General features: G+C 66.1%; 49 protein-coding genes and 1 riboswitch. Of the genes, 29 read left to right on the plus strand and 20 right to left on the minus strand.

Translation table 11 applies throughout. The features are described from left to right. The first annotated feature begins 67 nt into the window (after nucleotides 1-67). Entirely contained in the window at nucleotides 68-466 is a 399-nt protein-coding gene (mutT, locus tag ACKOED_RS17310; protein WP_408917920.1) for an 8-oxo-dGTP diphosphatase MutT, read from the plus strand. Nucleotides 467-481: 15 nt separating this feature from the next. Beyond that, the gene (locus tag ACKOED_RS17315) at nucleotides 482-928 is read left to right on the plus strand and encodes an NUDIX hydrolase (protein ID WP_408917873.1); all 447 of its coding nucleotides are present in this window, start codon (nucleotides 482-484) and stop codon (nucleotides 926-928) included. Between the two features lie 24 nt (nucleotides 929-952). Here ACKOED_RS17315 and ACKOED_RS17320 read toward each other — a convergent pair whose 3' ends face one another. Genes ACKOED_RS17320 through ACKOED_RS17335 form a run of 4 tightly spaced genes read right to left on the minus strand, consistent with a single transcriptional unit; the run spans nucleotide 953 to nucleotide 3,280 of the window. Continuing rightward, the gene (locus ACKOED_RS17320; protein ID WP_408917874.1) at nucleotides 953-1,396 is read right to left on the minus strand and encodes a DUF1178 family protein; all 444 of its coding nucleotides are present in this window, start codon (nucleotides 1,394-1,396) and stop codon (nucleotides 953-955) included. 6 nt (nucleotides 1,397-1,402) lie between these two features. Next, nucleotides 1,403-2,248, minus strand: a complete 846-nt coding sequence (locus ACKOED_RS17325) for a carbon-nitrogen hydrolase family protein (protein ID WP_408917875.1) — start codon at nucleotides 2,246-2,248, stop codon at nucleotides 1,403-1,405. Further along, complete coding sequence (gene grxC, locus ACKOED_RS17330) at nucleotides 2,245-2,511, minus strand: glutaredoxin 3 (RefSeq protein ID WP_408917876.1); 267 nt, start codon at nucleotides 2,509-2,511, stop codon at nucleotides 2,245-2,247. Before grxC ends, ACKOED_RS17325 begins: the two co-directional genes overlap by 4 nt. A 7-nt stretch (nucleotides 2,512-2,518) precedes the next feature. Beyond that, nucleotides 2,519-3,280, minus strand: coding sequence for a ComF family protein (locus ACKOED_RS17335; RefSeq protein ID WP_408917877.1), 762 nt, complete (start codon nucleotides 3,278-3,280; stop codon nucleotides 2,519-2,521). 87 nt (nucleotides 3,281-3,367) lie between these two features. Here ACKOED_RS17335 and ACKOED_RS17340 point away from each other — a divergent pair, with 87 nt between their 5' ends. Then, nucleotides 3,368-4,192 carry an inositol monophosphatase family protein gene (locus ACKOED_RS17340; RefSeq protein WP_408917878.1) on the plus strand — a complete coding sequence of 275 codons (825 nt, stop codon included), beginning with the start codon at nucleotides 3,368-3,370 and terminating at the stop codon, nucleotides 4,190-4,192. After that, entirely contained in the window at nucleotides 4,192-5,031 is an 840-nt protein-coding gene (locus ACKOED_RS17345; protein WP_408917879.1) for a methyltransferase domain-containing protein, read from the plus strand. The genes ACKOED_RS17340 and ACKOED_RS17345 overlap by 1 nt, the downstream gene beginning before the upstream one ends. Nucleotides 5,032-5,038: 7 nt before the next feature. Here ACKOED_RS17345 and ACKOED_RS17350 read toward each other — a convergent pair whose 3' ends face one another. The 3 genes from ACKOED_RS17350 to galE are packed head-to-tail and all read right to left on the minus strand — an operon-like array spanning nucleotide 5,039 to nucleotide 8,310. After that, nucleotides 5,039-6,085 (minus strand): DUF459 domain-containing protein, encoded by a 1,047-nt coding sequence (locus tag ACKOED_RS17350; RefSeq protein ID WP_408917880.1) that lies wholly within the window; start codon nucleotides 6,083-6,085, stop codon nucleotides 5,039-5,041. 2 nt (nucleotides 6,086-6,087) lie between these two features. After that, entirely contained in the window at nucleotides 6,088-7,287 is a 1,200-nt protein-coding gene (locus ACKOED_RS17355) for a lytic murein transglycosylase (RefSeq protein WP_408917881.1), read from the minus strand. A 24-nt stretch (nucleotides 7,288-7,311) separates the two neighbouring features. Further along, nucleotides 7,312-8,310, minus strand: coding sequence for a UDP-glucose 4-epimerase GalE (galE, locus tag ACKOED_RS17360; protein ID WP_408917882.1), 999 nt, complete (start codon nucleotides 8,308-8,310; stop codon nucleotides 7,312-7,314). An 82-nt stretch (nucleotides 8,311-8,392) separates the two neighbouring features. On the opposite strand from galE, the gene ACKOED_RS17365 reads away from it, so the two are divergent. Both ACKOED_RS17365 and ACKOED_RS17370 read left to right on the plus strand, forming a co-directional pair. Then, complete coding sequence (locus ACKOED_RS17365; protein WP_408917883.1) at nucleotides 8,393-9,289, plus strand: UTP--glucose-1-phosphate uridylyltransferase; 897 nt, start codon at nucleotides 8,393-8,395, stop codon at nucleotides 9,287-9,289. A gap of 37 nt (nucleotides 9,290-9,326) precedes the next feature. After that, nucleotides 9,327-10,331 carry an SIS domain-containing protein gene (locus ACKOED_RS17370; RefSeq protein ID WP_408917884.1) on the plus strand — a complete coding sequence of 335 codons (1,005 nt, stop codon included), beginning with the start codon at nucleotides 9,327-9,329 and terminating at the stop codon, nucleotides 10,329-10,331. Nucleotides 10,332-10,348: 17 nt separating this feature from the next. Here ACKOED_RS17370 and hemH read toward each other — a convergent pair whose 3' ends face one another. Beyond that, nucleotides 10,349-11,371 (minus strand): ferrochelatase, encoded by a 1,023-nt coding sequence (hemH, locus tag ACKOED_RS17375; RefSeq protein WP_408917885.1) that lies wholly within the window; start codon nucleotides 11,369-11,371, stop codon nucleotides 10,349-10,351. 163 nt (nucleotides 11,372-11,534) lie between these two features. On the opposite strand from hemH, the gene ACKOED_RS17380 reads away from it, so the two are divergent. After that, entirely contained in the window at nucleotides 11,535-12,476 is a 942-nt protein-coding gene (locus tag ACKOED_RS17380) for a sensor histidine kinase (RefSeq protein WP_408917886.1), read from the plus strand. A 19-nt stretch (nucleotides 12,477-12,495) separates the two neighbouring features. Further along, nucleotides 12,496-13,413, plus strand: a complete 918-nt coding sequence (locus tag ACKOED_RS17385; RefSeq protein WP_408917887.1) for an arginase family protein — start codon at nucleotides 12,496-12,498, stop codon at nucleotides 13,411-13,413. Between the two features lie 195 nt (nucleotides 13,414-13,608). Here ACKOED_RS17385 and ACKOED_RS17390 read toward each other — a convergent pair whose 3' ends face one another. Further along, a complete protein-coding gene (locus tag ACKOED_RS17390) occupies nucleotides 13,609-17,046 on the minus strand; it encodes an indolepyruvate ferredoxin oxidoreductase family protein (protein ID WP_408917888.1) in 3,438 nt (1,145 codons plus the stop codon). Nucleotides 17,047-17,068: 22 nt separating this feature from the next. On the opposite strand from ACKOED_RS17390, the gene chrA reads away from it, so the two are divergent. Then, nucleotides 17,069-18,352, plus strand: coding sequence for a chromate efflux transporter (gene chrA / locus ACKOED_RS17395; RefSeq protein ID WP_408917889.1), 1,284 nt, complete (start codon nucleotides 17,069-17,071; stop codon nucleotides 18,350-18,352). Here chrA and ACKOED_RS17400 read toward each other — a convergent pair. Further along, nucleotides 18,349-19,551: an acyl-CoA dehydrogenase family protein gene (locus ACKOED_RS17400; RefSeq protein WP_408917890.1), complete on the minus strand. Its 1,203-nt coding sequence runs from the start codon at nucleotides 19,549-19,551 to the stop codon at nucleotides 18,349-18,351. The two genes, chrA and ACKOED_RS17400, sit on opposite strands and share 4 nt — an antisense overlap. A 92-nt stretch (nucleotides 19,552-19,643) precedes the next feature. Between ACKOED_RS17400 and ACKOED_RS17405 the strand changes: the two genes are divergently transcribed. Then, entirely contained in the window at nucleotides 19,644-20,405 is a 762-nt protein-coding gene (locus ACKOED_RS17405) for a gamma-glutamyl-gamma-aminobutyrate hydrolase family protein (RefSeq protein WP_408917891.1), read from the plus strand. Between the two features lie 16 nt (nucleotides 20,406-20,421). Here ACKOED_RS17405 and ACKOED_RS17410 read toward each other — a convergent pair whose 3' ends face one another. Further along, nucleotides 20,422-21,411: a 2-hydroxyacid dehydrogenase gene (locus tag ACKOED_RS17410; RefSeq protein ID WP_408917892.1), complete on the minus strand. Its 990-nt coding sequence runs from the start codon at nucleotides 21,409-21,411 to the stop codon at nucleotides 20,422-20,424. A 170-nt stretch (nucleotides 21,412-21,581) separates the two neighbouring features. Here ACKOED_RS17410 and ACKOED_RS17415 point away from each other — a divergent pair, with 170 nt between their 5' ends. Next, entirely contained in the window at nucleotides 21,582-22,190 is a 609-nt protein-coding gene (locus ACKOED_RS17415; protein WP_408917893.1) for an SH3 domain-containing protein, read from the plus strand. A gap of 149 nt (nucleotides 22,191-22,339) precedes the next feature. Further along, nucleotides 22,340-23,677 (plus strand): amidohydrolase family protein, encoded by a 1,338-nt coding sequence (locus tag ACKOED_RS17420; RefSeq protein ID WP_408917894.1) that lies wholly within the window; start codon nucleotides 22,340-22,342, stop codon nucleotides 23,675-23,677. Nucleotides 23,678-23,686: 9 nt separating this feature from the next. Here ACKOED_RS17420 and dnaJ read toward each other — a convergent pair whose 3' ends face one another. After that, nucleotides 23,687-24,838 carry a molecular chaperone DnaJ gene (gene dnaJ / locus ACKOED_RS17425; protein WP_408917895.1) on the minus strand — a complete coding sequence of 384 codons (1,152 nt, stop codon included), beginning with the start codon at nucleotides 24,836-24,838 and terminating at the stop codon, nucleotides 23,687-23,689. A 126-nt stretch (nucleotides 24,839-24,964) separates the two neighbouring features. Continuing rightward, nucleotides 24,965-26,869 carry a molecular chaperone DnaK gene (dnaK, locus tag ACKOED_RS17430; protein ID WP_408917896.1) on the minus strand — a complete coding sequence of 635 codons (1,905 nt, stop codon included), beginning with the start codon at nucleotides 26,867-26,869 and terminating at the stop codon, nucleotides 24,965-24,967. 249 nt (nucleotides 26,870-27,118) lie between these two features. Between dnaK and ACKOED_RS17435 the strand changes: the two genes are divergently transcribed. Then, on the plus strand, nucleotides 27,119-27,721 hold the full coding sequence (locus ACKOED_RS17435) for an alpha-ketoglutarate-dependent dioxygenase AlkB family protein (protein ID WP_408917897.1): 603 nt from the start codon (nucleotides 27,119-27,121) through the stop codon (nucleotides 27,719-27,721). Continuing rightward, nucleotides 27,718-28,986 (plus strand): flavin monoamine oxidase family protein, encoded by a 1,269-nt coding sequence (locus ACKOED_RS17440; RefSeq protein ID WP_408917898.1) that lies wholly within the window; start codon nucleotides 27,718-27,720, stop codon nucleotides 28,984-28,986. Before ACKOED_RS17435 ends, ACKOED_RS17440 begins: the two co-directional genes overlap by 4 nt. Here ACKOED_RS17440 and ACKOED_RS17445 read toward each other — a convergent pair. From ACKOED_RS17445 to hrcA, 3 genes are all read right to left on the minus strand, one after another. Beyond that, nucleotides 28,946-29,329 carry a VOC family protein gene (locus ACKOED_RS17445; protein WP_408917899.1) on the minus strand — a complete coding sequence of 128 codons (384 nt, stop codon included), beginning with the start codon at nucleotides 29,327-29,329 and terminating at the stop codon, nucleotides 28,946-28,948. The genes ACKOED_RS17440 and ACKOED_RS17445 overlap by 41 nt on opposite strands. Before the next feature lie 90 nt (nucleotides 29,330-29,419). Continuing rightward, nucleotides 29,420-29,971, minus strand: coding sequence for a nucleotide exchange factor GrpE (gene grpE, locus ACKOED_RS17450; protein ID WP_408917900.1), 552 nt, complete (start codon nucleotides 29,969-29,971; stop codon nucleotides 29,420-29,422). 59 nt (nucleotides 29,972-30,030) lie between these two features. Then, nucleotides 30,031-31,116: a heat-inducible transcriptional repressor HrcA gene (hrcA, locus tag ACKOED_RS17455; protein WP_408917921.1), complete on the minus strand. Its 1,086-nt coding sequence runs from the start codon at nucleotides 31,114-31,116 to the stop codon at nucleotides 30,031-30,033. Between the two features lie 85 nt (nucleotides 31,117-31,201). Between hrcA and rph the strand changes: the two genes are divergently transcribed. Genes rph through gshB form a run of 6 tightly spaced genes read left to right on the plus strand, consistent with a single transcriptional unit; the run spans nucleotide 31,202 to nucleotide 35,866 of the window. Further along, nucleotides 31,202-31,915, plus strand: a complete 714-nt coding sequence (gene rph, locus ACKOED_RS17460) for a ribonuclease PH (protein ID WP_408917901.1) — start codon at nucleotides 31,202-31,204, stop codon at nucleotides 31,913-31,915. Then, nucleotides 31,915-32,520, plus strand: coding sequence for an RdgB/HAM1 family non-canonical purine NTP pyrophosphatase (rdgB, locus tag ACKOED_RS17465; protein WP_408917902.1), 606 nt, complete (start codon nucleotides 31,915-31,917; stop codon nucleotides 32,518-32,520). Before rph ends, rdgB begins: the two co-directional genes overlap by 1 nt. Beyond that, a complete protein-coding gene (gene hemW / locus ACKOED_RS17470) occupies nucleotides 32,507-33,655 on the plus strand; it encodes a radical SAM family heme chaperone HemW (protein ID WP_408917903.1) in 1,149 nt (382 codons plus the stop codon). Before rdgB ends, hemW begins: the two co-directional genes overlap by 14 nt. 22 nt (nucleotides 33,656-33,677) lie before the next feature. Continuing rightward, on the plus strand, nucleotides 33,678-34,574 hold the full coding sequence (gene rsmI, locus ACKOED_RS17475; RefSeq protein ID WP_408917904.1) for a 16S rRNA (cytidine(1402)-2'-O)-methyltransferase: 897 nt from the start codon (nucleotides 33,678-33,680) through the stop codon (nucleotides 34,572-34,574). Beyond that, the gene (locus ACKOED_RS17480) at nucleotides 34,564-34,926 is read left to right on the plus strand and encodes a YraN family protein (protein WP_408917905.1); all 363 of its coding nucleotides are present in this window, start codon (nucleotides 34,564-34,566) and stop codon (nucleotides 34,924-34,926) included. The genes rsmI and ACKOED_RS17480 overlap by 11 nt, the downstream gene beginning before the upstream one ends. 1 nt (nucleotide 34,927) lies before the next feature. Next, nucleotides 34,928-35,866, plus strand: a complete 939-nt coding sequence (gshB, locus tag ACKOED_RS17485) for a glutathione synthase (protein WP_408917906.1) — start codon at nucleotides 34,928-34,930, stop codon at nucleotides 35,864-35,866. 24 nt (nucleotides 35,867-35,890) lie between these two features. On the opposite strand, the gene ACKOED_RS17490 is transcribed toward gshB, so the two are convergent. Further along, nucleotides 35,891-36,736: a D-amino-acid transaminase gene (locus ACKOED_RS17490; RefSeq protein ID WP_408917907.1), complete on the minus strand. Its 846-nt coding sequence runs from the start codon at nucleotides 36,734-36,736 to the stop codon at nucleotides 35,891-35,893. A 127-nt stretch (nucleotides 36,737-36,863) separates the two neighbouring features. Here ACKOED_RS17490 and ACKOED_RS17495 point away from each other — a divergent pair, with 127 nt between their 5' ends. From ACKOED_RS17495 to ACKOED_RS17510, 4 genes are all read left to right on the plus strand, one after another. Next, nucleotides 36,864-38,219, plus strand: coding sequence for an aspartate aminotransferase family protein (locus ACKOED_RS17495; RefSeq protein WP_408917908.1), 1,356 nt, complete (start codon nucleotides 36,864-36,866; stop codon nucleotides 38,217-38,219). A gap of 17 nt (nucleotides 38,220-38,236) precedes the next feature. Further along, the gene (locus ACKOED_RS17500; RefSeq protein WP_408917909.1) at nucleotides 38,237-39,616 is read left to right on the plus strand and encodes a glutamine synthetase family protein; all 1,380 of its coding nucleotides are present in this window, start codon (nucleotides 38,237-38,239) and stop codon (nucleotides 39,614-39,616) included. A 9-nt stretch (nucleotides 39,617-39,625) separates the two neighbouring features. Then, nucleotides 39,626-40,402: a hypothetical protein gene (locus tag ACKOED_RS17505; RefSeq protein WP_408917910.1), complete on the plus strand. Its 777-nt coding sequence runs from the start codon at nucleotides 39,626-39,628 to the stop codon at nucleotides 40,400-40,402. A 66-nt stretch (nucleotides 40,403-40,468) separates the two neighbouring features. Then, entirely contained in the window at nucleotides 40,469-41,878 is a 1,410-nt protein-coding gene (locus tag ACKOED_RS17510) for a sodium:proton antiporter (RefSeq protein WP_408917911.1), read from the plus strand. A 55-nt stretch (nucleotides 41,879-41,933) separates the two neighbouring features. Here the strand turns inward: ACKOED_RS17510 and ACKOED_RS17515 are convergent, their stop codons facing one another. From ACKOED_RS17515 to ACKOED_RS17525, 3 genes are all read right to left on the minus strand, one after another. After that, complete coding sequence (locus ACKOED_RS17515; protein ID WP_408917912.1) at nucleotides 41,934-42,122, minus strand: hypothetical protein; 189 nt, start codon at nucleotides 42,120-42,122, stop codon at nucleotides 41,934-41,936. A gap of 332 nt (nucleotides 42,123-42,454) precedes the next feature. Then, nucleotides 42,455-43,672 carry a class I SAM-dependent RNA methyltransferase gene (locus ACKOED_RS17520; protein WP_408917913.1) on the minus strand — a complete coding sequence of 406 codons (1,218 nt, stop codon included), beginning with the start codon at nucleotides 43,670-43,672 and terminating at the stop codon, nucleotides 42,455-42,457. Then, nucleotides 43,665-44,306: a thiamine diphosphokinase gene (locus ACKOED_RS17525; RefSeq protein ID WP_408917914.1), complete on the minus strand. Its 642-nt coding sequence runs from the start codon at nucleotides 44,304-44,306 to the stop codon at nucleotides 43,665-43,667. The genes ACKOED_RS17520 and ACKOED_RS17525 overlap by 8 nt, the downstream gene beginning before the upstream one ends. A 56-nt stretch (nucleotides 44,307-44,362) precedes the next feature. Continuing rightward, nucleotides 44,363-44,470, plus strand: a riboswitch (TPP riboswitch). 39 nt (nucleotides 44,471-44,509) lie between these two features. On the opposite strand from ACKOED_RS17525, the gene thiB reads away from it, so the two are divergent. The 5 genes from thiB (at nucleotide 44,510) to ACKOED_RS17550 (ending at nucleotide 49,990) form a co-directional block, all read left to right on the plus strand. Continuing rightward, on the plus strand, nucleotides 44,510-45,511 hold the full coding sequence (gene thiB, locus ACKOED_RS17530; RefSeq protein WP_408917915.1) for a thiamine ABC transporter substrate binding subunit: 1,002 nt from the start codon (nucleotides 44,510-44,512) through the stop codon (nucleotides 45,509-45,511). Next, complete coding sequence (locus ACKOED_RS17535) at nucleotides 45,487-47,025, plus strand: ABC transporter permease subunit (protein ID WP_408917916.1); 1,539 nt, start codon at nucleotides 45,487-45,489, stop codon at nucleotides 47,023-47,025. The genes thiB and ACKOED_RS17535 overlap by 25 nt, the downstream gene beginning before the upstream one ends. Next, nucleotides 47,022-47,735 (plus strand): thiamine ABC transporter ATP-binding protein, encoded by a 714-nt coding sequence (gene thiQ, locus ACKOED_RS17540; protein ID WP_408917917.1) that lies wholly within the window; start codon nucleotides 47,022-47,024, stop codon nucleotides 47,733-47,735. Before ACKOED_RS17535 ends, thiQ begins: the two co-directional genes overlap by 4 nt. Then, the gene (locus ACKOED_RS17545; protein ID WP_408917918.1) at nucleotides 47,732-49,531 is read left to right on the plus strand and encodes an ABC-F family ATP-binding cassette domain-containing protein; all 1,800 of its coding nucleotides are present in this window, start codon (nucleotides 47,732-47,734) and stop codon (nucleotides 49,529-49,531) included. The genes thiQ and ACKOED_RS17545 overlap by 4 nt, the downstream gene beginning before the upstream one ends. A gap of 102 nt (nucleotides 49,532-49,633) precedes the next feature. Further along, nucleotides 49,634-49,990, plus strand: coding sequence for an endonuclease domain-containing protein (locus ACKOED_RS17550; RefSeq protein WP_408917919.1), 357 nt, complete (start codon nucleotides 49,634-49,636; stop codon nucleotides 49,988-49,990). The last annotated feature ends 79 nt before the right edge of the window (nucleotides 49,991-50,069 follow it).

Below are 50,069 nucleotides of genomic sequence, written 5' to 3' on the forward strand. Positions count from 1 at the left end.
CTTCCTCTCCCGCGATGCGGGAGAGGACGAAGGCGGGCGCGCTCAGTTGCCCGCCCGGGGCTTCGGCATGAAAACCGTCCTAGTCGCCGCTGTTGCGCTGATTGACAAGGACGGGCGCGTGCTGCTCGCCCGGCGGCCCGCCCACAAGGCGATGGGCGGGCTGTGGGAGTTTCCCGGCGGCAAGGTCGAGGCGGGCGAGCGCCCCGAGGCCGCGCTCATCCGCGAACTGAAGGAAGAACTGGGGATCGATGTCGCCGAATCCTGCCTCGCGCCGCTGACCTTCGCCAGCCATGCTTACGACGACTTCCACCTGCTGATGCCGCTCTATGTCTGCCGCCGCTGGCAGGGCCAGGCTGCCGGGCTGGAGGGACAGGAACTGGCCTGGGTGCGGCCGCTGAAGCTGCGCGACTATCCGATGCCGCCCGCCGACCTGCCGCTCATTCCGCATCTTATCGACCTGTTGTAGGCACCGGAGTTTGTCATGAACTGGCAATTCAACCCGCGCGTTGCTGCGATCATTCAGGATGCTGACCGGAACCGAATTCTGCTGTGCCGGAAGGACGGTTTGCCGTTCTGGATGCTTCCCGGTGGCCGTATAGAAGGTGGCGAAAGGGCTGTTGACGCTTTGCGGCGCGAAGTTCGCGAGGAACTCGGCGCTGACGTGAAAGCCATCGAGTTTCTCTGGTTTATTGAGAATCTCTTCCAGGTGGATGGCCGCGCCTTTCACGAATACGGCCTCTATTTTCGCTGTGACTTAGCGGGATCCTTCGAGGAACACCTCGAATTCTTCGGTGCGGAAAGCGACCTTGTCTTCAAGTGGGTGCCGAAGGTCAGACTGAGCGAGTTTGACTTGCGTCCGCATATGTTGCGCGAAGAGCTCATGAATTTGCACGGAGGCATGCGCTACTTGGAAGTGCGCGACCCCTGAGAACTTGGCTCAGCCAGTGAGCACTCAGTTCCCATCCTCAGGAAGCCGTGGCAGCGGGTGCACGGCGATGCCTTCCTCGATCAGCGCCCTGGCTTCATCCGGAGACGCTTCGCCGTAGATGCCGCGCTCCTCAGCCTCCGCATAATGGATTTTGCGCGCTTCATCGGCGAAGCGCTCGCCGACATATTCGGCGTTTTCCTCCACCTGTTTCCGCATCTCGCGCACCATCTCCATCATGGCCGCCAGCCGCGGGTCCACCGGCCCGGCGAGCAACTTGCGGGCGGGCTCCTCCTTGCGGTTTGACTTCGCGGGAATGCCGGGCGTCATCAGCTGCTTCTCGACCCTCGCGGAGCCGCACACCGTGCAGGCGACAAGACCTTTCGCCGCCTGCCTGTCATAGGCGGCGCTGTCGCGGAACCAGCCGTCAAAGGCATGGCCTTTCTCACATATGAGGTCATAACGGATCATGGCATTTCAGCTAACAATGCCCGAAACCGGTTTCAAGATGGTGACTTCGCCCGCGCGGTCATGGCGCAGCGCCGGAATCCGCGCCCGGGCCCGCGCGGCTTCCGCTAGGTCGATTTCGGCAAGCTTCACGCAAGGTTCGGCTCCTGCCTCCGCCAGCACCTCGCCCCAGGGTGAGACCGCCAGCGAATGCCCATAGGTTTCGCGGCCTGACTCATGGCGCCCGCCCTGGGCCGCCGCCAGCACGAAGCTGCCCGTCTCGATGGCGCGGGCCCGGAGCAGAATGTGCCAATGCGCCTCACCCGTCGGCACTGTGAAGGCGGACGGCACGGTGAACATGCCGGCCCCCGCCTTCGCCAGCGCGCGGTAAAGGCCGGGAAAGCGGATATCGTAGCAGATGGTGAGGCCGATCGGCCCCAATGCCGTCTGCGCCAGAACCGCCTCGCTTCCGCCCTCATAGGCCTGGGACTCGCGCAAGGCTTCGCCGGTCGGCAGGTCGACATCGAAGAGGTGAATCTTGTCATAGCGCGCCGCGATGGCGCCATCGGGCGCCAGCAGCAGCGAGCGGTTGACCAGCCTGCCGCCGCCGCCCTTCAGCGCCAGCGAGCCGATGTTGAGCCAGATGCCAAGTTCCTTCGCCAGCGCCGCAAAGTGCCGCAGGCTCTCGTCCTCGGCCTCGGGCCGTGCCAGCGCCATGAGCCGCGGCCGGTCCGGCTCGATGATATTGGTCATCTCCGGCGTCAGGACGAAATCCGCGGCCTGCGCCTTGGCCTCGCGGATCATCGCTGTCGCATCAGCGAGGTTGCGGGCCATGTCGCGGCCCGACCGCATCTGCACCAGGGCGGCGCGGATCACCGGCTTGCGAGCAGCGGATCGAGGGCACCGCGCCGGTCGAGATCGTGCAGGTCGTCGCAGCCCCCGACATGGGTTTCGCCGATGAAGATTTGCGGTACGGTGTAGCGGCCGTTGGCGCGCCGCGTCATCTCTTGGCGAAGCGCTGGGTTCTGGACGTCGATCTCCTCAAAGGCAGCCCCCTTGCGCGTGAGCAGCGCCTTGGCGGCATGGCAATAGGGGCAGGCCGGTGTCGTATAGATGGTGATGTGAGGCGTCGCGGTCATGACGCGTTCAATTATGGGGCCGTGCGGGGGCGGGAACAAGAGCGAAGGTCAGGAGATCGACGCGCGCCGCGCCCGCCGCCCGCAGCGCCAGGGCGCAGGCCTCCGCCGTGGCGCCGGTGGTGCGCACATCATCGACCAGCAGCACCGCCTTGCCCCAAACCACGGCTTCCTGGCCGGGGCTTACCAGAAACGCATTCTTGACGTTGCGGCGGCGCTCCGCCTGGTCAAGGCCGACCTGGGCGCGGGTGCGCCGCCGCCGCATCAGCACATCATGCCGCCATGGCGTGCCGGAACACTGCGAGAGCTGCTGCGCCAGATAGGCCGACTGGTTGAAGCGCCGCTGCCACAGGCGGAAGAAATGCAGCGGCACGGGCAGGATCACATCCGCCTCGCTGAGCAGGCGGCGGCCGGCCCGCGCCATCATGCGGGCCATCAGCAGCCCCGCCTCTGGCCGGTCGCGGTATTTCAGGGCATGCACGAGCTTTGCGCCCTCGTCGTTGAAAATGACAGCAGCGCGCGCCCGGTCCCAGGCCGGCGGACCGGCCAGCGCCTCGGCCGACAATGCTGCCTCGCCCTGGTCATAGGCGAAGGGCGTGCCCAGCATGTTGCACACTGGCTCGTCGAGGTGCCGGAGCTTCGCCCAGCACGCGACGCACAGGCTGGCCGGCTCCTCCACCGCGGTATCGCAGACCAGGCACAGGCTTGGCGTCAGAAGATCGACGAGGCCGCGCCACAGCCGGGCGGGGACGTTGGAAACGGCGCTGTCCATGTCATTACGCTAACACAGCGTTGTGCGGACATGGATTCATGAATCGATTTCGTCTATCAGCGTCCGCGCAAGAACACCGGAGATGACATGAGTTTTGCCCGCGCCGACCTTGACCGCCTGTCCGCCATCCTCGCCGAGGCGGCTGAAACCGAAATCATGCCGCGCTTTCGCCGCCTCGAGGACGGCGGCATCCGCGAGAAGACCGGCGCCCTCGACCTGGTAACCGACGCCGACGAGCAGGGCGAATGGCGGATCCGCGATCTTTGCGCCAAGGCCTTTCCCAAGGCCTTGTTCGTTGGCGAGGAATCAGCGGCGCGCGACGCCGCACTGCTCACACGCATCACGGATGCCGAGCTGGCGATCATCGTCGATCCCATCGACGGCACTTCGAACTTCGCCTGGGGCATGCCGCTGTTCGGCGTCATGGCGGCGGTAGTCTCGCGCGGCGAAACGGTGGCGGGGTTGATTCTCGATCCAGTCGGGCGCGACTGGCACAAGGCGTTGCGCGGGGAGGGGGCCTGGGCCGAAAGCGTCAACGGCCGGACGCGCGATCTGCGCGTGGCGAAGCCGGACAAGCTCTCGGAAATGACCGGCCTGTCCTCCTGGTATCTGATGCCGGAGCCGCAGCGCAGCCGCACGGTCGCCAATCTCGCCAAGACCAAGGCCTGCTTCAATTATCGCTGCGCGGCCTATGAATACCGGCTGATCGCCGAGGGCCTGGTGCATTTCAGCCTGCATTACAAGCTGATGCCGTGGGACCACGCGGCGGGCGTGCTGATCCATGCCGAGACGGGCGGCTATTCAGCGCTGCTTGACGGCAGCCCCTATTCCGCCTCACGCCACGAGGGCGGCATCATCTCCGCCCCCGACCGCGCCACCTACGACCTCATCAAGCGCGAGCTTCTCGGCTGATGACGGCAGCGCCGCCGCTGTTTGACCGGGGGCTCGCGGCGGCGCGCGCCATGCGGCGGCCACTGGCGGAACCAAGCCTGCTCGCGGCCAGCCTGGCGGCGGAGCTCGCTGACCGTCTGGCCATGATCAACCGGCGCTTTGGCCGCGCCCTGCTGATCGCGCGTGAGCCAGCCGCCATCGCCGCAAGGCTCCGCGAAACCGGCCAGATCGCGGCGCTGGAGGTCAGTCATCCTGCCGTCAGCGAGGACCTGGCGCTGCCCGAGGCGCATTATGATGCGCTGGTCAGCGTGCTTGACCTTCAGGGCGTGAATGACGTGCCGGGCGCCCTCATCCAGATGCGGCGGGCGCTGAAGCCGGATGGCCTGCTGCTCGCCTGCCTGTTCGCTGGCGAGACGCTGACCGAACTCCGCCAGTCATGGCTTGCCGCCGAGGAGGCGCTCACTGGCGGCGTGTCGCCGCGGGTGGCGCCGATGATCGATGTGCGCGAGCTGGGCGGTCTGCTGCAGCGCGCCGGGCTGGCGCTGCCGGTCGCCGATCTTGACCGCGTGGTCGTGCGCTATGCCGATGCCCTGTCGCTGATGCGTGAAATCCGCGCGCTTGGCCTTGGAAGCGCGCTCGCTGGCCGTTCGCGCCGGCCGGTAAGCCGCCGCCTGCTGGCCGCCGCCGCTGCTCACTACGACAAGAACTTTGCTGATCATGACGGGCGCATTCGCGCCACCGCCGAAGTGGCCTGGATCACCGGCTGGGCCCCGCATGAGAGCCAACCCAAACCCCTGAAGCCTGGCAGCGCCACAGCCCGTCTGGCCGATGCCCTGAAGGTGGAAGAGAGGAAGCTTTAGCGGGTGCTTATTCAGTTGCGCCTGGCGGCGCCGCGAAATCGTCGGCCCGGCCGGGCGGGGCGGTTTGCGGCGCGCCGAACCTGAACAGCTGCTCAGCGCCGCTATCCGCTGGCGATACGTCCCGGAGCGTCTTCAGCGCAGCATCCGGTGACAGGCCGGCGGCCAGCAGCATGGCATTGGCGGTGACGCCCTCCGGCTGCACCGTGTAGAAGCCGCCATCCGCCAGCGTCCGGCCGAACACCGGCACATTGCGCAACACGCCGGGGTCCTCCGGCGCCGTGATGGCGGCCTCGGCGGCGGGTGTCGGCGCAGTGTTGGCAAGCGCCGCCAGCACCAGTTGCGCCATCAGGTTGTTTCCCGCCTTGAAGAAGGAGATGCCGTCGCGGCCGCGCAGCTTGACCACCGTACCGGAAGCATCCTGCACGGTTTCGGCAAAGCCGCCATCGGCGCCGGAAAGCTGTGGCCTGAGATCGAGAAAGGTCATGCCGCGGGCTTCGACGCGCTCGCGCTGCAGCGCGGTGATGGCGCGGACGGCGGCGTCATAGTCGGGGTCCTTCAGGGGCGGCAGCGACACCCAGATGACGCGTGCGCCCGAGGCCTGCAATGCGTCCAGCAACCGGTCGGCCTGCTTGCGGTAGGCGGCGGCCCAGCCCTCGCTGCCGAAGGGCTGGCGCAACTCACCGTCGCGGATCGTCTGACGGTCGTTGGCGCCCAGCATCACCACGATCACGTCGAAGGTGGCGCCCTCCAGGATCTTCTGCGCGGTGGCGGCCCAGTCATAGACTTCGGGCCGGGCCAGGCCCGATTCCTCGTTGAAGCGCGAGACGACATCCAGTCCGGGATCGGTCGCCGCGGCGCGCAGCAGGCCGGCGCCCAGCCCGCCGCCGACACCGTCACCCAGCACCAGAACCCGCCGCGCCTCGAGCTGGCCGGTGGTGGGCACGGCAGCCACATCGCCCATGCCGGAAGAGCCCATGATCGGCTGATCGGGCGCCTGCGCCGACGCCGTGACGGCCAACAGCAGGAACACCATGACAAGAGCGGGCCGCCACATGTTCAGCCGTTCTTCCGCATGTGTTCGAGAAGCTTCAGCGAGGGCCTCCCGTCGAGCGGCAAGCCGGCTTTCGCCTGATAGGCGATGATCGCCTCATAGGTGCGCGCCCCGAAGCGGCCATCGCTGCCGCCAGTCTTGAACCCCATGGCATTGAGCCGTTTCTGGAGTTCCACGCGCTGCTCGAAGCTGAGCCCGAAATCAACCGAGGGCCAGGCCGCCTGAATGGGCCCCATGCCGCGGATACGGTCCGCCAGATGGCCGACCGCCAGCGCATAGGAATGCGAGAGATTGTAATCCATGATGGCGAGGAAGTTCTGGGTCACCAGAAAACGGGGGCCGTTTACGCCCTGCGGCACCATGACGAAAGCATCCACATCGCGGGACCCGAATTTCTGGCCATCGGCGCGCTTCACGCCGAGCTTTTCCCAGGCGGCCACGCTGCGCCATTTGCCGCGGCCGATCAGCGCCACGTCGAAGTCCTTTGGCAGGGTCACCTCCCATCCCCACGGACGGTCGGATTTCCAGCCAGCCTTGGCGAGATAGTTGGCGGTCGAGGCGAGCGCGTCTTGCCGCGAATTCCAGATGTCCTTGGTGCCGTCGCCCGTCCAGTCCACCGCATAGGAGATGTAAGAGCTGGGAATGAACTGCGTATGGCCCATGGCGGCAGCCCAGGAACCCTTGAAGTCCTCAGGCTTGGCCACGCCCTTCTGCAGGATCTTGAGGGCGGCAATGAGCTGCGCGTTGCCATAGGCCTTGCGGCGTCCGCTGTAGGCGAGTGTGGCCAGCGAGCGGATGACGCTCATCGAGCCCTTGTCCTTGCCGAAATTGGACTCCATGCCCCAGATGCCGAGCAGGATGTGGCGGTCGACACCATATTTCTTTTCGATGGCCGACAGCAGCGCCTCTTCCTCGGCCTTCTTGGTCTTGCCGGTCGCAATGCGGATCGGCGTCACTGCCTTGGCAAGATAGTCGCCGGTCGTGGAGGTGAATTCCGGCTGGTTGGCTGCCAGCTTCAAGACCCGGGGGTCAGGCTCGGTGATGCCCTTGAACGCCCGGTCGAACAGGTCACGCGGGATTCCCGCGGCCTTGGCGCGCGGCCACAGGCTGTTCTGGATAAAGGCTTCGAATTTGGGGTCGGCCAGCGCCGGCCGCGGCAGCAGCGGCGCCAGCGCGACGAAAGCCGCGAACAAGCGACGGTTCATGACAGGCGGTCTAGCCACGGGCGTTCATCCGGAAGTGGTCGAATTGCGCTGGGCGAGCTTGCGTTCCCAGCCGAGCGCTGATTCCACGATCATGTCGAGGTTGTCATATCTGGGCTGCCAGCCCAAGACCTCCCGTACCCGCGCCGCCCCGGCGACGATCGCCGCCGGATCGCCCGCCCGGCGCGGCGAATAGCGCACGGGAAGCGGCGCTCCGGCCGCCTTCTCCACCGCGCTCACAACCTCGCGCACCGAATAGCCCTTGCCATAGCCGCAGTTGAACACCCCGCTTTCGCCACCGCGCCGGAGATGCGCCAGCGCATCCATATGCGCCGCCGCCAGGTCGCTCACGTGGATATAGTCACGCAGGCAGGTGCCGTCGGGCGTCTGGTAATCGGTGCCGAAGATCTCGAGTTCACCGCGCTGGCCAAGCGCTGTCTGGCAGGCAACCTTGATGAGATGAGTGGCCCGCGGCGTCGACTGGCCGGTACGGCCCCCGGGGTCGGCACCCGCCACGTTGAAATAGCGGAGCGCCACATATTGCAGCCCGTGCGCGGCATTGACGTCACGCAGCATCCACTCGGTCATCAGCTTCGACGCGCCGTAGGGCGAGATCGGCGCCACCGCGGCATCCTCGAACACTGGCAAGGCCCCGGGATTGCCATAGACCGCGGCGGTGGATGAGAAGATGAAGCGTGGGATGCCGGCCCGCACCGCGGCGCTGAGCAAGGCGCGGGATTTCACGGTGTTGTTGAGATAATAGCCCAGCGGATCCTTCACCGAATCGGGCACCACGATCGATCCCGCGAAATGCACCACCGCGTCGAAGCGGTATTCGGCCATCAGCCGGTCGAGCAGGGCCTCGTCGCCAATATCGCCCTCCACCAGCCGGGTGTCCCGCGGCAGCGCCCACCAGAAGCCGGTGGACAGATTGTCCAGCACCACGGTGTCTTCGCCCGCCTCGGCCAAAGCCAGCACCATGTGGCTGCCGATGTAACCCGCCCCACCGGTTACCAGAATAGCCATTGAAAACTCCTTTGCTTCGCGTGTAGCGAAGTCTGCGATATTATCACAGAGAAACCGAAAATCTGGCGGAAAGAGGTCAAGCATGGCGCGTCCGATCAAGACGGCGGTATTCCCGGTTGCCGGGCTCGGCACCCGTTTCCTGCCCGCCACCAAGGCGATGCCGAAGGAAATGCTCACTGTCGTCGACCGGCCGCTGGTGCAGATCGCCGTGGACGAGGCCCGCGAGGCGGGAATCGAGCATTTCGTATTCGTCACCGGGCGCAACAAGTCAGTAATCGAGGACCATTTCGACAAGGCCTTCGAGCTTGAGGCCGTACTGCGGGCGCGGGGCAGGCAGTCCGAGATCGAAAGGCTTGAAGATACCCTGCCGCTTCCCGGCCATGCCAGCTTCACCCGCCAGCAGGAGCCCTTGGGTCTGGGCCATGCCGTGTGGTGCGCGCGCCATATCGTGGGCGACGAGCCCTTCGCCCTGCTGCTCCCTGACATGGTGATGCACGCGAGGCCCGGCTGCCTGCGCCAGATGATCGACGCCTACGAGGCGCGCGGCGGCGGCAATGTGCTGGCCGTCGAGGAAGTGCCCTGGGAGCAGGTGAGCCGCTATGGCGTGGTCGGCGCCAGGGATTGGCAGGACAATGCCTTCACCATCACCGGCATGGTGGAAAAGCCCAAGAGCCGCGAATCTGCCTCTTCCAACCTGATCATTTCCGGGCGTTACATCCTGCAGCCGGAGATCTTCGCGGAGATCGCGAAACAGGAACCAGGTGCGGGCGGCGAGATTCAGATCACTGACGCCATGATCCGGCTTATGGCCCATCAGCCCTTCCACGGGCTCCGCTACCGGGGCACCACCTATGACTGCGGCGACAAGGTGGGTTTCCTCGCCGCCAACGTCGCCTTCGGACTCGAACGCCCCGACGTGGGGCCAGGCTTCCGCGCCGCCCTGGAACGGCTTCTGGCGGAAGGCGGCCACCGGCGCTGACTTTGCGCCGGCTGCCGGAAAGGGCTAAGAAGCGGCCATGTCAAACCGCCAGACCCTGAACCCCGTTCCGCTCGGCGCATCTTGGCGGGCCGCCGCCCGCAAGGCGCTGCTCACCGAGGCCGAGGGCCTGCAGCAGCTGATCGCCGCCCTTGACGGGCCACTGGGCGATGGCCTGGCGCGGGCGGTCGAGACGATCCGGACATCGAGGGGCCGGGTGGTGCTGGCGGGCATGGGCAAGAGCGGCCACATCGCCCGCAAGATTGCCGCCACGCTGGCCTCCACCGGCACGCCCGCGAGCTTCGTGCATCCCGCCGAGGCGAGCCACGGCGACCTTGGCATGATCACCGGCGATGATGTGGTGATCATGATCTCCAACTCCGGCGAATCGCCGGAGCTGCGCGACATCCTCACCTATTCGCGGCGCTTCGCGGTGCCGCTGATCGCCATCACCGCGGCGCCGGACAGCACGCTGGGCAAGGAGGCGGACATCGTGCTGCCCCTGCCGCGGGCCCGCGAGGCCTGCCCCAACGGCCTCGCGCCCACCACCTCGACCCTGTTGCAACTGGCGCTGGGCGACGCGCTGGCGGTGGCGCTGCTCGAGGACAAGGGCTTCAGCGCCCATGATTTCCGAAAGTTCCACCCCGGCGGCAAGCTGGGCGCCCAGCTCAAGCACGTGCGTGACCTGATGCGCCAGCGCGACGAGCTGCCGCTCGGCCTCGCCGACATGGCCATGGCCGATGTGCTGATCGTGATGACGAGACGCAGCTATGGCTGCTTCGGCGTGGTGGATGAACGGGGACGCCTTATCGGCATCATCACCGACGGCGATCTGCGCCGCAACATGTCGGCCGATCTGCTGGACCGCCAGGCCGGCGCGGTGATGACGCGCGCGCCCAAGACGATTGCCGCCGACGCCCTCGCCTCCGAGGCGCTGGAACAGCTGAACAGCCTCAAGATCACCAGCCTGTTCGTGATCGACGCGGAGCAGCGCCCGGTGGGCCTCATCCACATCCATGACCTGCTGCGGGCAGGATTGATCTGACGCGGTTAACGCCGCCGTCAGATCCAGCCCTGCAACTCGTGGCGAACCAGCCGCTCCAGCATGGTGATCGATGGTTCGGAGTCATTCAGGCACGGCACAACCGAGAATTGCTCTCCGCCGGCTTCCTCGAAGGTCTCCTTGAGGCCGATCGCCACTTCCTCCAGGGTCTCGACGCAATCCGAGGCGAAGCCGGGCGTGATCATGAGGAGCTTCTTGACGCCCCTGGAAGGGAGCTGCTCGACCGTCTCCTGGGCATAGGGCTGCAGCCATTCCGCCTTGCCGAAGCGGGACTGGAACGCCACCTGCAGCTTCTCGCGCGGCAGCTCGAGGCGCTCGGCCAGCAGGCGGGCGGTTTTGAGACACTGGCAGTGGTAGGGGTCGCCGGCCATGAAGTAATCCTTGGGCAGGCCGTGGAACGAGGCCAGGATCATGTCCGGCTCCCAGTCCAGCGTCCTGAGATGCGCGGCAAGCGACTGCGCCAGGGCTTCGATATGGGCCGGATTGTCGAAATAGGGCGGCACGGTGCGGATGGCCGGCTGCCAGCGCATCGTCTTCAGCGCATCATAGGCCTTGTCGAGGGCCGTGGCGGTCGTCGAGGCGCTGTACTGCGGATAGAGCGGGAACAGCAGGATCCGGTCACAGCCCTGGTCTTTCAGGGCCTCGATCCGCTCCTTGGTGGGCGGCAGCCCATAGCGCATGCCCCAGTCGACGATCACCTGCGGCAGGCTTTCCAGCCGGGCCGCCAGCTTTTCCGCCTGCGAGCGGGTGATGGTCTTGAGGGGGGATTCATTCAGCTCGCGGTTCCAGATCTGCTCATAGGCGTGGCCGCTCTTGCTTGGCCGGGTGGTCAGGATGATGCCGTTGAGCAGCACCCACCAGAGTACCGGGTTGACCTCGATCACCCGCCGGTCGGACAGGAATTCCTTGAGATATCTGCGCATTGGCCAATAGGACGTGCCCTCGGGCGTGCCGAGGTTGATCAGCAACACGCCGATTTTCCCGACCTTGAACGGCGGGTGCCCGGGCGGAAGAACATTCATCAATTCTAAACCATCCTAACGGCCGCATTGCCGTGCGCCAGTCACTACCCCGCCGTTAACGGGTTGAAAATCCCAAAAGATCATATTGGCGGGGAATTGTATCGCAACCGGAGTTTCGGTGTTGAAACGGCAGCAACCAGGGATGCATCCTGGGAGAATGCCCGTGCTGGCAGCGCTCGTTGCAGGCATCGCCTTCGCATGCCTGCTGACCGCCGCCGCGGCGTTGCATGCCGCGGCCAGCCTGTTCGGGGCGGCGCTGCTTGGCGGCCTGATGCTGGCCGGGCTGCTGCTGGCGCTGGGCTGGGGCCTGATCCAGCGGCTCCGGCGGCCGCCCCAGAGCGAAAAACCAGCGTCCGAAAGCGCCCGGGAGCAGCCCTCAAGCAGCCGGAATGCGGCCAGCCTCGAATTGCTCGAAGCCGTTGCCAGAGAGGTGATGACCGCCGCCGGAACCATCAAGGGTTTTGCCCAGGTTCTGGCGCCAGGCCCGGCCGCGTCCCTCCCCGGCGGGGAGCGGCGCGACGCCAGCGGCTTCGTGCTGGCCAACAGCCGTGACCTTCTGGCCTTCGCGGCCGGACTTCATGACTATGCCCGTTTCGAGCGCGGACGCCTGCGGATTACCGAACAGCAGGTTGACGCCGCCGAACTGGTGGAGAGCGCCCTGGCGCTGTGCCAGGAGGAGGCTGAGGCCAGCGACCGCATCATTGTGGCGCGTCTGGTCGACGGCGCTGAAATCCGCGTCGACGCCGAACGCATCCGGCAAACAATCGCCGGCCTGGTTCACTGGGCGCTGGCGGAATCCGGGGCGGGCGGCATCCTCGACGTCAGCCTCCAGAAGCTGGCCGATGGCGGCCTTGCGGTCGACATCGGCAGCCGCGCTGAAGCATCCGGACCCGCCGGGCAAACACAGCTGTTCGAGCCCCGGCTGGAGGCCGACGGCCTGCGCAGCTTCGCGCTTCCCATTGCCAAGCGGGTGGCCCTGCTCCATTCTGGCGAGGTGGTGGCAAGCAGCGCCCCCGGCCGTGGCGCCAGCGCCCGGCTGACGCTGCCGGCCAGCCGCGTCATGTGGCCGGACGCGGCCAACAACCACAATGCCCAAGCCGCCTGACCTGCAAGAGCCCGCCGCCATGCCGCCAGCCGTCCCCGTTCCCCCCTTCATGGGCGCCATTGCGGCAACGCATGCGTCAGGCTTCGACGCCGCCATTTTCGGCGCGCCGCACGGCACGCCCTATCCCGGCATCAACAACTCCGTTCACGCCGGCGCGCCCGACGCCTTCCGCAAGGCTGTGGCGCCGGATATCGGCTGGCTCAACTCCTGGGACTGGGATCTCGGCGGCCCGCTGCTCCGCCATGGCCAGCGCGTCTGCGATCTCGGCAACCTCAAGACGAAGCGCAGCGATGGCGAGGGCAACCGGACGCTGATCGAACACACCACCCGGCAAATCCTTGATGCCGGCGCGGTGCCACTGATGTTCGGCGGCGACGATTCGGTGCCCATCCCGTTTATCGCCGGTTTCAGCGAACATCCGGCAATCGTTATCCTGCAGATTGATGCCCATATCGACTGGCGCCATGAGCGCGAGGGCGAAACCATGGGCTTCTCGTCCACCATGCGGCGCGCCTCCGAACACGGCCACGTCTGGCGCATCGTGCAGGCGGGCGCCCGCGGCATCGGCACCGCGCGCGAAGGCGAGGTGCGCGACGCGCGCGATTGGGGGGCGCGCATCGTCACGTCCCGCGACATTCACCACAAGAGCGTGGCGGAGGTGCTGCAGCACATCCCCGAGGATTGCGATTGCGTGATCTCGCTCGATTGCGACGCGCTCGATTCAAGCGCCATGCCGGCGGTGGCCTATCCCTCGCCGGGCGGGCTCACCTACACGCAGGTGACGGACCTCGTCGCCGGAGTTGCCGCCAAGGCGCGCATCGCCGGGTTCGCCATGGTGGAATTCGTGCCGCAGCGCGACCGGCTGCAGACCGCCGCTTTCACCGCGGCGCGCATCGCCTCCAATGTGATCGGCCATATCCGGCCACGGCCGCGCTAGCGGATGCCATGGTCAGGCCGTCCCCCTCTCGTCATGGCCCGGCCTGACCAGGCCATCATCACAAGCGCTGTCTGCAAGATGCCACGGTCAAGCCGTGGCATGACGAGGTTGTGGAGGTCATGCCCGCGCTGCCGGCAAGATGCCACGGGCGCGCCGTGGCGTGACGGGTTTGCCTCTTCCCAGTCGGTTGCCGGGTCACTCCGCCGCCGCCCGCAGGCGCGGTTTGCCGCCGGCGAGGCTTTGCAGCAATTCGGCCTCGCGGGCCTTGGCTTTGGCGATGCTCGCCTGCTTGACATGACCGAAGCCACGAATGGTCTCGGGCAGCGAGGCCAGTTCCATCGCCGCCTCCGAACGCGCCAGGCCGGGGCGCTGCAAGAGGTTGTCGATCAGCGCGCGGTAGCCGGCGATCAGCTGGCGTTCCTCGCGGCGTTCAGCACTTCGCCCGAACGGATCAAACGCGGTGCCGCGTAGCCATTTGAATTTGGCCAGCAGCCGGAACACCGGCATCATCCATGGCCCAAACTGGATCTTGGCGGGTTTGCCGGTGGCGGGATCGATACGCCCCAGCAGCGGCGGCGCCAGATGGAAGGTAAGCCGGACATCGCCGGTGAACTGGCTTGCAAGCCGCTCGGCAAAGCCGCCATCGGCATAGAGCCGGGCCACCTCATATTCATCCTTGTAGGCCATCAGCTTGAACAGGTTGCGCGCCACGGGAAGCGCCAGCGGTTCCGCCGCGGCGCGCACCTTCTCCACGAAGGCGCGGTAGCTTTCGGCGTAGGCGGCATTCTGGTAGGCCGTGAGGACGTCCACCCGCCGCGCCACGATCTCATCCAGCGTCTCGGGCTTTACCACGGCGCGGGCGCCGATCAGGGTGCGCAGTGCTGCTTCATCGGCGGCAGCGCGCCGGCCCCAGGCGAAGGCCGCGAGGTTCTTCTTCACCGCAACGCCGTTGAGTTCCACCGCCTGGGCAATCGCTTCACGCGAGACAGGCACCAGGCCTTTCTGCCAGGCATAGCCCAAAGTGAAGAGGTTGGCGGCGATCGAGTCGCCCAGCAGCCTGGTGGCGATGTCGGTGGCGTCGATGGCGTGGAAGCCGTTTGGCCTCACCGCCGCCGCGATGCGCAAGGCCAGCGACCCGCCCCGTACGTCGAAATCGGCGTCATGGGTAAATTGCGCGGGCATCACCTCATGGCTGTTGACCACCGCATGGCTGCGCTGGCGCGAGGCGCCCGCCAGAATACGCGCCGAGGCGGTGGTGACGAGATCGCAGCCGAGAATGAGATCAGCCTGTCCACGCGCCACCCGCACAGCGGCGATATCACCGGGCCTTGCCCCGATCTTCAGATGGGTGACGACAGCGCCATTCTTCTGCGAGATGCCGACCATGTCGATGAGCGCCGCGCCCTTGCCCTCGATATGCGCCGCCATGCCGAGAATATGGCCGATGGTGACAACACCGGTGCCGCCGATGCCGGCCACCAGAATGCTCCACGGCTTGTCGAGCGCGTGCAGCACCGGCTCCGGCACCACGGGGAACGGCGCTGCTTCGAAATCCATAGCCCGGCCCGGGGCGGACTTCACGGGCACGCCGCCCTCGACCGTCACGAAGCTGGGGCAGAAGCCGTTGAGGCAGGAGAAGTCCTTGTTGCAGACAGACTGGTCGATGCGGCGCTTGCGCCCGAATTCGGTTTCGACAGGCTGGATCGCCACGCAATTGGACTTGACCCCGCAATCGCCGCAGCCTTCGCAGACCAGCTCATTGATGAACACCCGCTTGCCGGGGTCGGGAAGCGCCCCCTTGCGCCGCCGCCGGCGTTTCTCGGCGGCACAGGTCTGGTCATAGATGATGACGCTGGCGCCCGGCACTTCCATCATCTCGGCCTGCACGGCTTGCAGGTCGCGCCGGTCATGGAAGCTCGTCCATGCAGGAAAGGCGGCGCGCGAGGCGTATTTGTCCGGCTCGTCCGAGACCACCGCGATGCGCTCGATGCCGATGGCCCGCATCTGGGTGGCAATCTGCTCAACCGTCAGGCCGCCATCATTCTTCTGGCCGCCGGTCATCGCCACCGCATCATTGAACAGGATCTTGTAGGTGATGGTGGTGCCCGCGGCCACCGCCTGGCGGATGGCCATCAGGCCCGAGTGGTTGTAGGTGCCGTCACCGATGTTCTGGAACACATGCTTGCGCTTCGAGAACGGCGCCTCGCCAACCCAGTTGGCGCCTTCGCCACCCATCTGGGTGGCGCCCTCGGTCTTGCGGTCCGGCACGAACTGCGCAAGCCAGTGGCAGCCGATGCCGGCATAGCCGCGCGCACCCTCCGGCAGCACGGTGGATGAATTATGCGGGCAGCCGGCACAGAAATAGGGAACGCGCGCCACAAGATCGGGCTGGTTGCCGGCAGGCTGCGCCTCCGCCAAGGCCACGGCGCAATCGGCGAGCGCGCCCTCGCCCACCCGCGCGGCAATGGCGCGGGCGATATGGGTCGGGTCGAGCACGCCATGCGGCGGAAACAGCGTGTTCTCCCGCTCGTCCTGCTTGCCGATCACCGCCGGACGGCTCTGCTCCGTATACAGAATATCCTTGATCTGCGCCTCGATGATGGGGCGCTTCTCCTCGACCACCATGATGGTGGCGAGGCCGCGCGCGAATTCCTTGATGATCGCCGGCTCGAGCGGCCACACCATGCCGATCTTGAGCAGCCGGATGCCAAGCCTGGCCGCGCTATCCTCGCCGATACCGAGATCGTCCAGCGCCTGGCGCACGTCGAGAAACGCCTTGCCCGCCGCCACGATGCCGAGCCGCGGCGCGGCCCCGCCCGCGAACACGATGCGGTTCAGGCCGTTGGCCCACGCAAAGGCCTTGACGGCCGGCAGCTTGTGCATGTGCAGCCGCTCTTCCTGCGGCACCCGGTCATCCCGCGGGCGGATCGACAGGCCCCCCGGCGGCGGGGCCGGTTCAGCGGGCACGACGGGCACATTGCGGTCAAGGCTGGCATCCACCACCGCCGAGGACTCGACCGTGTCATGCACGCATTTGAGGCCGACCCAGACCCCCGCATGGCGCGACAGCGCATAGCCCATCAGGCCGAAATCGATGATTTCCTGCACGCCGGCGGGCGACAGCACGGGGATCATCGCATCCATCAGCGCCACGTCGCTGGCATGCACGACAGTGGAGGATTCGCCCGAATGATCATCCCCGGCAAGGGCCAGCACACCGCCATGGGGCGAGGTGCCGGCCATGTTGGCGTGCCGGAACACATCGCCCGACCGGTCAACGCCCGGCCCCTTGCCGTACCAGAGGCCGAATACGCCATCGAACTTGCCCTCGCCGCGCATTTCCGCCTGCTGGGTTCCCCACAGGGCGGTGGCCGCCAGGTCTTCGTTGAGGCCGGGCTGAAACACGATGTTGCGCGGCGCCAGCACCGGCTTTGCCGCCTGGAACTGGTTGTCGACCGTGCCGACCGGCGAGCCCCGGTAGCCTGAGACATAGGCCGCGGTGTTGAGCCCGTTCCGCCGGTCACGCTCGGACTGCATCAGCACCATGCGCAGGATCGCCTGCGGTCCGGTCAGGAACAGCCGTGTAATCGAAAGGTCATAAAGGTCGGAGAGGCTGTGGGTCGACTTGGACATGGGCCCAACTATACTGAATCGCATGGACAATCAAAATGCTTCGCCGCCAGGCCCCGGTTTCGTGGAAGCCTTGCGGGTGTGGGCGAAGATCGGCCTCACCTCCTTCGGCGGCCCGGCCGGCCAGATCGCGCTGATGCACCGCGCGCTCGTCGAGGAGCGCGGCTGGCTGTCGGAAAGGGAGTATCTCACCGCGCTCAACTTCTGCATGCTGCTGCCGGGCCCCGAAGCGATGCAACTCGCCACCTATGCCGGCTGGAAGCTGCATGGCGTGAAGGGCGGGCTGGCGGCGGGTTTGCTGTTCGTGCTGCCGGGGGCTGTCATCGTGCTGTCCCTCACCATGCTTTATGCGGCGCTGGGCAAGCTGCCACTGGCGGAGGCGCTGTTCTATGGCATCAAGGCGGCGGTCTTGGCCATCGTCATCGAAGCATTGGTGCGGGTGGCGCGCCGCGCCCTCAAGACCGGCGCCGACTGGGTCATCGCGGCACTGGCCTTCGCGGCGCTGTTCTTCTTCGCCATGCCGTTTCCGGTGGTGATCGTCGCGGCGGGGCTTTACGGCTTCTGGCGGGCCAGCAGCGCTGCCGAACCGCATCACGCCAGCGTTCCAGGCTGGCGCGAGCTGGCCGGCACGGTGGCGCTGTGGGGCGCCATCTGGCTCGTACCCTTGGCGGCGCTGGCGCTGCTGCTGGGCCCGCACCACGTGCTGACCGAGGTGGGCGTGTTCTTTTCCAAGCTGGCGCTCGTCACCTTCGGCGGGGCCTATGCGGTGCTGGCCTATATGGCGCAGGCGGCGGTGGAGACCCAGGGCTGGCTCTCGGCAACCGAAATGATGGACGGGCTGGCGCTGGCCGAAACCACACCGGGGCCGCTGATCCTGGTGACGCAGTTCGTTGGCTATTTCGCGGGGCTCCGCGAGATGGGGTCCATGTGGGGTGGGCTTGCGGCGGCAGCGGTGACGCTGTGGATGACCTTCGCGCCCTGTTTCCTGTGGATCTTCGCCGGAGCCCCCTATGTCGAAGCCCTGGGCAAGCGCCCACGGCTTTCGGGCGCGCTTGCCGCCATCACCGCCGCGGTGGTGGGGGTGATCCTCAATCTCTCACTGTGGTTCGGGCTCCATGTGCTGTTTGGCCAGGTGGAGCGGCTTCCAGGCTGGTTCCGGCCCTGGGTGCCGGATTGGACCAATCTCGATGGTTCGGCGCTGGCGCTGAGCGGGCTCGCCGCGCTGGCGCTGCTGCGCTTTCGGCTGGGGATCGTGCCGGTGCTTGCCTTGAGCGCCGTTCTTGGCGCAGCCGCGAAGCTGCTGGCCTAACCCCAGTTCCAGAAGTCATTGCCCTGCTTGGCGAGGCTGCGCGCCAGCACCATCTTGTGGACCTCCGAGGCGCCGTCGACGAGCCTGGCGCAGCGCGCATAGCGGTAGATCCATTCCAGCACCGTGTCCCTGGAATAGCCGCGCGCCCCCAGAAGCTGCACGCCCACATCCGCCGCGCGGTTCAGCGTGTCAGCGACATGGATCTTGGCCAGCGAGATCTCCGCCTGCGCTTTCTCGCCGCGGTCCAGCTTCCAGGCGGCGTGCATGGTGAGCAGCCTGCCCTTGGCAATCTCGGCGGCCACCTCGCCCAGCATGATCTGCACGCTTTCACGCTCGGCGAGAGGCAGGCCGAAGGCCTTGCGGTCCTTCACATGGGCCCCGGCGATTTCAAGGCAGCGCCGTGACAGGCCGAGCCAGCGCATGCAGTGGGTAAGCCGGGCGGGGCCCAGCCTGATCTGGGTGAGGCGCAGGCCGTCACCCTCCTCCATCAGCAGGTTTTCTTCCGGAATCTCCAGCCCGTCGAATTCAAGCTCGCAGGTGCCGCCCAACTCATCCGGCCCCATGGTGGGCACCCGGCGCACGATGCGCCAGCCCGGCTGATCCTTGTGGAACAGAAAGGCCGAAAGCCCGTTGCGCGGATCATCCGAGGTGCGCGCCACGAGAATGAAATGGCTCGCCCCGTCAGCACCCGAGATGAACCATTTACGGCCATGGATGACATAATGGCCACCCTGCTTTTCAGCCCGCGTCAGCATCATGCCGCCGGGGTCGGAGCCGGCCCCGGGGCTCGGTTCGGTCATCGCGAAAGAGGAGCGCACCGCGCCATCGGCGATCGGCTGCAGCCATTTGTCTTTCTGTGCCGCGGTCTTCAGCACCTTGTCCAGCACCGTCATGTTGCCATCATCCGGCGCGGCGCAGTTGAAGCACAAGGGCCCGAAAATCGAGCGGTTGGCTTCCTCGTAGAAGGCGGCGCGGCCCACCATGGTAAGCCCCAGGCCGCCACGCGCCACCGGCACCTGCGGGGCCCACAGGCCTTGCGCCTTCACCTGCTGGCGCAGGCTGGCCAGCAGATCGAGCCGGATGTTGCCATAAGCGTCGTAACTGCCGGGATCGGACTCGAGCGGAATCACATGGCCGTCGACGAAAGCCCGCACCTTCAGCCGCAAGGCGTCGATGGCCGGATCGAGCGAGAAATCCATGTGGGTCCTCCAAGGCGCGAGGTGGCAGTTGGACATTTCCTGCGCCGGCTTGCTATCTAGACGGCAAATCAGCCCGTCCACAAGGATCGGACATGACCTATCTGCCCCTCGTCGGCCTGCCGGCCGACACCTATGAGAGCAACGGCTTTCTCTATCATTCGATCGGCGACAAATATGTGCGCGCCGTGGCCGAGGCGGCGCATTGCCTGCCGGTGATGATCCCGTCGCTGATCGACGCGCTGGAACTCGACGCGCTGCTCGATCATCTGGACGGCGTGGTGGTCACCGGGGCGGTGTCGAACGTGCACCCGCCGCATTATGGCGAGCAGCCCTCGCCCGCCCATGAGCCCTATGACCACGCGCGCGACGCAGTGACGCTCAAACTGATCGACAAGACGATCCGCCGCGGCATGCCGCTGTTCTGCATCTGCCGCGGCTTTCAGGAACTGAATGTGGTGCTGGGCGGAACGCTGGAGACCGAACTTCAGGAGAGCGAGGGCAGGATCGATCACCGCGCGCCGCGCCACGACGATGTCGATGTGCGCTACGCGCCTGCCCATGTGATCAACATCAGGCCGGGCGGCATACTTGAGCAGATCCTCGGCAAGCGCGAGACCATGGTGAACTCGATCCACCGCCAGGGCATCAAGCGGCTCGCCAAGGGGCTGGCCGTCGAGGCGACAGCGCCTGACGGCATCATCGAGGCGGTATCCGTGAGGGAGGCCCGCAGCTTCGCGATCGGCACCCAGTGGCACCCGGAGTTCAAGGCGCTGAACAACCCCGATTCGGTGAAACTGTTCGCCGCCTTCGGGGACGCCGTCCGGGCCTATGCGAAGGCCCGGCGCGGCAGTTAGGGAAAGAACCGTACCCTCACAGCATCGCGGGCAGCACGCGGTCCGGCGGGTTGTGGCCATCGACCCAAGTCTTGATGTTGATGATCACCTTCTCGCCCATGTCGATGCGGCCTTCGATGGTGGCCGAGCCCATATGCGGCAGCAGCACCGCCTTCTTGGCCTTGAGCAGACGCGGATTGACGGCAGGCTCATGCTCGAACACATCGAGGCCGGCGCCACCCAGCTCGCCCGACTCGAGCATGCGCGCCAGCGCGTTCTCGTCGATCACCTCGCCACGCGCCGTGTTGACGATGATGGCCTCGCGCTTCATGAGCTTCAGACGCCTGGCCGAGAGCAGGTGATAGGTGGCGGGCGTGTGCGGGCAGTTGACCGACACGATGTCCATGCGGGCCAGCATCTGGTCGAGGCTTTCCCAGTAGGTTGCCTCAAGCTCTTCCTCGGTGCGGGGATGCACGGGCTTCCTGTTGTGATAGTGAATCTGCATGCCGAAGGCCTTGGCGCGGCGCGCCACGGCGGTGCCGATGCGGCCCATGCCGATGATGCCGAGGCGCTTGCCGCCGATGCGGTGGCCCAGCATCCAGGTGGGCGACCAGCCCTCCCAGCTGTTGTCGGGGCCGATCACCCTGGCGCCCTCGATGATGCGGCGCGACACCGCCATGATCAAGGCGAGCGTGAAGTCCGCCGTGTCCTCGGTGAGCACGCCCGGCGTGTTGGTGACGGTGATGCCGCGCGACAGCGCCGTTTCGACGTCGATGTTGTCCACCCCGTTGCCGAAGTTGGCGATGAGCTTCAACTGATCGCCCGCCTGCATGATCACCGCCTTGTCGATCCGGTCGGTGACGGTGGGCACCAGCACCTCGGCGGTTTTCACCGCCTCGAGGAGGTCCGCCCGGCTCATCGGCCGGTCGGTGGCGTTGAGCCTGGTGTTGAAAAGCTCCATCATCCGGGTCTCGACCACGTCGGGCAGCTTGCGGGTGACGACGACGACAGGCTTGCGCTTGCTCATGCGGGATTCCTGGCTGCGATAAGGCATCTCAACCTATTCTTAACCATGCTTGCCTGAGTTTACCACTGCCCCGGCATGGTTGCTGACGGGATCAACCGTTTGCACCGCCGGATGCGTGGTGTAAACTGGCTTTATGGCTCGGGTGAGCGATTGGGGAGATTCGGGAAATCATGGCGCTGAGCCCTGCTGTGAAGCGGCGTATCGGACCTGCGGTTCTGAGCCTGCTCTGCATCGGTGTGGCCGTGGCGGTCGGCTGGTCGGTGTTTGGCAAGGACAGACAAACCCCAGCCAAACTGCCGCCTGGCGAGGTGACTGGCTCTCTTGCCGAGGAAACGCCGCGGCAGCTTGGTCCTTCGGGACTGCCGATCCCGCGATTTGTGTCGCTCAAGGCCGAAAAGGTGAATGTGCGCCGCGGCCCGTCCAGCGACCACGCCGTGGCCTGGGTGTTCCAGCGCAAGGGACTGCCGGTGGAAATCGTGGCCGAGTCCGACAACTGGCGGCGCATCCGCGATTCGGATGGCGAGGAAGGCTGGATCCTGCAGAGCATGCTGGCCGGCAAGCGCACCGCGGTGATTGCCCCCTGGAAAACCGGTCAGGCCGTGCCGGTGTATGCCGGGCCAGCGGCCGGCGCTGACATTGTCGCCCGGATGGCCGCCGGGGTGGTGGCCGACGTCAGCCATTGTGACGGCGTCTGGTGCGAGCTGGCTGCCGGCGGCTATGAGGGCTATGTCGAACAGACGCAACTCTGGGGCGTCTATGAGGGCGAGAAGGTCGACTAAGCCAAAAACAGAAAGCAGCCCGAACGGGAATTCACTTGGCGGACATGCCCGCCTTGGCTAGTGGTTGAACGAGGAGGAAGCACGCCATGTGTCTCGCCTGTTCCCTGATGCAAAATCGCCGCCCCGCGCAGCCAAGCCGCCGCCAGGTGTTGAAAAACGCCGCGTTCACGCTGACCGCGCCGCTGCTCGCCCAGCCTCTGTCCTGGGCCTCCACGGCGATCGCGGCTCCCCTGAAGGCCGATCCCGCGCCGGTGGTGATCGTTGCCGGAAATCTATGGGATGGCCTGGCCGACAATCCGCTGGGGCCCATGGAGCTGCTGGTCGAGAACGGCAAGATCAGCGCCATGGCGCCGGACGTCGGCCGTCCGGAGGGCGCCAGGGTCATCTCGCTTCCTGATCATACGGTCACTCCGGGCTTCATCGACTCGCATGTGCATGTCACCCTGCGGCCGGAACTGGAGGACAAGATCTTCGATCTGTCCTCGTCAGCCAAGGCGCTGCTGGGCGTCGAGGCGCTGTCTATCCTGCTGGGCCACGGCTTTACCACCGTACGCGACACCGGCGATATGGACATTCACGGCTACACCACCTGCGATCTCGCCAGGGCGCTCGCCGAAGGCCGGATCGCCGGCCCGCGGCTCATTCCCGCCGGGCATCTGATTTCAACCCGCGGTGGCCACGGCGATGGCGAGCCCCTGCTGGGCGCTGACAGCAACCCCTGGCAGAACAGCCTGGCGGACGGTGTTGACGAGATCCGCAAGGTCGTGCGCCGGGAGATCAGCCGTGGCGCGCAATGGATCAAATTCGCGGGGTCGGGCGGGTTTTCCAGCCCGGCGGACGACCCGTCGCAGACGCCTTACAGCCAGGAGGAAATGAACGTGATGGTCGGGACGGCGCGCGATCTCGGCATTCCCGCAACGCTCCATGTCTATGGCGACGAGGGCATCCGCCGGGCGCTCACCGCCGGCGTGCGCGGCATCGAGCACGGCAATCTGGCGTCCAGGGACACGCTCACGATCATCGAGGACAAGGGCGTCTATCTGGTGCCCACCCAGTTCGCGGTGATCCGCCAGGCGAGGCTGATCGACGACGACGCATTCTGGAAGGCGGCGGACAAACCGCCCTATGTGCGCCGCAAATACCGCAAATACGCCGCGCAGCTGATGGAGGCCGCCAAGAACATCGCCGACAGCAAGGTCAAGATCGTGTTCGGCACCGATATCGGCACCTTCTCCTTCGACACCAACAACGCGGGCGAGTTCGGCGAGATGGTGGCCAATGGCATCAGCCCCGTGCGGGCCCTGAAGGCCGCGACCAGCATGGCGGCGGAGATGCTGCAGATGCCCGACATCGGCGTTCTGGCGGCCGGCAAGACGGCCGATATCGTCGCCATGCCGGGCAACCCCTTCGATGACATCAGCGTCACCGAGAAGGTGGATTTCGTCATGCATGACGGCGCCATCCACAAGAGCCCGGGGCAGGGCTGAGGAAACGGCTCAGCTGCCGAAGCCGTCCCAGAAGGCCTTGGCCCTGGCGAAGAAACCTTCCGATTCGGGGCTGTTGTGGCGCGATTCCTTTTCGAAGTCGCGCAGCAATTCGCGCTGTCTGCGCGACAGGTTGACCGGCGTTTCCACCGCCACCTGGATATACATGTCGCCGGTCTGCGAGGAGCGCAGCACCGGCATGCCTTTGCCGCGCAGGCGGAACTGCTTGCCGGTCTGGGTTCCTTCCGGAATGCCGACCCGCGCCTTCTTGCCGTCGATGGTGGGAACCTCGATGTCGCCGCCCATGGCCGCCGTGGTCATCGATACCGGCACCTTGCAGAACAGGTCCGCTCCGTCGCGCTGGAAGAATTCATGCGGCCGCACTGACAGGAAGATATAGAGATCGCCCGCCGGCCCGCCGCGCACGCCCGCCTCGCCTTCGCTGGCCAGCCGGATGCGGGTACCATCCTCGACGCCGGCCGGAATGTTGACCGACAGCGTGCGTTCCCTGGTGACCCGGCCCTGCCCCGCGCAGCCGTTGCAGGGATCGGAAATCACCTGGCCGCGGCCCTGGCAGGTCGGGCAGGTCCGTTCCACCGTAAAGAAACCCGATTGCGAACGCACTGCCCCCTGGCCGCCGCAGGTGGTGCAGGTCTTGGGCGCGGTTCCTGGCTTGGCGCCCGAGCCGTTGCAAGCCTCGCAAGAGACCGATGACGGTACGCGGATCTGCGCGGACTTGCCGGTAAAGGCCTCGGTAAGGCCGATCTCCATATTGTAGCGCAGGTCGGCGCCGCGCGCCGCGCCGCCGCCGCCACGGCCGCCGCGGCGGCCGCGGTTGCTGCCGCCCATGAAATCGCCGAACAGGTCCTCGAAAATGTCGGACATCGAGGAATTGAACTCCGGCCCGAAGCCCGGGCCACGCCCGCCGCCCATGCCGCCGTCGAAGGCCTGGTGGCCGAACCGGTCATAGGCGGCCTTCTTCTGCGGGTCCTTCAGAACGTCATAGGCCTCGTTGATTTCCTTGAAGCTGGCTTCAGCCGTCTTGTCGCCGGGGTTGGCATCGGGATGATACTGCTTGGCGAGCTTGCGATAGGCGGCCTTGAGCTCCTTCTCGTCGGCCGATTTGCCGACGCCCAGAACCTCGTAATAGTCTCGCTTGGCCATGAATGCTTACCGCTATCGGTTGCTGTCCCGGCATGATGACGGAAATTACATGCCGGAACGAAGATGATCCTCGGGTGGGGATAACAGAACCCCGCCGTCAGGCGGGGTTCGTTGGTGTCTCCGGACTCAGACCTTCTTGTCGTCGTCCTTGACTTCCTCGAAGTCGGCATCGACCACTTCTTCGCCGCCGCCCGCGTCACGCCTGGCGTCGGCCTCGGCCTGGCCCTGCTGGGCCTTGTACATCGCCTCGCCCAGCTTCATCGAAACCTGCGCCAGCGCGTTGGTCTTGGACTTCACGGCCTCAACGTCCTCGCCCTCCAGCACCGACTTGAGATCGGCGATGGCCGCCTCGATTGCCGATTTATCGGCGGCCGGCACCTTGTCGCCGAATTCGGCGAGCGACTTGCCGGTCGAGTGGATCAGCGCTTCCGCATGGTTCCTGGCTTCCACCATGTCCTTGCGCTTCTTGTCCTCGGCGGCATTGGCTTCGGCTTCCTTCACCATGCGCTGGATGTCGGCGTCGGAGAGGCCGCCCGATGCCTGGATGCGGATCTGCTGCTCCTTGTTCGTCGCCTTGTCCTTGGCGGACACGTTGACGATGCCGTTGGCGTCGATGTCGAAGGTCACCTCGATCTGCGGCATGCCGCGCGGCGCCGGCGGAATACCCATCAGGTCGAACTGGCCCAGGATCTTGTTGTCGGCCGCCATCTCGCGCTCGCCCTGGAAGACCCGGATGGTCACCGCCGTCTGATTGTCGTCGGCGGTGGAGAACACCTGGCTCTTCTTGGTGGGGATCGTGGTGTTGCGGTCGATGAGCCTCGTGAACACGCCGCCCAGCGTCTCGATGCCAAGCGAAAGGGGCGTCACGTCGAGCAGCAGGACGTCCTTGACCTCGCCCTTCAGCACGCCGGCCTGGATCGCGGCGCCGATCGCCACCACCTCGTCGGGGTTCACGCCCTTGTGCGGCTCCTTGCCGAAGAACTGCTTCACCGTCTCGATGACCTTCGGCATGCGGGTCATGCCGCCCACCAGCACGACTTCGTCGATCTGGCCCGCGGTGACCCCCGCATCCTTGAGCGCCGCCCGGCACGGCTCGATGGTCTTCTGGATAAGGTCGTCAACCAGGGCTTCGAGCTTGGCGCGGGTGAGCTTCAGGGTGAGATGCTTGGGCCCCGTCTGGTCCGCCGTGATGAACGGCAGGTTGATTTCGGTCTGGGCCGAGGACGACAGCTCGATCTTGGCCTTTTCGGCGGCTTCCTTGAGGCGCTGCAGGGCGAGCTTGTCCTTGCGGAGGTCGATGCCCTGGTCCTTCTTGAACTCATCGGCGAGATAATCGACGATGCGCATGTCGAAGTCTTCGCCACCGAGGAAGGTGTCGCCGTTGGTCGACTTCACCTCGAACACGCCGTCGCCGATCTCGAGCACCGACACGTCGAAGGTACCGCCGCCCAGGTCATAGACCGCGATGGTGCCGGACTGCTTCTTGTCGAGGCCATAGGCCAGTGCCGCCGCGGTGGGCTCGTTGATGATGCGCAGAACCTCAAGGCCGGCGATCTTGCCGGCCTCCTTGGTGGCCTGGCGCTGCGAGTCGGTGACATAGGCCGGACCGGTGATCACCGCCTGGGTCACCGTCTCGCCGAGATAGCGTTCGGCGGTTTCCTTCATCTTGGTCAGCGTATAGGCCGAGATCTGCGAGGGCGAATATTTCTTGCCCCGGCTTTCGACCCAGGCATCGCCGTTGTCGGCCTTGACGATGGAATAGGGAACGAGCTTCTTGTCCTTGGCGACCATCGGGTCGTCAAAGCGGCGGCCGATGAGCCGCTTGATCGCGAAGAAGGTGTTCTCGGGGTTGGTCACCGCCTGGCGCTTGGCCGGCTGACCGACCAGGATTTCGCCGTCGGCATTGAATGCCACGATCGAGGGGGTGGTGCGCGCCCCTTCGGCGTTTTCGATCACCTTCGGGTTCTTGCCCTCCATCACCGCCACGCAGGAGTTGGTGGTGCCGAGGTCGATACCAATCACTTTCGCCATTTTGATCCTCCAATTGGCAGGCCCGCCCGGCAAGCCCTCTCACGGCGCTTGCCTTGACCCCGCTCCCGCGAGGCGCCGGCCTCCTGATTCAGACATGGTTCCGGACTGCCAGGCCTGGCCGGGCCGTCCAGCGTTCTGGCCGTATATAGGCAGGGGGGTGCGGCCTATCAAGCCGTCATTCCCGCCGTCTTTTGGCCTTGCGATACGCGCCGCTTGCCCCTCGGCAGTGGCGGTGACAGAAGGCGGCCCATGACCCCCGGCCTCCGCTATCTTCCCGGCCACCTGGCCCTGCCTGACCAGCGGCAATTGGTGGAAAACCTCCGCGCCGCCGTTGCGGCAGCGCCGCTCTTCGTGCCGGTGATGCCGCGTACCGGGCGGCCGTTCTCGGTGCGGATGACCAATCTGGGGCCGCTCGGCTGGGTGTCGGACCGGGGTGGCTACCGCTACCAGCCTGGCCACCCTGTATCCGGCACGCCCTGGCCGCCGATCCCCCCGCTGCTGCTGGATCTCTGGCGGAGCCTCTCAGGCTACCCGCATGACCCCGAGGCCTGCCTTGTGAACTTCTACAGCGGCGGCGCCAAGATGGGCCTGCACCGCGATGAGGACGAGGAGGATTTTTCCGCCCCCGTCGTCTCGGTCTCGCTCGGCGATACCGCGGTGTTCCGGATCGGCGGACCTGACCGCGGCGGCAGGACCACGACGATCAAGCTCCAGTCCGGCGACGTGCTGGTGATGGGCGGGGCCGCCCGGCTGTGCTACCACGGCATTGACCGGGTGCTGGGCGGCACCTCGACGCTGCTCAAGGATGGCGGGCGCATCAACCTGACGCTGCGGCGGGTGAGGAAACCATGAGCCACTATGACATCGCGGTGATCGGGGCGGGCGCTGCCGGGCTCGCGGCCGGCCTCGCGCTTCAGGCATCGGGGCGCAGCTTCATCGTGCTGGAGGCGCGCGACCGGATCGGCGGCCGCGCCTATACCGACACCGCGACGCTCGGGCTTCCCTTCGACTGCGGCGCCCATTGGCTGCACGCCGCGGCGCAGAACCCGTTCACCACGATCGCTGACCGGCTGGGCTTCGCCTATAACGCGCGGCTGACCTGGGCCGACGTGATCCGGTACGGGGGCGGCGGTCCCTTGCCGGACGCGGTCCAGAAGGAGGGCATTGCCCACATCATCGATGTGTTAACCCGCATCTCCGAGACGGACGCCTCGGGGCCTGACCGGCCTTTCTCCGCCTATCTTGACCCCGGCAACCGCTGGTATCTGCTGCTCGAACATATCATCAACCAGATCACCTCCCATGATCCCGAGGACTGCTCGGTTCTGGATTATGCCCGTTACGTGGAAGAAGGCGGCGACTTTCCCGTGGCGGATGGCTTTGGCGCACTTGTCGCCCGCCATGCGGCGGCGCTCGCGGTCACGCTGTCGACCCCGGTTACCTGTGTCGACTGGTCAGGACGCCAGGTCCGGCTGGAAACGCCGAACGGCACGGTGACCGCCCAAACCATCATCCTCGCGGTGCCCGTCAATGTGCTGATCGCCGGCGGCATCCGCTTCGATCCCGCCCTGCCTGTTTCGCTGGTCGAGGCCTTTCATGATTGCCCGATGGGCGTTTCGGAGAAGCTCGCCATCCTGCTCGACCGGCCGATCGATGGGCTTGGCCATCTCTATGGCGATGTCATTTTTCCGGATCCGGCGAAGCGGCCCTTCAACCTGCATACCAACCCGTTTGGCCGCCCATTGCTGGTATCTCACATGGGCGGCTCGCATGGCCGGGAGGTGGAGCGGCTGAGCGATGCGGCGGTCGAGGCCATGGCCATGGAGGCGGTGACGGAAGCCTTCGGCGCCTCGTTCCGGAAACGAGTCAAAAAGATGCTGCGCACCCACTGGGCCTCAGACCCTTACACGCTGGGCGGCTATTCGCATGCCAGGCCGGGCCGCGCCGCCTCGCGCCTGCTGTTTTCGGAACCGGTGGCGGACAGGATCGTGCTGGCGGGCGAGCATTGCTCGATCCCGTTCTTTTCCACCGTTCACGGCGCCCATCTTTCCGGGATCGACGCCGCCGCAAAGGCCCTCAGGCTGGTGGACGGTCAGCCGGCTTCATCCAGCCGATGACGGCGCCCGTCGGGTCCTCCAGGATGGCGATCCGGCCCACCATTGGCACCTCGAAGACAGGCACCATGAGCTTGCCGCCCGCCGCTTCCGCCGCCGCCACCCGGGCATCGACGTCATCGACCGCGAGATAGGTGAACCAGCCCGTGGGGCTTCCTGGCCGCGAAGTCATGTCCATCAGCCCCCAGGCGGACTCTCCGCCCGCCATGGCAACCCAATACTTGCCCTCGCCCGAAGGGTCGAAGCCCTGAAAGCTGAGGCCAAGCGTCTTGCCGTAGAAGTCCTTGGCCTTCTGCACTTCCGTGGTCATCAGTTCGGACCACACGACCGTTCCTTGCTTTGCCATGCGTCATACTCCTCTGAGAGTATGCGCAACCTGCGCCGCCGCCCCGGCCGGAACCCTGACCTGAGTCAAGAATCAGCGAATAAGGAGCACTTACCCCTCGGCCTTGGCCACCCCGACCATGGCCGGCCTGAGGCACCGCTCGCCGATCGCGAAGCCTGACTGCATTTCCCGCACGACCGTGCCCGGCGGGTGGTCCTTGGTGGGAACCTCGAACAGCGCCTGGTGGAAATTGGGGTCGAACTTGGCGCCCACCGTCTCGACCTTGCGGATATTGTAGCGCTGGAACACGTTCAGCAGTTCGCGCTCGGTCATCTCGACGCCGGCCAGCAGGTTCTTGGTCACCGCATCGGCCTTCTCGCGCGCTTCCGGCGTGATGGTGGCCACCGCGCGCTGCATGTTGTCGGCAACGCTCAGCAGGTCGCGGGCGAAATTGGTGGCGGCATAGAGCACCGCCTCGGCCTTTTCCCGCTCCGTGCGCTTGCGCAGATTGTCCATGTCGGCGGCGGTGCGCAGCAGCCGGTCCTTGAGGGCAGTCGCCTGGTCCTTGAGTTGCATGATTTCAATGTCGCGGGCGTCGATGTCGTCGGCCAGCGGCCCATCCTGGGGGGCGGTCTGCTCAGACGTGTTCGGATCGTCAGCCATGACTGTTCCAATGCTAGAATTTCGGGGCAGCTGGCATATCGGCTCCCGCAGCCAAAAAATCAAGTGAGCAGGCGGCCCACGGCCTTGGCCGTATAGTCGACCATGGGAATGATCCGCGCATAGTTCATGCGGGTCGGGCCGATGATGCCCATGACGCCCACGATCTTTTCCTCGGCATTGCGGTAGGGCGAGACGATGATCGAACTTCCCGAGAGCGAAAACAGCCGGTTTTCCGAGCCGATGAAGATCCGCACGCCCTCGCCCCGCTCGGCGGCTCCCAACAGCTGCGCCAGCTCTTTCTTGTTCTCGATGTCCTCGAACAGCTTGCGGATGCGCTCGAGGTCGGCCGCCGCGTTGGCGTTGTCGATCAGGTTGGCCTGGCCGCGCACGATCAGCGTCTTGTCGTCGGCATCCGCCTCGCCGGACCACTGGCCGATGCCGGCCTCGACGATGCGCGCCGAAATCTCGTCGAGCTCGCGGCGCAAATCCTGCATTTCCTCGCGCACGAAGCGCTGCACCTCGTCGATGGTCTTGCCCTGGAACCTGGTCGAGAGATAGTTCGAGGCCTTGGCGAAAGTGGAAGGCGGCAGGCCGCGCGGCACGTCGATGACCCGGTTCTCGACGCCGCCGTCCTCGCCCACCAGGATGACCAGTGCCCGGCCCGGCCCCAGGTTGACGAATTCGATGTGCTTCAGCCGGGCGTTCATCTTCGGCGCCAGGATGACGCCGGCGCATTGCGACAGGCCGGACAGCAGGGTGGTGGCCTCGCCCAGCACATCCTCGATGCGGCGCTGGCGGTTGGAGGCGGCGATCTGGGCATCGATGCGGGCCCGCTCGTCCGAGGTGACGGCGCCTACCTCCATCACCGCGTCGACGAAGAAACGCAGGCCCTGTTCGGTGGGAACCCGGCCGGCGCTGGTATGGGGCGAGAAGATGAGCCCGGCATCCTCCAGGTCCATCATCACATTGCGCACCGAGGCGGGCGACAGGTTCTGCGGCAGGATGCGCGAAATGGTGCGCGAGCCGACCGGCTCGCCGGTTTCGAGATAGGTGTCGACGAGGCGGCGGAAGATATCGCGCGACCGCTGGTCGAGGCCGGCGGCGCCGGAGAGCCGTTCCTCGGAAAAAGGCTTGGGCGGGATCATGCTCATGCCATCAATGTAGAAATCAAGTTGGCGCGGGTCAATCGAGGGGCTAGAAGTCGCGCATTCGGAACAAGGAATGAACATCATGCGTCCATCGGGACGGAAACCGGACCAATTGCGCGCCGTATCGTTTCAGCGCGGCTTTACCCGCCATGCGGAGGGTTCCTGCCTCGTCCGCTTCGGCGACACCCATGTGCTGTGCACCGCCTCGCTCGAGGAAAAAGTGCCGCCGTGGCTCAAGGGTGGCGGCAAGGGCTGGGTGACGGCGGAGTATGGCATGCTGCCGCGCGCCACCCATGAGCGCACCAGGCGCGAGGCGGCCGCCGGCAAGCAATCGGGCCGCACCCAGGAAATCCAGCGCCTCGTCGGCCGCAGCCTGCGCGCCGTCGTCGATCTCGAGGCGATGGGCGAACGCCAGATCACCCTCGACTGCGACGTGCTGCAGGCCGATGGCGGAACCCGCACCGCGGCGATCACCGGCTGCTGGGTGGCGCTGTTTGATTGCCTCAAATGGATGGACGGGCGGGCGATGTTCAAGCGCTGGCCGCTGAAGGACCATGTCGCCGCGGTGTCCTGCGGCATTCATGGCGGCGTTCCCGTGCTCGACCTCGATTACGCCGAGGATTCGGGCGCCGGAACCGACGCCAACTTCGTGATGACCGGCGACGGCGGCATCGTGGAAATCCAGGGCACCGCCGAGGGCGCGCCGTTCTCGGAGGCGAGCTTCCTCGAACTGCTGGCCCTGGCCCGCCGGGGCATTGGCGAATTGGTGGCCTTCCAGAAGGCGGCAATCGCCTGATGCGCCGGCTCACCGGCTCCAAGATCGTCATCGCCACCCACAACAAGGGCAAGCTCGAGGAATTCGCGGCGCTCCTCAGGCCTTATGGCGTGGAGGCGGTCTCGGCCGGCGATCTGGGCTTGCCTGAACCGGCGGAGACCGAAACCAGCTTTGCCGGCAATGCCCGCATCAAGGCGCGGGCCGCCATGCGGGCGAGCGGGTTGATTGCCGTGTCCGATGATTCCGGCCTGTGCGTGGACGCGCTGGACGGCCAGCCCGGCGTTCACACCGCCGACTGGGCGGGGCCGGACCGCGACTGGAACATGGCGATGCGCCTCGTCGAGGAGAAGCTGCAGGCGAAAGGCGCGACCACGCCTGAGCAGCGCCGGGCGCAATTCGTCTGCACGCTCTGCGTCGCCTGGCCGGATGGCGAAGAGCGCATCTATGAAGGCCGAATCCCGGGCACGCTCGCCTGGCCGCCGCGCGGGAGGCTCGGCCATGGCTATGACCCGGTGTTCGTGCCGGACGGCGAGACCCGCAGCTTCGCTGAATTGGCGCCGGAGGAGAAGAACCGCATCTCGCACCGCGCCAAAGCGCTGGACAAGCTGGTCCGTGACCTCTTCTGATCCCTTCGGAATCTATGTGCACTGGCCGTTCTGCAAGGCCAAATGCCCGTATTGTGATTTCAACAGCCATGTGCGTCACGCGCCCGTCGATGCGCTGTCCTTCGCGCGCGCGCTGGCCACGGAACTCGCCTGGTTCGCCGCACAGACGCCGGGCCGCACGGTAACCTCGATCTTCTTTGGCGGCGGCACGCCCTCGCTGATGCCGCCCGCCGCGGTGGGCCATGTGCTTGATGCCCTCGCCGCGCTGTGGCCGGTCTCGCCCGCTGTTGAAACTACGCTCGAAGCCAATCCGACCTCGATTGAGGCGGACAATTTCCGTGGTTACCGCACGGCGGGAATCAACCGCGTATCGGTCGGCGTGCAGGCGCTTGATGATGGTGACCTGAAGGCGCTGGGCCGCCAGCACTCGGCTGCGGAAGCGCTCGATGCCTTCCGGCTCGCCGCCACAATCTTTCCGCGTGTGTCCTTCGACATGATCTATGCCAGGCCCGGACAGACGCCGGAGGCCTGGCAGGCCGAGCTGTCACGGGCGCTGGCGGAGCAGCAGGGCCACATGTCGCTCTACCAGCTGACGATCGAGCCCGGCACCGCCTATTTCGATCTCCATGCCGGCGGCAAGCTGATGATGCCAGGCGACGGTCTCGCCGCCGATCTCTTTGACCTCACCCAGGAGCTGACCGCCAGGGCGGGGCTTGTGGCTTACGAGGTGTCGAACCACGCCGCGCCGGGGCATGAATCCCGCCACAATCTGCTCTACTGGCGCTATGGCGACTATGCCGGCGTGGGGCCCGGCGCGCACAGCCGGATCAGCGCCGGGGAAAACCGCCATGCGCTGATCGCCGAAAAACATCCCGAGACATGGCGCGGCCTCGTTGAAAAGCAGGGCCACGGCATCATCAGCGACAGCGTCGTGACGCGCGAGGATCAGGCGAGCGAATATCTGCTGATGGGCCTGCGCATCGCCGAGGGCATCGACATCGGCCATTATGCGGCCCTGGCCGGGCGGGCCATCGCGCCCGCGAAACTGAAGCATCTCGAGGACCTCGGCTTCATCGCCACCGAGGGGCCGCGCCTCAAGGCCACGCCGGAGGGCCGCAAGCTGCTCAATGCGGTGATTGCCGAACTGGCCGTCTGACTTCTATGCTCCGGCCCGCCATATGAGTGAACCACACCCAGCCTATCTGATCGGCGGCCAGCGCTTCGAGGCGGCGAGCCTCGCGCCGGGCCTTTACATCGTGGCCACGCCGATCGGCAATATGGGCGACATCACGCTGCGCGCGCTCGCAACGCTTGCCGCCGCCGATCTCGTGCTGTGCGAGGATACGCGCACCAGCGGCAAGCTGATGGAACGCTATGGCATCCGCGCCAGGCTCGCGCCCTATCACGAGCACAATGCCCGCAAGGTGCGCCCGGGAATTCTCGGCCGTCTGGCGGAGGGCGCGGCCATCGCGCTCGTCAGCGATGCCGGCATGCCGCTGGTGTCCGACCCCGGCTACCGGCTGGTGAGGGAGGCGGCGGAGCGCGGCATCGCGGTCACCACCTGCCCGGGCCCATCGGCCGTGCTGGCGGGGCTTGCCCTGTCTGGCCTTCCCACCGACCGTTTTCTGTTCGCGGGCTTCGTGCCGCAGAAACAGGGCGAGCGCCGCAGGCTGTTCCTGGAGTTCGCCACGCTCAAAGCCACGCTGGTGTTTTTCGAAAGCCCGCATCGCATTGTCGAGACGCTCGGCGATATTGATGCCGTGCTGCCTGGCCGCGGCGTGGTGGTGACGCGCGAACTGACCAAGTTTCACGAAGAAGTGCTGCGCGGGTCCGCCCTGGAGATCGCCACCCAGCTTGCCGCGCGGCCCGCCGTGAAGGGCGAGATCACCCTGCTGGTGGGGCCGCCGGAACAGCCGGAAGCGGTTTCCGGGGAAGAACTTGAAGAGGCCATCACCGCGGCACTTGCCGCCATGCCGGCCGGCAAGGCGGCTTCCGAACTGGCGCGCCGCTTCCAGCTCAACCGCGCCGACATTTATCAGCGCATTCTGGCGCGCAAAGGCGGCGATGGCCAATGACCGGCGCAAATCCGAGGAGGCGGGCCGCACGGCGGAGCTCATCGCCCTGTGGTACTTACGCCTCAAGGGCTGGCGGCTGATCGCCCACCGCTACAAATCGCCGGTGGGCGAGGTCGATCTGGTGATGCGGCGCGGCAAGGTCACGGCCTTCATCGAGGTGAAGGCGCGCGAAAGCCTCGATGGTGCGGTCGAAGCCGTCTCGCCCCGCCAGGCGCGGCGCATCGCGGCGGCCGCGCGGCACTTCATGGCGGCCAGAAACCAGCGGGATCAGGCCTGCCGTTTTGACATCGTCGCGGTGAGCCCTTACCACTGGCCGCGGCATATCGAGAACGCCTTCGAGGGAGACCAATGACATGGCGCTGAGCGTGGCGGTGCAGATGGATCCGGTCCAGTCCATCACGATCGCGGGCGATTCGACCTTCGCCCTGATGCTGGAGGCGCAGCGGCGCGGACACAGCCTGTTCTACTATCAGACGAAAACGCTGGCGCTGGACGGCGCGCGGCTGTTCGCCACCGGTCATGACATCAGCGTCAGGGACGTGAAGGGCGATCATTTCAGCCTGGGCGAAGAGCGCCGCGCCGATCTGGGCGCCTTGGATGTGGTGCTGATGCGCCAGGACCCGCCCTTTGACATGGGCTACATCACCGCCACGCACATGCTGGAAGCCATCCACCCCAAGACGCTGGTGGTGAACGATCCGGGCCAGGTGCGCAACGCGCCGGAGAAACTGTTCGTGCTCAACTACCGGCAATTCATGCCGGAAACGCTGATCAGCCGCGATCCTGCGGAAATCGCCGCCTTCCGCCGCGCCCATGGCGACATCATCCTGAAGCCGCTCTATGGCAACGGCGGCGCCGGCGTGTTCCGGCTGGGCGAGAGCGACCAGAATTTCTCGGCCCTTCTCGAACTCTTCACCCAGACCTTCCGCGAGCCGTTCATCGCCCAGCGCTACCTTCCCGACGTGCGCAAGGGCGACAAGCGCATCATCCTGGTCGATGGCAAGCCGGCCGGCGCCATCAACCGCGTGCCGGCGGTGAATGAGAACCGCTCCAACATGCATGTTGGCGGCAAGCCGGAACCCGCTGAACTCACCAGGCGTGACCGCGAGATCTGCGAGGCGCTGGGACCGGATCTCAAAGCGCGCGGTCTGATTTTCGTCGGCATCGACGTGATCGGCGATAGCCTCACCGAAATCAACGTCACCTCGCCCACCGGCATCCGCGAGGTCAAACGCTTCGGCGGCGCTGACATCGCCGGTCTGATATGGGATGCGATCGAGGCCCGGCGCTGATATTCCGTAGAGCAAGAAATCTCGTCAGGCCCCTGCTTCCTCGAGGAACAGGGCGCGCAGCCTGCGCACCACTGGCCCAGGCTGGCCGCCGCCAATGCGGCGGCCGTCGATCTCGACGACCGGCATCACGAATTGCGAGGCCGAAGTGAGGAAGGCCTCATCCGCCGCATAGGCCTCCGCCGGCGTGAACTGGCGTTCGACGATCTCGACGCCATGCTCCTTGGCCAGGCGAAACAGCGCCCGCCTGGTGCAGCCGGCCAGAATCTCGTTTGAAATGCCCCGCGTGATCACCTTGCCATCCTTGACGATATAGGCATTGGACGAGGTGCCCTCGGTGACGAAACCGTCTTCCACCATCCAGGCCTCATGCGCGCCCTTCTCATAGGCCTCCTGCTTGCCCAGCACCGGGGCCAGCAGCATCACCGTTTTGATGTCGCGCCGCGCCCAGCGCAGGTCAGGCGTGGTGACTGCCTTGACGCCGGTCACCGCATTGGGGTTGCTCACCAGCGCCATGACCTGCGTGAAAGCGATGAGCGTGGGGGCGGGCGCAGGCTTCGGGAAGTTGAAGCTGCGGTCAGCGCTGCCGCGCGTCACCTGCATGTAGATGATGCCTTCGCGCAGATCGTTGCGGCGGATCATCTCCTGATGCATGGCATCGATCTCTTCGCGGCTGCACGGCCAATCCATGCGCAGTTCTTTCAGCGAGCGCCCCAGCCTTTCCATATGCGCCGGATAATCGACGAGCTTGCCGTTCACCACGGCGGTGACCTCATAGACGCCATCGGCAAACAGGAAGCCGCGGTCGAAGATCGAAATCTTGCCTTCGGATTCCGGCAGGTAGTCGCCATTCACATAGACGGTGCGGGGCATCGGATTAGGCCTTTTTGTCTGAATTCCGGCCTCTAAGCACGATTCCCGCCCGAAAATCCATGGGGGTTGTGGCGGCGGCGGCGGGCGGGTAGGACAGGCTCCATCGGCAACAGCCAAGAAGGACATCATGGCGCGATCCATTCCGGAAGCAGCGATCACCGCGATGCTGGCCCGCGAAGAGGCCCTCTTCATCCAGCGCAACCCGGTTTCGAAAAGGCTTTCCGAGGACGCCGCCCCCTACTGGCTGAAAGGCGTTCCCATGCACTGGATGGTGGATTGGGGAACGCCATTCCCGCTGTTCGTGGCAAAGGCCGAGGGTGCTGAACTCACCGACGCCGACGGCAACCGCTACGCCGACTTCTGCCTTGGTGATACCGGCGCGATGTTTGGCCATTCGCCGCCGCCCATCGTGGAGGCGCTGCGGCGCGACGGCGCCAGCGGCTTCACCACCATGCTGCCCTCGCCCGACGCGGTGGTGGTGGGGAAGCTTCTGCAGAATCGCTTCGGCCTGCCCTGCTGGCAGGTGACGGCAACGGCGTCCGACGCCAACCGCGCGGTGATCAAATGGTGCCGGGCCATCACCAGGCGCAAGAAGATCCTGGTGTTCAACCATTGCTACCATGGCGCGGTGGACGAAACCTATGTGACCATCGATGGCGGCGCGCCCCACGCCGACCCGGCGCTGATCGGCGAGGTGCGCGATCTCACCCAGTTCACCAAGGTGATCGAATTCAACGACATCCCCGCGCTCGAGGCGGCACTGCGCGAAGGCGATGTGGCTTGCGTGCTCGCCGAACCGATCATGACCAATGTCGGCATGGTGCTGCCCGACGACGGATATCACGCGGCGCTGCGCGATCTCACGCGCAAAGCGGGCACGCTCCTCGTGATCGACGAGACGCATTGCATCTCCTCGGGCCCCGGCGGCTACACCCGCGCCCATGGATTGGAACCCGATGCCATTGTGCTGGGAAAGCCGATCGCCGGCGGCATTCCCGCCGCCGTCTACGGATTTTCGGCCGAGGTCGCGGCGCGCATTGGCGCCTTCCTCGAAACCCGCACGCCTGGTCATTCCGGCATCGGCACCACGCTGGCCGGCTCGCGCATTCAGCTGGCGCTGATGCGCGCCATGCTGGAAAATTACTTCACTGATGCCTGCTTCCGCCCGCTGCTCGCGCTGGCGCAAGAGCTGGAGGACGGCATCGCACGGGTGATCGCCAGGCATGGCGCGCCCTGGCATGTGGCGCGGGCCGGCGCGCGGGTTGAGTTCATGTGCGCGCCGGAGCGGCCGCGCAACGGCGGCGAGGCGGCGCGAATCATCCACCGGCCCATCGACGTCGCCATTCACCACTATCTTCTCAATCGCGGGGTGCTGGTCACCCCGTTCCACAACATGATGCTCGTCTGCCCGGCCACCACCGCGGCGCAGGTGGCGCAGCTGGTCGACGGCCTCGACCACTGCCTCGCCGAATTGACCGGCTGACACGGGAGTATGCGCGCATGAGTTTGATGTTCCCCCGCCGCGAGGCCGAAGCCCAGGCCTTTCTTGATGCAAATCCTGACATCGACAGCGTCCATGTGGTGTGGACGGATCTGTGCGGCGTGGCCCGCGGCAAGGTGCTGCGGCGCGACGAGGTGATTGCCGCCTGGAAGGACGGCCGCTTCCTGCCGATCTCGGCGCTGGCGCTGGATGTGACGGGGCAAGACGTGCCCGAAACCGGGCTGGTGTTCGACGAGGGCGACCGCGACATGCTGCTGTGGCCCGCACCGGGAAGCCTCACGCGCATGCCATGGGCGCAAGCGCCCGCCGCGCAATACATCGCCTCGGTTCATGACCTCGACGGTACCGCCCACTATGCCGATCCGCGCAATATTCTCGCCAAGATGGTGGCAAGGGTCGAATCCCAGCTCGCCGTGACGCCGGTCGGCGCCGTCGAGCTCGAATTCTTCCTCATGGACCGCGCCGCGGCGCTTGCCGGCAGGCCCATTGCGCCAAAATCCCAGATCAACGAGGCGCGGCCCAGGCATTACCAGGCCTATTATCTTCAGGATACGGATGATTTCGCGCCGTTCTTCCGCGACCTCTACGCCATGTGCGGCGTGCAGGGCCTGCCCGCCAGGACGCTGATTTCGGAATATGCGCCGGGCCAGATGGAAATCGTGCTCCGGCACCGGGCTGACGTGCTGAAGGCCTGCGATGAAGCCATCATGCTCAAGAGGCTTATCAAGAATGTGGCGGAGACGCATGGTCTGGCCGCCACCTTCATGGCCAAGCCCTATTCTGCCTGGACCGGATCCGGCATGCATATCCATGTTTCGCTGGCTGATGGCGCGGGCGCCAATCTGTTCGCCGCGGAAGACCCCGCGGCCAATCCGCTTCTCATGCATGCGCTGGGCGGACTCAAGGCGGCGATGGCCGAATCGATGCTGATCTTCGCGCCCAACGCCAATTCCTACCGCCGCTTCCGCCGTAATTCCTATGCGCCGGTCTCGGCCAGTTGGGGCATCAATAACCGCACGGTGTCGCTGCGCGTGCCGGCGGGTCCGGCCAATGCCTGCCACATCGAACACCGTCCGGCGGGGGCCGACGCCAACCCCTATCTGGTGATGGCCGCGGTGCTGGCCGGCATGCACCATGGCATCGCGCGGAAAATGGACCCCGGCCCGCCGGTGACCGGCAACGGCTATGCCCAGCCCGCAACGCCCATTCCCGGCAACTGGTTTGCCGCCATCGAGGCCTTGCGGCGGGGCATGATCATTCGTGAACATCTCGGCGCGGATTTCGTCGAAACCTTCTGCACCATCAAGGAGGTCGAGGCCGACCGCTTCTACGCCGAGCCCACCGAGCGCGATTTCGAATGGTATCTGCGCACGGTCTGAGGGAGATTCATGCCGCCGCATTTCATCTATCTCTTGCCGCCGGCCGGCATTCTCGCCACGGTGTTTGCCACCGTCGCGGTGATCGCGGTGCTGTTGCATCTCCTGTTCTTCTGGTCCCGTCTCCACAGGCTCAATGATCATCTGGCGAAAATGTCGCCGGTGGTGCTTGCCATCTCCGGCACGGTCTTCGGCCTCTCCGTCAGCTTCCTCGCCAATTCCGTGTGGATCAACGAAGACCGCGCCTGGGAAACCGTCTATGCGGAAGCGCGCAGCATGCGGGTGATGGAGAACTATATCGAAGCACTGCCTCCAGCCCCGCGCGACGCGCTGTACAAGCTGATTGAGGTCTACGGAAAAGCCGTACTGGCCGAGTGGCCCGACATGGCGGTCTCGGGAGCGGCCCCTGAGGCTGAAACGGCCCTGCAGGACATCTACGCGGCGGTGATCGGCGATCTGGGCCAGGGCGACCCGGACAGAGTTCTTCAGCAGAGGATTCTCACGGCGCTGGACAGCCTCTCGGCTGCCCGCCAGCAACGGCTGTCCATGGCCCAGAATGTGGTCAGCGCCGGGCAGTGGATTCTGGTCACCGGGCTGGGCTTCCTGCTTCTGGTGATGACGGCGTCGCTGCATGCCAAGCTCCCGGCGACCCGGGCGCTGGCGCTCGGCGCCATCACCGTGGCCATCAGCTTCATGACTTTTGTCATCGTCATGCATGACCAGCCTTTCCATGGCTACCGCGCGATTCCGCCGGAAGCCATATTGAAGGCGAGCTATGCGACGCCGTGACCTTGCGCTTTGCGTTGACCGTCACACCTTCCTAGTGTCTCATGCGGATGAAGAGATGATCGGCGCATGAACAAGACAAGTCTCCCTGCCGCCCTCGCGCTCCTGGTGCTGTCGGGCTCGCCGGCCTTGGCCGCGCAGGGCCTCGATGGCGCGGCGCTGGGCCTCGCCTGGGCGGTGCCTTTCGCCGGCCTGCTGCTGTCAATCGCCATTCTGCCGCTGGTGGCGGAGCGCTTCTGGCATCACCATCGCGGCAAGGTGGCGGCTTTCTGGGCGTTGCTCACCATCCTGCCCATCGCATTGGCGGGCGGCGCAAGCTCCGCCGCGTCGGCTGTGGTGCATGCCGCGTTCGCCGAGTACATTCCATTCATCGTGCTGCTGCTCACCCTGTTCACGGTGGCGGGCGGCATCGTGATCCGCGGCAACCTCCGTGGCGCGCCGCTCACCAACACGGTGCTGCTTGCCATCGGCGCGGGGCTGGCGAGCTTCATCGGCACCACCGGCGCCGCGATGATCATGATCCGCCCGGTGATCCGCGCCAATGACGACCGCAAGCACAATGTGCATGTGATCGTGTTCTTCATCTTCCTCGTCGCCAATGCCGGCGGCGCGCTGACTCCGCTTGGCGATCCGCCGCTGTTCCTGGGCTTCCTGCGCGGCGTCGATTTCTTCTGGCCGACCGTGCATCTGTTCTGGCCGGCGGTGGTGATCGTGACCGTGCTGCTCGCTGTGTTCTTTCTGCTCGACAACTATATCTACGCCAGGGAAGGCCATCTGGCGCGCGACCCGACGCCTGAGCGCCCGGTTTCGGTGACGGGCGGCGTCAATTTCCTGCTGATCCCGGCGGTGATCGCCGCGATCCTGCTGTCCGCCGCCGTGGACTGGGGCACGGTCAACATCTACGGAACCGAGGTCGCCACCGCGAGCCTGGCGCGTGACGCCGCACTGGTGGCGGTCGTCGTGGCCTCGCTCCTGCTGACGCCCCGCGCCAACCGGGCGGAAAACAGTTTCAGCTGGGAGCCGATGCGCGAAGTGGCGGAGCTGTTCGCCGGCATCTTCATCACCATCATCCCGGTTCTGGCCATGCTGAAAGCCGGCGCGTCGGGGGCGTTCGCGCCGCTGGTGGCGCTGGTGCAGGGCCCCGACGGCGCACCCGACAACCTCGCCTATTTCTGGATCACCGGCGGCCTTTCATCCTTCCTCGACAATGCGCCGACCTATCTGGTGTTCTTCGAACTGGCGGGCGGCGACCCGCAATATCTGATGCGCGAGGGCGCCGGCACGCTGGCCGCCATCTCGGCGGGCGCGGTGTTCATGGGCGCCAACACCTATATCGGCAACGCCCCCAACTTCATGGTCTATGCCATCGCCCGCGACCGCGGCATCAAGATGCCGGGCTTCTTCGGCTACATGCTGTGGTCGGGCGCGATCCTGCTGCCGCTGTTCGTTTTGGTGTCGTGGCTGTTCTTCGTTGGATAGCGCCAAAGCATGCCCGCTCATTACACGGTGGCAATGCCGGCCATAATCGCCGGCGTCACCACAGCAACCTTCCGCGCGTCACCTGCAGCCGCACCAGTTCCCTGGCGCGGCGCAAATCGTCTTCCATGCGCTGGATATCCCTTGGGTCGGCGTTGCCACCGGAGCGCCTGGCGTAACGCAGCCTGGCGGCGGCCCGGAGCTTCCGCAGGCACCGTAACGGCACTTTGAACTTGAAACAGAACATGCATGTCTCCATCGCGAAGACATGGGTTCATCACCCATGCGCGTGAATCCAGGTCGAGTGGCGCCAGGACGCGCAAACGCGCGCCACAGCGGCACGTCAAGACCGGTCAACAGTGATTGAAAGACGCCAGAGGCGCGAGAAACAGATTACCCGCCTGAGGCCCGAGCCTCATGACGGCCCGGCACTCAGCGAGAGAGGGTTACCATTTGAGTAAGGACGACCATCGCCGGGCTCCTGTGTTTGCTGGTTGGGATGTGCGGCATAACAGCGTCGTGCTTGGTTGAAAAGTATTGCTGCGTTAATTTATCTGGCTGTTGCCTGGCTACCACAGGTCAGCGCGTGAATTGCGCCACGATTTCCACATGACTTGACCATTTGAACTGGTCGACGGCGGTCACCTGCCGGAGCTTGTAGCCACCGGCTGCCAGAATTCCGGCATCGCGCGCGAAGCTTGCCGGATCGCAGGATACGGCGACAACCGTTTTCACCTGTGACCGCGCCAGCTGCCTGGCCTGGGCCTCGGCCCCGGCCCGCGGCGGGTCAAACACGACCGCATCAAGATGCTTCACTTCATTTGGCGCCAGCGGCTCGCGGAACAGATCGCGCGCCGTTGCAATGATTGGCTTCAGACCCTGCGTCGTCTTCACCGCCGCTGCGAGCGCCGCGATCGCCGCGCGGTCACTGTCATAGGCCTCGATGCGCGCCCGTTCGGCAAGCCGGAAGCTGAACGGCCCGATGCCGCAGAACAGATCAGCCACGGTTTTCGCCTTGCCGATATGTTCGGAGACGAGCCGTCCCAGCGTCTCTTCACCCGCCGCCGTTGCCTGTAGAAAGCCGCCGGGTGGCGGCATGACTTCCGCCCTGCCCATCCGCAGGCGTGGCGGGGTGGCGGTGGCAATGATCTCGCCATTGACGCTGAGCCGCGCCAGCCCCAGGCTGTGAACGAATTGCGCGCGCTGGCTCTGCTGCTGTTCGCGTTCCTCGCGTGCCGCCTTGACGCTCACATCGAGGCCGCCGAGGCTGGCGGTCACCGCCACGTCGCAATCGCCGAACGCATGGCCCAGCGCCCGGGCGATGCCGGGAGCTCGCTCGAGTGCCGGTTCCAGCACCGGGCAGGCGTCGATATCCAGAAGCTGGTGGCTGCGCGCCGCCATGAAACCCGCCGTCACCGTGCTGCCAGCCCGCCTGACATGCAGGATCACCCGGCGGCGGCCCGCGCCGTGGGCATCGATGGCGGGCGGCACGTCATATGACAGCCCCCGCGACTTCAGCGCATCCGTCACCAGCGCGGCTTTCCAGGCCCTGTAGGGTGCTTCTCGCCAATGCTGCAGCTGGCAGCCGCCACACTGGCCGTAATGCTTGCAGAACGGGGTGATGCGGTCGGGCGAGGCTCGGGTGATGGCCGCAAGCCCCCGGCGCTCGCCGCTGCCCATGGCCAGCACCTCTTCGCCCGGCAGGCTGCCCGGCACCAGCAGCCTCTGCCCATCCTCATGGGCAACGCCTTCGCCGCGTGGGCCCAGCCTCTCGATCCGCAGCGCTACCTCACTCATCGGGCGCCAGCGGCGGATAGGCGATGGCAATGCCGTGCCCCGCCCGCAATACGATCTCCACCGGCCCCAGCGCCACATTGGAGAGCGTGAGCGTGGAGCCCAGCGCCACGTCACGGTTCGCGAGCGGCCATTTGACGCCCGCCAGGCTCAAGCCCGCAAGATCGCTGAACGGGACGACGCTGAGCCTGGTCTCCGCGGGAAGCTCCACCCGCAGGCGGCCGGGGATGAGCGGCCATGCCTCCTCCGTGCCGCTGCTCAGGAAACAGGCGACACCCTGGCGCGCCAGGCCCAGGCTCTGGCCCAGAAGCCCCACCGTATGGTCGCTCTGCCCGCCGAGCCCGCCCAGCAGCAACAGCTCGCTCGCCCCGCGCCGGATCGCCTCGGCCACGGCAATGGCGCCGTCGGTGGCGTCTTTTTCCGCCGGAAAGGTCTCGCGCGGCACATCGCGGTATTGCACCGCCAGTTCAGAGCCCGCCGAATCGAAGTCCCCCACCCACAATTCGGGCACCACGCCAAGGGCGGCGGCATGCATCATGCCGCTGTCGGCGGCGATGAGGCGCGCGCCGGCAATCTGACCGCGCAGACGGGCGGTCACCGTGAGCTCGCCGCCCAGAAGAATGGCAAATCGTGTCATGCTGAAGCCTTAGCAAATCGGTCTTGCCAGCGCACGCCTTCCGCCCTATTCCTGTTCGCGCTCTCACGGGGTGCCGCTTCCGGCGGCTGAGACAGGGCGCAAGCCCTAACCCGATGAACCTGATCCGGATCATGCCGGCGGAGGGATTGCGAGCGGACTTCCTTTCTGGCGGTCCAATCCTCCATCCAACGGCGAATGGAGGAATGATGATGAAAAAGACTCTCACCGCTCTGTTCGCGCTCCTGTCGCTCGCCGCGCCCGCCGCGGCGAAGGATACGCTGACAATCTACACCTATGACAGCTTCGTCGCCGAATGGGGCCCGGGCCCCAAGGTGAAGGAGGAATTCGAGAAGGTCTGCGACTGCACCGTCGAATGGGTGGCGCCGGGCGACGGCGTGGCGCTCCTGAACCGCCTCAAGCTTGAAGGCCAGAACACCAAGGCGGACGTGGTGCTGGGCCTCGACACCAATCTCACGGCCGAAGCCCGCAACACCGGTCTCTTTGCGAGGCACGGCCAGGATCTGGCCCTCGCCAGGACACCTGTTCCGTGGACGGATGAATATTTCATGCCCTTCGACTATGGCTATTTCGCCGTCGTCTATGACACCCAGGCCATGGCGGCGCCGCCGAAATCGCTCGATGAACTCGTCAATGGCGATCCGGCGCAGAAGATCGTGCTGCAGGACCCGCGTTCCTCAACGCCGGGGCTGGGCTTCCTCCTCTGGATGAAGCAGGTCTATGGCGACAAGGCGGCGGATGCCTGGAAGAAGCTGCAGCCCCGCGTGTTGACGGTGACGCCGGGCTGGTCGGAAGCCTATGCGCTGTTCACCAAGGGCGAGGCGCCGATGGTGCTGTCCTACACAACCTCGCCCGCCTATCACGTGATCGCCGAGAACAGCGAGCGCTACAAAGCGGCGGCTTTCAGCGAAGGCCATTACCTGCAGGTCGAAGTGGCGGGCATCATTGAGGCCAGCCCACGGAAGAATCTGGCGGGGAAGTTCCTGGCCTTCATGATGGGCCCCGGCTTCCAGGACCAGATTCCGACCACCAACTGGATGTTCCCGGCGGGCGCTACCTCTGGGCCGCTGCCCGCCGCCTTCGAGGCGCTGGTGAAGCCTGAAAAGACGCTCATCTTCACGGCCGAAGAGGTGGAGCAGAACCGCCGCGCCTGGATCGACGAGTGGCTGAACGCCACGGCCCGGTGATCGCCTGCCAGCCAGCGCGGGCGCCAGCGGTCGCGGCGCTCGCCTTTCTGGGGGTGGCGCTCGCGCTGGGCTTCCTGCCGGTGCTGCGGCTGGGATTTGAGCAGGGCATCCAGGGCCTTGATCCCTATGTGCTGCGCGTCCTGGCCTTCACGTTGTTGCAGGCGGGCCTCTCGACATTGTTGTCGCTCGTGCTGGGCGTTCCGCTGGCGCGGGCGCTGGCGCGGCGGCAGGCGTTCCGCGGCAGGTCCATGCTCTTGCGCCTGCTCAACCTGCCGCTGGCGCTGCCGTCGATCGTGGTGATCATCGGCATCATCGAGGTCTATGGCGCCAATGGCTGGCTCGGCGGCCTGTTCCAGATCTACGGTCTTCCGGGCATCCTGCTCGCGCATGTGTTCTTCAACGCGCCGCTGGCCGCGCGGCTCATCCTGACCGATCTTGAGCGCATTCCGCCGGAAAGCTGGAAGCTCGCGGCGCAGCTGGGTCTCGGCCCCGCGGCGCTGTGGCGGCTCGTCGAATGGCCGGCGATCCGCTCCGGCGTGGCGGGCGCGGCACTCCTCATCTTCCTGCTTTGTGCCGCGAGCTTCGCAGTGGTGCTGACATTGGGCGGCGGCCCGCGCGCCACCACGCTGGAAGTGGCGATCTACCAGTCGCTGCGCGCCGATTTTGATCCGCAGCGGGCCGCCATGCTGGCGCTCCTGCAACTCGCGTTGTGCGGCGGCCTGGCGCTGCTCGCCCAGCGCTGGGGCGGCCTCGCGCCCGGCTTTCCGGCGCTCCGGCTCGCCCCCCGGCGCTATGACGGCGGCGCGTTGCTGCCGCGCCTCCTCGATGCCGGCATGATTGTTCTGGCGCTTCTCTTGCTGCTGCCGCCGCTGGCGGCACTGGTGAGCGCCGGGCTGTTCCGCATCGACTGGTCGCCAGCACTCGGCCGCGCCCTGCTGACCAGCCTGGCGCTTGGCGCGGCCAGCGCCTGTCTTGCTTTCGCACTGGTTTGGCCGCTGGCGGTGCGGAGCGTCGTCTGGCGGCGGGTGGCCGCGCTCGCCGTGCTGGCCTCGTGGATCGTGCCGCCCGCCGCGCTGGCGACCGGCTGGTTCATCAGCCTCATCGGCTATGCCAGCCAGTGGTGGCTCGCCGCCCTGCTGGTGATCCTGCTCAACGCGCTGATGTCGCTTCCTTTCGTGGCGCGCGCCCTGTTTCCGGCTCTGGGCCGCGCCGCCCAAGCCCATGACCGGCTGTGCCTGAGCCTTGGTCTTTCCGGCTGGAACCGCTTCCGCAATGTCGAATTCGCCGCTGTGAAACAGGCCATCGGCCTGGCGCTGGTGCTGGCGCTGATCCTGTCGCTCGGCGACTTGACCGCCATCGCGCTGTTCGGCACACAGGATGTCATGACGCTGCCCGCCCTGATCTACCGCCAGATGGGCAGTTACCGTTTCGACGCCGCCATCGGCACCGCGCTGGTGCTGGCGCTTCTCGTGCTGTCGTTCTCGGCGCTGGCCGAACGCTGGAGCAAACCGTGACCGTGACGCTCGACCGCGTCTCCTTCCGCTACGAGGAGATGGACATGTTTTTCGATGCGGTGTTTCCGCCGCGCGCACTCACGGCGGTGATCGGCCCCAGCGGCGGCGGCAAGTCGACGCTGCTGAACCTCATTGCCGGTTTCGAGACGCCGCTTGCCGGGCGGGTGCTGATCGATGGCGCGGATGTGACGGCGCTGCCGCCGGACCGCCGCCCGGTCAGCATGATCTTCCAGGACAACAACGTGTTTGCGCATCTTGATCTCTGGCGCAACGTGGCGCTCGGTGTTTCTGCCTCGCTCCGGCTTGACGCCGCGCAGCAGCAACGGGTGGATGACGCGCTGGCCGAAGTGGGGCTTGGGCCCCTCGCGCGCCGCTTGCCGGGCGAGATTTCGGGTGGCGAACGCCAGCGCGTGGCGGTGGCCCGCGCCCTGGTGCGTGAGCGTCCGGTGCTGCTGCTCGATGAGCCTTTCGCGGCGCTTGGTCCCGCCCTCCGCGATGACATGCTGGACCTCGTGAAAGCCATGCAGGACGCCCGCGGCCTCACCGCGATCATGGTCACCCACCAGCCCGAGGACGCCGCCCGGGCGGCAAGCCACACCGCCTATCTCGAGAATGGCCGGATCGTGGCGCTCAGGCCCACGGCCGACCTGTTCTCCGCCACCGATGTTCCCGGCCTCGCCGCCTATCTGGGAGACTGGAAAGGCGCATGAGCCGGATTCTGCTTCATCTCCGCGGCATTGGCCTCACCTTCGGCGGCCGCCCGGTGCTGGAAGACGCCGAGCTTTCGGTGGCCGAGGGTGAACGCATCGCGCTCGTAGGCCGCAATGGCTCCGGCAAGTCGACGCTTCTCAGGCTGGCTGCTGGCGTGATCGAGCCGGACAAGGGAACGCGCTGGGTGCAGCCCGGCGCCACCATTCGCTATCTGCCGCAGGAGCCCGATCTCTCGGCCTTTGCCACGGTGCGCGATTATGTCGAGGCCGGGCTGGGGCCCACCGACGATCCGCACCGCTGCGCCTATCTTCTTTCCGAACTGGGCCTCACCGGAGACGAAGATCCGCGGCGGCTCTCGGGCGGCGAAATCCGCCGGGCCGCCATCGCCCGCGTGCTGGCGCCGCAACCGGATATCCTGCTGTTCGACGAGCCCACCAACCATCTCGATCTTCCCGCCATCGAATGGCTGGAATCAGAGCTCGCGTCGCTGCGCGCCGCCTTCGTGTTGATCAGCCACGACCGGCGCTTTCTCGAGGCTCTCACCAACCGCACTGTCTGGCTTGACCGTGGCGGGGCGCGCCGGCTCGACCGCGGCTTTGCCGATTTCGAAAGCTGGCGCGACGAGGTGCTGGCCAAGGAGGAGGCGGACCAGCAGCTTCTCGCCAAGCGCATCGCCGCCGAGGAGCACTGGATGCGCTATGGCGTCACGGCGCGCCGCCGCCGCAACATGCGGCGGGTGGAGCTTCTCGCCAGCCTGCGCAAGGAGCGCCGCGAGCATGTGGGCCAGCAGGGTGCGGTGCGCATGGCGGCCTCTGCGGGCGATCTCTCCGGCAAGCTGGTGGCGGAAGCCAAGGCCGTGTCGAAAAGTTTCGGCGGACGGCCCATCGTCTCCAATCTCGATCTCATGGTGATGCGCGGCGACCGTCTTGGCATCGTTGGCCCCAATGGCGCCGGCAAGACCACGCTCATCAAGCTGCTCACCGGCCAGCTGGCGCCGGATTCGGGAACCATCCGGCTCGGCGCCAATCTCGAAGCCGTGACGCTGGACCAGAGCCGCCAGAGTCTCGATCCCGGCGCCACCCTCGCCGATGTCATCACCGGCGGCCGTGGCTCCTCCGTCACGGTCAACGGCGAGACCAGGCATGTCGTCACCTATATGAAGGATTTCCTGTTCCCGCCGGACAAGGCGAGAACCCCGGTGGGTGTTCTCTCCGGCGGCGAGCGCGGGCGGCTCATCCTGGCGCGCGAACTGGCCAAGCCGTCGAACCTTCTCGTCCTCGACGAGCCCACCAACGATCTCGACCTCGAGACGCTCGACATGCTGCAGGAGATGCTGACGGAGTATCAGGGCACCATCCTGCTGGTCAGCCATGACCGTGACTTTCTCGACCGCGTCGCCACCTCCGTGCTGATGGCCGAGGGCAACGGCAAGTGGACCGAATATGCCGGCGGCTATTCCGACATGCTGGCCCAGCGCGGCGCGGGCGTCGCGGCGCGCAAATCGAAGTCTGAAACCGCGCGTTCAGCGCCGCCGCAACAGCCGGAAGCGCCGCAGGCCCAGCGCAAGCTCTCCTTCAAGGAAAAACACGCGCTGGAAACCCTTCCCGCCGCCATGAAGGCGCTGGAAAGCGAGATCGGCGGGCTTGAAGCGCGTCTCGCCGATGCCGGACTTTTCGCGCGCGATCCCAAGGCTTTCGAACAGGCAGCCGCAAGGCTCACCGCCGCCCGCGCCGAACTGGCCGCGGCCGAAGAGCAATGGCTCGAACTGGAAATCAAGCGCGAGTCGCTGGCATGACATGCCCGCCCCGCGCCCCGCGCCAGCGGGGAGAGGGTTGGGGCCCATTGCGTCAGCAATGGGAGGGTGAGGGGCCGGTCAGCTTGTGATAAGCTCCCGCTCATGTCATCTGAACGCTTCTCTCCCAAAGACTTCGCCAGAAAGCTCCGGCGCGAAGCCTCGAAGGCGGAAGGCATCTTGTGGAAAGCGCTTCGCAACCGGCAGCTTGAAGGCTTCAAGTTCGTGCGGCAGGAGCCGCTTGGTCCTTACATCGTGGACTTTCTGTGCCGGAGCGCAAGGCTGGCCGTCGAACTTGACGGCGCCACGCACAGTACTGAACAGGAAATCAACCGGGATCAGGCCCGAACGGCGTGGCTGAACGCCAGAGGCTACCGTGTCATCCGGTTCCGGAACGAAGATGTTTACCAAGCCATGGACTGGGTGGCCGCGGAGATTCTCCAGGCGCTGAAAGAGCGGTAACGCCCCCTCACCCTCCCTCGCCCCGCGCCAGCGGGGAGAGGGTTGGGGCCCATTGCGTCAGCAATGGGAGGGTGAGGGG

It is taken from the genome of Aestuariivirga sp. (assembly GCF_046093005.1).
Taxonomy (GTDB): Bacteria; Pseudomonadota; Alphaproteobacteria; order Rhizobiales; family Aestuariivirgaceae; genus Aestuariivirga.

Excerpts from the sequence above, each read along its gene's own strand:
- rph (WP_408917901.1), top strand. The coding sequence starts at position 31,202 with ATGCGTCCATCGGGACGGAAACCGGACCAATTGCGCGCCGTATCGTTT.
- chrA (WP_408917889.1), top strand. The coding sequence starts at position 17,069 with ATGGACAATCAAAATGCTTCGCCGCCAGGCCCCGGTTTCGTGGAAGCC.
- ACKOED_RS17415 (WP_408917893.1), top strand. The coding sequence starts at position 21,582 with ATGGCGCTGAGCCCTGCTGTGAAGCGGCGTATCGGACCTGCGGTTCTG.
- ACKOED_RS17385 (WP_408917887.1), top strand. The coding sequence starts at position 12,496 with ATGCCGCCAGCCGTCCCCGTTCCCCCCTTCATGGGCGCCATTGCGGCA.
- ACKOED_RS17370 (WP_408917884.1), top strand. The coding sequence starts at position 9,327 with ATGTCAAACCGCCAGACCCTGAACCCCGTTCCGCTCGGCGCATCTTGG.
- ACKOED_RS17440 (WP_408917898.1), top strand. The coding sequence starts at position 27,718 with ATGAGCCACTATGACATCGCGGTGATCGGGGCGGGCGCTGCCGGGCTC.
- ACKOED_RS17320 (WP_408917874.1), bottom strand. The coding sequence starts at position 1,396 with ATGATCCGTTATGACCTCATATGTGAGAAAGGCCATGCCTTTGACGGC.
- hrcA (WP_408917921.1), bottom strand. The coding sequence starts at position 31,116 with ATGATCCCGCCCAAGCCTTTTTCCGAGGAACGGCTCTCCGGCGCCGCC.
- ACKOED_RS17340 (WP_408917878.1), top strand. The coding sequence starts at position 3,368 with ATGAGTTTTGCCCGCGCCGACCTTGACCGCCTGTCCGCCATCCTCGCC.
- grxC (WP_408917876.1), bottom strand. The coding sequence starts at position 2,511 with ATGACCGCGACGCCTCACATCACCATCTATACGACACCGGCCTGCCCC.
- mutT (WP_408917920.1), top strand. The coding sequence starts at position 68 with ATGAAAACCGTCCTAGTCGCCGCTGTTGCGCTGATTGACAAGGACGGG.
- ACKOED_RS17315 (WP_408917873.1), top strand. The coding sequence starts at position 482 with ATGAACTGGCAATTCAACCCGCGCGTTGCTGCGATCATTCAGGATGCT.
- rdgB (WP_408917902.1), top strand. The coding sequence starts at position 31,915 with ATGCGCCGGCTCACCGGCTCCAAGATCGTCATCGCCACCCACAACAAG.
- ACKOED_RS17495 (WP_408917908.1), top strand. The coding sequence starts at position 36,864 with ATGGCGCGATCCATTCCGGAAGCAGCGATCACCGCGATGCTGGCCCGC.
- ACKOED_RS17355 (WP_408917881.1), bottom strand. The coding sequence starts at position 7,287 with ATGAACCGTCGCTTGTTCGCGGCTTTCGTCGCGCTGGCGCCGCTGCTG.
- ACKOED_RS17490 (WP_408917907.1), bottom strand. The coding sequence starts at position 36,736 with ATGCCCCGCACCGTCTATGTGAATGGCGACTACCTGCCGGAATCCGAA.
- ACKOED_RS17505 (WP_408917910.1), top strand. The coding sequence starts at position 39,626 with ATGCCGCCGCATTTCATCTATCTCTTGCCGCCGGCCGGCATTCTCGCC.
- ACKOED_RS17400 (WP_408917890.1), bottom strand. The coding sequence starts at position 19,551 with ATGGATTTCTCGCTCGATCCGGCCATCGACGCCTTGCGGCTGAAGGTG.
- ACKOED_RS17500 (WP_408917909.1), top strand. The coding sequence starts at position 38,237 with ATGAGTTTGATGTTCCCCCGCCGCGAGGCCGAAGCCCAGGCCTTTCTT.
- ACKOED_RS17410 (WP_408917892.1), bottom strand. The coding sequence starts at position 21,411 with ATGAGCAAGCGCAAGCCTGTCGTCGTCGTCACCCGCAAGCTGCCCGAC.
- ACKOED_RS17480 (WP_408917905.1), top strand. The coding sequence starts at position 34,564 with ATGGCCAATGACCGGCGCAAATCCGAGGAGGCGGGCCGCACGGCGGAG.
- ACKOED_RS17350 (WP_408917880.1), bottom strand. The coding sequence starts at position 6,085 with ATGTGGCGGCCCGCTCTTGTCATGGTGTTCCTGCTGTTGGCCGTCACG.
- ACKOED_RS17365 (WP_408917883.1), top strand. The coding sequence starts at position 8,393 with ATGGCGCGTCCGATCAAGACGGCGGTATTCCCGGTTGCCGGGCTCGGC.
- grpE (WP_408917900.1), bottom strand. The coding sequence starts at position 29,971 with ATGGCTGACGATCCGAACACGTCTGAGCAGACCGCCCCCCAGGATGGG.
- ACKOED_RS17510 (WP_408917911.1), top strand. The coding sequence starts at position 40,469 with ATGAACAAGACAAGTCTCCCTGCCGCCCTCGCGCTCCTGGTGCTGTCG.
- thiB (WP_408917915.1), top strand. The coding sequence starts at position 44,510 with ATGATGATGAAAAAGACTCTCACCGCTCTGTTCGCGCTCCTGTCGCTC.
- gshB (WP_408917906.1), top strand. The coding sequence starts at position 34,928 with ATGGCGCTGAGCGTGGCGGTGCAGATGGATCCGGTCCAGTCCATCACG.
- ACKOED_RS17435 (WP_408917897.1), top strand. The coding sequence starts at position 27,119 with ATGACCCCCGGCCTCCGCTATCTTCCCGGCCACCTGGCCCTGCCTGAC.
- ACKOED_RS17525 (WP_408917914.1), bottom strand. The coding sequence starts at position 44,306 with ATGACACGATTTGCCATTCTTCTGGGCGGCGAGCTCACGGTGACCGCC.
- ACKOED_RS17520 (WP_408917913.1), bottom strand. The coding sequence starts at position 43,672 with ATGAGTGAGGTAGCGCTGCGGATCGAGAGGCTGGGCCCACGCGGCGAA.
- ACKOED_RS17335 (WP_408917877.1), bottom strand. The coding sequence starts at position 3,280 with ATGGACAGCGCCGTTTCCAACGTCCCCGCCCGGCTGTGGCGCGGCCTC.
- ACKOED_RS17550 (WP_408917919.1), top strand. The coding sequence starts at position 49,634 with ATGTCATCTGAACGCTTCTCTCCCAAAGACTTCGCCAGAAAGCTCCGG.
- ACKOED_RS17345 (WP_408917879.1), top strand. The coding sequence starts at position 4,192 with ATGACGGCAGCGCCGCCGCTGTTTGACCGGGGGCTCGCGGCGGCGCGC.
- ACKOED_RS17405 (WP_408917891.1), top strand. The coding sequence starts at position 19,644 with ATGACCTATCTGCCCCTCGTCGGCCTGCCGGCCGACACCTATGAGAGC.
- dnaK (WP_408917896.1), bottom strand. The coding sequence starts at position 26,869 with ATGGCGAAAGTGATTGGTATCGACCTCGGCACCACCAACTCCTGCGTG.
- ACKOED_RS17445 (WP_408917899.1), bottom strand. The coding sequence starts at position 29,329 with ATGGCAAAGCAAGGAACGGTCGTGTGGTCCGAACTGATGACCACGGAA.
- ACKOED_RS17390 (WP_408917888.1), bottom strand. The coding sequence starts at position 17,046 with ATGTCCAAGTCGACCCACAGCCTCTCCGACCTTTATGACCTTTCGATT.
- hemH (WP_408917885.1), bottom strand. The coding sequence starts at position 11,371 with ATGAATGTTCTTCCGCCCGGGCACCCGCCGTTCAAGGTCGGGAAAATC.
- ACKOED_RS17515 (WP_408917912.1), bottom strand. The coding sequence starts at position 42,122 with ATGTTCTGTTTCAAGTTCAAAGTGCCGTTACGGTGCCTGCGGAAGCTC.
- galE (WP_408917882.1), bottom strand. The coding sequence starts at position 8,310 with ATGGCTATTCTGGTAACCGGTGGGGCGGGTTACATCGGCAGCCACATG.
- rsmI (WP_408917904.1), top strand. The coding sequence starts at position 33,678 with ATGAGTGAACCACACCCAGCCTATCTGATCGGCGGCCAGCGCTTCGAG.
- dnaJ (WP_408917895.1), bottom strand. The coding sequence starts at position 24,838 with ATGGCCAAGCGAGACTATTACGAGGTTCTGGGCGTCGGCAAATCGGCC.
- ACKOED_RS17545 (WP_408917918.1), top strand. The coding sequence starts at position 47,732 with ATGAGCCGGATTCTGCTTCATCTCCGCGGCATTGGCCTCACCTTCGGC.